A 57,671-nucleotide genomic window follows, 5' to 3' on the forward strand; every position below is an offset into this window, starting at 1 on the left:
GGAGCCGTTGGCATCTAACTCCTTCGATGTGTAGAGTTAAGCATCGAACTTTAGGTATGAAGTCTTCAGGCTTTAGCTATCAAGGCAGGTGAGAAGTGACCAAGGTGATGGGCGCTGCGATGCGGCGGATCCAGGCCGGCAACGCGCTGACCGCGTTCGGCATCGGTTTCACGGTTCCGTTCCTCTACATCTATGTGGCGCAGGTGCGAGGTCTGGGCTCCATGGCGGCCACGAGCGCGTTCGTGGCGTTCGCCCTGGGTGCCCTTGTCGCGCTGCCCTTCACCGGTCGGGTCATCGACCGGCGCGGTCCCGTCCCCGTGGTGCTGGGTGCCGCGGTCGCCGCCTCGGTGGGGGCGCTCTCGCTGGGTCTCTCCACCGGGATCGTGCCGATCCTGCTGTCCGCCCTGGCGCTGGGCGCCGGGCAGGCCGTGATGCAGCCCGCGCTGGCCACGATGATCGTGTGGTGCTCGACGCCGGCCACCCGGACGCGGTCCTTCGCGATGCAGTTCTTCATGCAGAACCTGGGTCTGGGCATCGGTGGCCTCATCGGCGGCCAGATCGTCGACGAGAGCCGGCCCGGCAGCTTCACCCTGCTGTTCGGCATCGAGGCCGCGATGTTCCTGGTGCTGGCCGGCGTCATCCTCACCGTGCGGATGCCGCACGCGCCGAGCATCAAGGACTCCATACCGAAGGACGCCTCTCAGGCGGGCGGTGGCCGGCAGCGGCTGCTGCGGCACAGGGCGATGGTGAAGCTGCTGGTGCTGGGCTTCGTGATCTTCTTCGCCTGCTACGGCCAGTTCGAGTCCGGTCTCGCCGCCTTCGGCACCGAGGCCGCCGGGATCTCGCCGTCCACCCTCGGGTTCGCGCTGGCCGCCAACACCGGTGCGATCGTCGTCGCCCAGTTCGTGGTGCTGCGGCTCGTCGAGAAGCGGCGTCGGTCGCGGGTGATCGCGCTGGTCGGGCTGATCTGGACCGTGGCGTGGGTCATCGCCGGGTTCTCGGGGCTGGGGCACGGCAGCGCGATGATGGCCGCCGCGGCGTTCATCTCCACGTACGCGCTCTTCGGCATCGGTGAGGCGATGCTGTCGCCGACGCTGGCGCCGCTGGTGGCCGATCTGGCTCCGGAAGGTTCCGTCGGGCAGTACAACTCGGCGTTCGCGCTGGTCAAGCAGATGGCGCTGGCACTGGGGCCGCTCGGTGTGCCGCTGGGCGCGGGGGTTCCGATGCTCTACATCGGAATCTTCGTCCTCGTCTCGCTCGGGATCGCCGGGCTGGCGCTGCGGCTCGGGAAGCAGCTGAGCCCGGTGCAGGACAACCCGTCGCTGGCGAGCAGCCGGATCGTGGCGCAGGGCCCGGCGGCCGGCTCCAAGGTCGGCGAGCCCGTCGCCGCGTAGGACGACGTACTGAGACGTATGAGAAGGCCCCGGTCCAGGTGACCGGGGCCTTCGGCGTGTGCGGGCGCGCGTGCGGGCCGCGGGTGCGGGCTACTTGTCCGGGAGGGCGAACTCGCACCAGACGGCCTTGCCGCCGCCCGGGGTGCGGCGGGAGCCCCAGGAGGAGGCGATGGTGGCGATGATCGAGATGCCGCGGCCGGTCTCGTCGGCCGGTTCGGCGCGGCGGCGGCGCGGGAGGTGGTCGTCCCCGTCGGTGACCTCGATGATCAGGCGGCGGTCGGTGCGGCGCAGCCGCAGACGCATGGGCGGGGTGCCGTGCTGGAGGGAGTTCGCGACGAGCTCGCTGGCGGCAAGGACGCCGAGGTCGCACAGCTCGACCGGGAAGCGCCAGGAGGCGAGGACTCCGGACGCGAAGGCGCGGGCGCGCGGGGCGGCCTCGACGCCGCCCAGGAGTTCCAGGGCGGCGTTGTGGAAGAGCTCGGCGTCGGATCCGGTGCGGGCGGGCTGCTGGAGGACCATGACGGCGACGTCGTCGTCATGGTCGGCGTCGACCCCGAGGGCGCGCATGAGGCGGTCGCAGATGACCGCCGGGGTGCCCTGGGCCCCGGAGAGGGCGCGTTCGAGGGCGGCCACGCCTTCGTCGATGTCCTCGCCGCGGCGCTCCACGAGGCCGTCGGTGTAGAGGACGGCGGTGGAGCCCGGGCCGAGGGCGATGGTGCCGGAGGTGTGGAGCCAGCCGCCGGTGCCGAGCGGGGGGCCGGTGGGGTCGGCGGCGCGCCGGACGGTGCCGTCCTCGTCGCGGACGAGGATCGGGAGGTGGCCGGCGGAGGCGTAGGCGAGCAGGCCCTCGTTGGGGTCGTGGACGGCGTAGACGCAGGTGGCGATCTGGCTGGCGTCGATCTCGGCGGCGAGGCCGTCGAGGAGTTGCAGGACCTCGTGGGGCGGGAGGTCGAGGCGGGCGTAGGCGCGGACGGCGGTGCGGAGCTGGCCCATGACGGCGGCGGCGCGGACGCCGCGGCCCATGACGTCGCCGATGACGAGGGCGGTGCGGCCGGCGCCGAGGGTGATGACGTCGTACCAGTCGCCGCCGACGGCGGCCTCGGTGCCGCCGGGCTGGTAGGTGGCGGCGATGCGGAGGTCGTCGGGCTGTTCCAGCTCCTGCGGGAGGAGGGAGCGCTGGAGGGTGACGGCGGCCTCGCGCTGGCGGCGCTCGCTGGCGCGCAGGCGCTCGACGGCCTCGGCGTGGTCGGTGACGTCGGCGAGGTGGATCAGGACCCCGGTGTGGTGGAGGTCGGGGTCGGTTCCGGGGTCGGCCTTGGGGAACTCGACCGGGGTGCAGGTGACGGTGTACGAGCTGCCGCCGCCGGGTGCGGTGCGGTTCTTGGCGGTACGGGGCTTGCCGCTGCGCTGGACCTGGTCGAGGAGGGGGAGCAGGCCGAGCTCGCCGAGTTCGGGGAGGGACTCGTGGGCCGGGGCGCCGGTGGTACGGGTGCCGAAGCCAGCGGTGTAGGCGTCGTTGACGTAGGCGACGCGGTGGTCGGGGCCGTGCACGAGGGCGACGAGGGCCGGGAGCCGACCGAGGACCTCCCGTACGGAGAGTTCGTCGAGGGAGGGCACGGCGGCGTGGGCCGCGGCGCTCGCTCCGGTGCCCGAGCCCGTACCGCAGACGGTGGGGTCGGCTGGGCGTCCGTCCGGCGTGGCTGCGGGACCGGCGGCCGCGCCGCGGGCGGCCGGGACCGAGCCCTCGCCCCGCTTGGCCTGGGCGGCGCCGTGTTCGGACCGGGCGGCGGCGCGACGCTGCGTTCCGGGGAACCGGGCGCTCCAGCGCGTGAAGTTCACTGCGTTCAAGCCTCGTGGTGTCGCTCGTGGTCGCTGTGTCTCCCCCAGCGGCCTTCCCCGGCTGGCGCTGGGGTTTCCCCCGGAAGTGTCCGGGGTTCGGTCGCTGGACGGTGTCACTCTGTGCAGGTGTGAGCCCACCTATGGTCACACGTCCAGTGTGGCCGAAGGCACTGACAACGTCAGCCTTCGCTCTTCTTCGGGGGGTCCTTCGGCCCCCCGCCTGCGGCGAGTTCGAATTCTGCCCTGGGGTGTTCGAGGGATCCGAGGGACACGATCTCGCGTTTGAAGAGACCTGAGAGGGTCCATTCGGCGAGTACGCGCATCTTGCGGTTGAAGGTGGGGATCCGGCTGAGGTGGTAGGTGCGGTGCATCAGCCAGGCAGGGTAGCCCTTCACCTTGTGGCCGTAGACGTGGGCGACGCCCTTGTGGAAGCCGAGGGAGGCGACGGAACCGGAGTATTTGTGGGCGTACTCGGTGAGGAGTTCGCCGCGCAGGGCGGCGAGGAGGTTGTCGGCGAGCGCCTTGGCCTGGCGGACGGCGTGCTGCGCGTTGGGGGCGCATTCCGTGCCCTTCTCGGCGGCCGTGATGTCGGGGACGGCGGCCGCGTCTCCGGCGGACCAGGCGTGTTCGACGCCCTCGACGGTGAGGAAGGCGGTGCAGGCGAGCCGGCCGCGTTCGTTCTTGGGCAGGTCGGAGGCCGCGATGATCGGGTGCGGTTTGACGCCGGCGGTCCACACGACGGTGCGGGTGGGGAAGCGGGCGCCATCGCTGAGGACGGCGACGCGGTTCTCGCAGGATTCGAGCCGGGTCTCCAGGCGCAGGTCGATGTTGCGGCGGCGCAGTTCGCGGATGGTGTAGACGCCGAGTTCGGGGCCGACCTCGGGGAGGATGTGGTCGCTCGCCTCGACCAGTACCCACTTCATGTCTTCGGGTTTGACGTTGTGGTAGTACCGGGCCGCGTAGCGGGCCATGTCCTCCAGTTCGCCGAGGGCCTCGACGCCCGCGTAGCCGCCGCCCACGAAGACGAAGGTGAGGGCGGCGTCGCGGATGGCGGGGTCGCGGGTGGAGGAGGCGATGTCCATCTGTTCGATGACGTGGTTGCGCAGGCCGATGGCCTCTTCCACGGTCTTGAAGCCGATGGCGTAGTCGGCGAGTCCGGGGATGGGGAGGGTGCGGGAGATCGATCCGGGGGCGAGGACGAGTTCGTCGTACTCGATCTCGGTGGGGCCTGCGCCCTCCTCCTCGGTGGCGAGGGTGGTGACGGTGACGGTGCGCTTGGCGTGGTCGATGGTGCGGGCCTCGCCGATGACGATGCGGCACTTGTTCAGGACGCGGCGCAGCGGGACCACGACGTGGCGTGGGGAGATCGAACCGGCGGCGGCCTCGGGGAGGAAGGGCTGGTACGTCATGTACGGCTCGGGCGTGACCACCGTGACCTCGGCTTCTCCGGCTCTCAGCTTCTTCTGGAGGCGGAGAGCCGTGTACATGCCGACGTAGCCGCCGCCGACGACGAGGATGCGCGTTCGGGGCGGGGTACCGGGGTCGGTGCCCCGGGAGTTAGCAGCCTTCACCATCCCATGACGCAACGTGGCCGGGAGTTTGTCCACAGGCCCGTCAAATTGTGTGACCGGTGGGGAGGCCGGGACGGGGCTGTCGGGTGGCTTGAGTGGGGGTCTAAGTCCGCAGGTCAGAGCCTGCGGAGGGGGTGATTCCGGGGGCTTGCAACGGAAAAGTGGGGGTGAATGCTCCGATCGGGCGGTGGTCCGTCCGGGGCTGCCTCTTCTGAATTGACTCTGGCTCAACTATGTTCGTATGCGTCGAGGAGTAGGACCGGGGCCCCATGACCGTGGCCCCCCTCGACACGAAGGCGGGGAGTGTCTCCGGGGGGAGACAAGTGATTACCGGGGGAAACATATGCACATTTCAGATTTCCATGGCTCTGCGACCGCTCTCTCGACCGAGAGCAACGGGCGCGTGATGGCGGGCGGTACGACCCACGCGGTGGGCCGTTCGACGCCGCTGCGCGTCGACGCCCAGCGGAACCTCGAGCATGTCCTGCGCGCGGCCCGCGAGGTCTTCGGCGAGCTCGGCTACGGGGCTCCGATGGAGGATGTGGCGCGGCGTGCGCGGGTCGGTGTCGGCACCGTGTACCGGCGCTTCCCGAGCAAGGACGTACTGGTCCGACGGATAGCCGAGGAAGAGACCGCCCGGCTGACCGAGCAGGCCCAGTCCGCGCTTGGCCAGGAGGAGGAGCCGTGGCAGGCGCTGTCGCGGTTCCTGCGCACCTCCGTGGCCTCGGGCGCGGGGCGGCTGCTGCCGCCGCAGGTGCTGCGGGTGGGTTCGGCCAGTGAGGACGGCGACGAGGAGCCGGAGGCCGCGCGGGTTCCGCACCAGCGCCAGGCCGGCGTGACCGGGGCGCCCGATCTGCGCGTCGTGGGCTCGCGGGCCGCGGCCGAGGACGAGCCTTCGCAGGACGCGGGCGCGGGTGCGCTCCTGGAGGTGGTCGGCCAGCTGGTGGACCGTGCCCGGGAGGCGGGTGAGCTGCGGACCGATGTCACGGTGGCCGATGTGCTGCTGGTGATAGCGACCGCCGCGCCGGCGCTGCCGGACCCGGCTCAGCAGGCCGCCGCTTCGGCCCGACTGCTCGACATCCTGCTGGAGGGGCTGCGGTCCCGGACGGTCTGAGTCGCGCGGGAGCTTCCGTGCTCTAGGAGTGTCCGGCGGATTCGCGTCGGCTCCTGTGTGGAGTGGCGGCCGTGGCCTGGATCGCTCGGGTCACGGCTTCCCTCGACGAACACCGCTGCATCGAACGGCTGCTCGCTCGAACGAGTGAGAACTGTACGGCGATTCGCCGGATTGTGCCCAGATGAGTGGATGGTGCGGAGAGCGCTTCGGCATGCGTCCGCCGTGTGACACGCTGGATCGGTGTACCGGTCTGAGTGTGTCGTGCGGGGGCTTCCTCGATGAGCGTTGGCGGACGGGACGAGTCACTCGACGGCGCCGGCGAGGCCGGGACCGCCGGCGGAGCCGGGGCCGGGACCACTGGCACCGGGACCGGGAGTCTGCCGGCGCGGCAGGTGCCCGCGCAGCGGGGGCGGGGCGGGCGGCATGCCGCTCCCGGGGGTGAGGGGCCGGCGTCCGATGCCGACCTGATCGCCCGGATGCGCGGTGGGGACGACGGTGCGTACGAGGAGCTGTTCCGCCGGCACGCCGATGCCGTGCGGCGCTACGCGCGGACCTGCTGCCGGGACGGGCACACCGCCGACGACCTGACCGCCGAGGTGTTCGCGCGAACGCTGCAGGCGGTACGGGGCGGGGCCGGGCCGGACCAGTCGGTACGGGCCTACCTGCTGACCACCGTGCGCCGGGTCGCGGCCGCCTGGGCGAAGACCGCCAGGCGCGAGCAACTCGTCGAGGACTTCGCCGTGTTCGCGGAGCAGGCCGCCGCGGGCGCCGACAGCGGCGTCGGACTGTCCGGGGACGACACCCTGGAGCTGGGCGCCGAGGTCCGGGCGATGCACGAGGCGGAGCGCTCACTGGCGATGCAGGCGTTCCGGAGTCTGCCCGAGCGGTGGCAGGCCGTGCTGTGGCACACCACCGTCGAGGAAGCCTCGCCGAGCGCGATCGCACCGCTGTTCGGGCTGAGCGCCAACGCGACCGCGGTGCTGGCCAGCCGCGCCCGGGAGGGCCTCAAGCAGGCGTACCTCCAGGCGCATGTGAGCTCGGCTCTGAGCGAGGGCGGCGACTGCGCGCGGTATGCGGACCGGCTGGGCGCGTATGCCCGGGGCGGGCTGCGGATGCGGGCCGAGCGGGGGCTGCGGGGGCACTTGGAGGAGTGCGCGAAGTGCCGGCTGGCTGCCGGGGAGCTCAAGGACGTCAACGCCGGGATTCCGGCGCTGCTGCCGGTCGCGGTCATCGGGTGGTTCGCCGCCGGGTACGCGGCGAAGGCGGCCGGGGTGGTGGCCGGTGGGGCCGTCGCCGCGGGTGGGGCGGGGGCCGCGGCAGCTGCCGCCGGCTCCGGCGGGGCCGGTGCGGGCGCTGCCGGCGGGTCCGCTGCGGGAGCCGGCGCCGCCGGGGGGTCCGCCGGGGCTGCCGGTGGGGCCGGGGGCGCGGTGGTTTCCGAGGGGCTGGGGTTGCCGGCCAAGGCGGCGCTGGCGGCCGGGATCGCCGTCGCCGCGGCGGCCGGGGTGGTGTTCGCGCTGGCCGGGGATGATGCCGAGGCGCCGGTACGGGCGAAGCCCGCGCCGAGTGCGGCCGCGCCCGTGCTGCCGGCTCCGGTGGTTTCCGCCCCGCCCGCGCCGAAGGCGAGCCCGACGGCCGCGAAGACACCGGCCGCGAAGGGATCCGTACAGCCTGCGCGGAGTACTCCCCCGCCGTCACCGCGGGCGACGCCCTCGCCTTCGCGCTCCCAGGCGGCGCCTCCCGCCACGAAACCGAGGCCGAAGCCGGAGCCGGCTCCCAGGCCGTCGGCGAGCCCGGTGAAGCCTTCGCCCACGCCGAGTGCGCCGAGGCCGGCGCAGGGGTTCGCGCTGTCCCGGATCGGTCAGTCGGTCCTGGGGGACCACACCGGTCCCGAGGTGCAGACCTGGCGCAGCGGCTGGGTGTGGCAGCGCAGGGGGCTGGAGATCGACGGCCGGCGGTACGGGCAGGGGATCACGGTCAATTCCCGTTCCTCGGTGGAGATCGCCCTGAACCGGCAGTGCACGGCCTTCTCGGCGAGGGCCGGGGTGGACGGGCTGTCGAAGTTCACGGACGGCAAGGTGCGGTTCTCGGTGTACGCGGACGGGCAGCGGCTGTGGCAGTCCGCCGTCCTCGGGTACGAGGACCCGGCGGCGGCCGTGGAGGTCCCGCTGACCGGGCGCGGGACGCTGCGGCTGGTGGTGGAGCGGGCAGGGGGCGGCAGCCTGCCGGTGCTGGGGAGCTGGGCCGACTCGGTGATCAGCTGCCGGTGAAGTTGCCGGGGATCGGTTGCCGGGGATCAGTCGCCGGTGAGCAGGGCCACGACGTCGGCCGGGGTGAGGGCGGCGCCCGCCGCCTCTTCCTCGGCGTGGCGGTCCGGGCCGAGGGCGGCGCGGGTGCGGTCCGGGAGGCCGTCCAGGGCCAGCCGTTCCGGGACGGAGCGGGGGTAGCGGGCGCGCCAGGCGGTGGCCGCGGCGAGGACCCGTACGGAGTCGGCGGGGCGGTCGGCGTGGGCCAGCAGCACGGCCGCGGTCTCGGCGAGCGAGGCCAGGACGCGTTCGGCGCAGCGGGCGGCGACGGCCGCGGCCAGGGCCGGCGCGGCCTTGGCCAGGCCTGCCGCCGGACCGTGTTCGCGGGCGGTGAGGACGGCGTCCACGTTGTCGATCCCGGCGGTGAGCTGCGGGGGCACGGTGAACTGGGCGGCTTCGACCCGGGCCAGGTCGCATTCGGCGCGGGCCCGGTCGGGGGCGTCGCGGAAGAGGGCTATCAGTGCGGCGATGAGCCGGCCGTAGGCGCGGACGTCGTACACGCCGCCGAACCGGTCGGCTTCGCGGTTGGCCTCGGCGAGGACGCGTTCGGCGGTGTCGAAGTCCCCGGCGCAGAAGGCGGCCTCCGCGATGCGGGCCAGGGCGAAAGGCGCCTCGATGTGGGCGCCGACCTCGTGCGCGAGGCGCAGGCACTCCTCGTACTCGGCGCGGGCGGCATCGTACTGGCCGCGGGAGAGCGCGAACTCGCCCGCGGCGCTGGCGACCTGGGCGCGGGTCCAGCGGTCGCCGACGCGGTGGGCGATCTCGTGGAGCTCGGCGAGGTCGGCCTCGACGGTGGCGAGGCCGCCGGTGAGGTCGATGGCGATGTGGGTGCGGAGCATGAGGGCGACGCCGAGTTCCCAGTCGCCGGCGTGGCGGCGGCAGTTCGCGACGGCTTCGTCGAGGTTGGCGTGGAGGTCGACGGCCTCGCCGGTGAGGAAGCCGGTCATGGGCCAGAGCATGCCGGGGAAGCCGGCGGATTCCGGGCCGTTGTTGTCGCGGAAGGCCTTCCGGATCCGGGCGGCGAGTTCGACGTACTCGGGGGTGCGGAACTCCTCGAGGGAGCGGCCTTCGGCGAGCAGGAAGACGTGGAGGACCGTCAGGCGCATGAAGCGCCAGTACGAGGGTGAGCCCTCGGGCGGGTCCTCGGGGGTGACGGCGAGGACCTTGGCGGTCCATTCGGCGCCTTCGAGGCGGTAGTTGCGCAGCCACCAGAACCAGCCGAGGGCGAAGGCGAGGCGCTGGGCGGTCTCGGGGTCGGCCGTCCCTTCCTGCCGGGTGGCGCTCTCCAGGGCGGTGCGGAGGTTGTCGTACTCGGTCTCGACGCGGCGGATCCAGGGGAGCTGGGCGGCGGAGCGCAGGAGGGGTTCCGCCTCTTCGGCGAAGGCGAGGAAGTGGGCGGTGTGGCGGCGGGCGGTGGCGGCGTGGTCGCGGGGGTCGGCGGCGGCGCGTTCGGCGGCGTACTCGTGGATGGTTTCGAGCATGCGGTAGCGCATGCCCGTGTCCTGGCCGGTGGGGGGCGGGTCGGCGAGGACGAGGGACTTGTCGACGAGGGAGCCGAGGGTGTCGGCGACGTCCAGGGCGCGGTTGCCGTCGGCGTCGGCGTCGGCGTTGGCGTCGGCGCAGACGGCTTCGGCGGCGGCCAGGTCGCAGCCGCCCGCGAAGACCGAGAGGCGGCGCAGGACGGCGCGTTCGGGCTCGTCCAGCAGGTCCCAGGACCAGTCGACGACCGCGCGCAGGGTCTGCTGGCGGGGCAGGACGGTGCGCGAGCCGCTGGTCAGGAGCCGGAACCGGTCGTCGAGACGGTCGGCGATCTGGCGCGGGGTGAGCAGCCGCAGCCGGGCGGCGGCCAGCTCGATGGCGAGCGGGAGCCCGTCGAGGCGGGCGCAGATCTCGGCGACGGCGTCGGGGTCCTCGTCGGGGGTGAAGCCGGGGCGGGCGGCGGCGCCGCGGTCGGCGAAGAGGCGGTGCGCGGGGTCGGCCGGCAGCGGTTCGACGGGGCGGACGTGTTCGCCGGGGACGCCGAGGGGTTCGCGGCTGGTGGCGAGGACCCGGACGCCGGGGCAGTGGGTCAGGAGGCGCTCGGCGAGTTCGGCGGCGGCGCCGATGACGTGCTCGCAGTTGTCCAGGACGAGGAGCAGGCTGCGGTGCGCGCAGTGTTCGAGGAGGAGGGCGGTGGGGTCGTCGGGGGCGGTCTTCTCACGGGCGACGAGGGTGTTCTCGCGCAGGCCGAGGGCGCTGAGGACGGCGTCGGGGACGGCTGCGGGGTGGTCGAGGCGGGCGAGTTCGACGAGCCAGCCGGGTTCGGGGTCGGCGGTGGCCGCGTGCTCGGCGAGGCGGGTCTTCCCGGAACCGCCGGGGCCGGTGAGGGTGATGAGGCGGAGGCGGGCGAGGTCGGTGCGCAGGGCGGCGAGTTCGGGCTCGCGGCCGACGAAGGAGGTGAGGCGGGGGCGGAGGTTCCCCTTGGGGGCGTGGGGTGCCTGGGGCGGTGCCTGGAGGAGCTCCGCGTGCAGGGCGGCGAGTTCGGGGCCGGGGTCGGTGCCGAGGCCTTCGGCGAAGGCGCGACGGGTGCGCTCGTAGGCGGCGAGGGCGTCGGCGGGGCGGCCGGCGGCTCGGAGGGCTCGGAGTTGCTGGGCGCGTAGGCGTTCGTCGTACGGGTTCTGCCCGATCAGGGTGTCGATCTCGTGGAGCAGGGACGCCGGGTCGGCGGCGCCGGCGCGCAGCTCGGCCTCGATGCGGTCGCGCAGGGCGGTGGCGCGGCGGGCCTCGGGGGCGGCGGCGTGGGCGGTGCGGGCGGGCTCGGGGAGGTCGGCGAGGGCGGGGCCGCGCCAGAGGGCGAGGGCGGTACGGAGGGTGGTGGCGGCGGTGGCGGGGTCGCCGGCGGCGAGTTCGCGGGCGCCTTGGCGGGCGAGCCGGGTGAAGCGGTGGAGGTCGACCTCGTCGCGGTCGGCGACGGCGAGGCGGTAGCCGCCGGTGGGGTCGGCGTGGATGCTGTCGCGGGCGCCGAGGGCGCGGCGTAGCCGGGCGACGAGGGCCTGGAGGGCGGCGGGGGCGTCCTGGGGCGGGTCGTCGCCCCAGACCTCGTCGACCAGGTCGGCGACGGCGACGGCCGGGCCGCCGGCGCGGAGGGCGAGGGCGGTGAGGAGCGCGCGCAGGCGGGCGCCGCCGATGGGGAGGGGGGCGCCGGTCTCGTCGCGCGCCTGGGTGACGCCAAGGATGAGGTACCGCACTGGGCAATTCTGCCCTGCCCGCGCCGGGAGCGACCGGGGTTTTCGGCCCCGCCGCGGCGGGGGACCGGCGCAGCCCCTGCGGGGCCGCCACTGGGCGGGCCGCCGCGTGCGCTCGGGCCGCGCCCGCAGCGGGCCGTCTGCGACGGCACTGCGGGGGCGCAGCGACAGCCGGATCACCTCCGGGCCGGCCGCCGGGGTGCGCTCGGGCCGCGCCCGCAGCGGGCCGTCTGCGACGGCACTGCCAGGAGCCGGACCCGGCCAACAGCGGCGGGTCACCCCCGGCAGGCAGCGGGGGTGGCCCGTCAGGACAGGGCCGGGCGGCGGAGGGGGATGCCGGTGGGGACCGCGCGGCGGCGGGGGGTGGTGGTGCCCGTCCAGCAGGTGCCCCGGCGGGCCAGGAGGCGGCGCAGCCACAGCTCCATCGAGACGAGTTCGGCGAGGCCGTCCAGCGGGACCGGGTGCCCGTCCGCCGCGTCGAGCAGCGCCTGCTGGACGACGCGGGCCTCGATCAGCCCCGCGTCCGCCAGCAGCGGGGCGGCGAACAGCGCCAGCAGGTCCTCCAGGGCCGCCCGCAGACCCAGCCGGGTCGCCGTCTCGTTCGGGGCGTGGGTCGTCGCGCCCCAGCCCGGCGGGAGGTCGCGGACGCCCGCCGAGGACAGCACGCTGCGCAGGATCGCGGCCCGCGCCCCGGGCTGGACCCGCAGGGACTCGGGGAGCGCGCGGGCCGCCCGTAGGACCTGGTTGTCCAGGAACGGGGCGTGCAGGCGCTGGCTGCGGACCTCGACGGCCTGTTCGAAGACCCGGTGGTCGGCGGCGTGCCGGCTCAGGACGGCGCGGGCCCGCGCCTCTCCCGGCCGCAGGGACAGCGGGGGCCGCCCCGCGGCGGCCGAAAGGCGGATCGATACTTCCGCCAGTGCTTCCCCGGTCAGCCAGCCGGCCGCCGGCCCGGGCCGGGACCAGGTCAGCGCCGCGAGCGAGGCGTCGGCCGGGGTCGAGACGTCCGGGGCGCCGCCCGCTCCGGAGCCGTCGCGGAGCCGGGCCGCCGCGGCCTCCATGCCCGCGCGGTACGGCGTACGGGCGAGCCGGCGGGCCGCCGAGTAGACGGAGAACGGGACCAGCAGGGAGTCCCCGGGCGTCGCGCGGGCCAGGGCTGCGACCGGGCGCAGCAGGTGGCGTCTGCGGCGGTCCATCAGGAGGTCGGCCATCCGGGCCGGGTGGGCGTCCAGGACCTGGCGGGCGCCGTGGCCGACGAAGTGGTCGGCCGAGCCGGCGGCGAGCCGGCGCCGCTCGCGGGCGGCGAAGACGAGCGAGGGCCCGGGTTCGTCGGTGAGCGGGCCGTCGAGCTCGGCGTACGGGAGGGCTTCCTCGGCGGCGGCCACCACGACGTGGTGCAGGCGCGGGTTGGAGGCGAGGGCGTGGGCGCGTTCCAGTTCGGCCTCGCGGCCCTGCGGGGTGGCGAGGTCGTTGAAGGTGACGGCCAGCAGGCGTTCCCCGGCCTGCTTGAGCACCGTGCCCGGCGCCCCCGGCAGTCCGGCGGCGAGCAGGGCGAGCGTCGCGGAGGCGCTGCCGCCGGAGAGGTCGGCGCCCACACCGGGGACGGGCGCCGGGGCGCCCCGGGCCGCGCGCCGGTCGGCGGGGCCCATTCCGGGCACCGGTCCGGGATCGGGCGCCGGCATGTCGGGAGCATGCCGGGGTGCCGTGAGCCGGGCGCGCACCGCGTCCACCAGTGCTTCCCGTACGCCCTCCACCGCGCGCTGCGGATCGGCCTCGGGCGCGGCCACCGCGAGCGAGGCCACCGGCTCGTACCCGGTGATCTCCCGCGAGCCCTCGCGCAGGATCAGCGTGTGCCCGGGCGGGATGCGGCGGACGCCGACGTACGGTGTGCCGTCGCCCAGTGCCTCCGGGCTGTCGGGGCAGGCCAGCAGGGCCGCGAGGTGGCCGATGTCGAGCTGGGCCTCGATGAGGTCGGCGAGGGGGAGGGCGGCGGTGGCGTACGCGGTGCCGCCCGCCCAGGGGGTGTAGAAGACGGGCCGGGCGCCGGCGAGGTCGCCGAGGACGGTGATGCGGCGGCCGGCCTGGACGACGGCGGTGTAGCTGCCGGACCACTCGGTGAGGTGGCGCAGGGCCCCGCCGCGGGCGGCGTACAGGGCGCGGCGCAGCTCGGCGTCGGTGGCGCCGCAGCAGCCGAGGACGGCGAGGCGGGTGAAGGGGTCGGCGGGGTCGGCCGTGACGGCGCGGATCTCGTCGGGGCGCCAGTCTCCGACGGCCCACAGGGGGTCGGGGTCGCCCCACAGGAGTTGGGCGCCGACGGGGTGGACGGTGCGTTCGGCGTCGGGGGAGAGGTCGTCGGGGTGGTCGGCGTCCGCGAGGCCGCCGTGCGGGGAGGCTCCGTACGGGGGATGCCCCTGCGGGCCCTGCGCGCCGTACCCGCCCTGCGCGCCGTACGCGGGGGCGCTGTACGGGTGCCCGTACTCGCGCTCGCGGCGGTGCCCGTTGCCGTTGCCTGACCCGTTGCCTGACCCGCTGCCGGTCCCGTTCCCGTATCCGCCCTGGCCGGAGACCCGTCCCGCCGTGCCGAAGCTCGCGGCGATACTGCTCCAGCCCACCAACCAGCGCACCGCCGCCTCCCCAGCCTGTGGGCAAATGACCGGGGCAAACGACATGGTCAGCGCTGAGGGCGCGGCCGGACGAACCCCGGGTGGCTCCGGGTCCATGCTGCCACGAGACAGGCGTGCGAGAGGGGTTATGGGGGGCGCACATGCAAACGAACACGCCCCCGCCACGCGGTATTTGGCGTTCCGTTCCCACCGACCGATAGGTCGGTTTCGGCCAATCTTCGGCCGTGCCGAGGTCGTTCGGCGGCCGCGCCGAGGCGCGCCGGAGCCATACGCGGGGCCGCACCGGAGCCACACCGGGGCACCCGGACCACCTGAGGCCCGCACCCGAGCCCGTACCTCGCGCACACCGAGCCGGCCCCGCACAGACCGCGCGCAAGCCGCGCGGCTGCGGTCCGGGGGGCGGGTTCCGCCCCCCGGACCGTTCCGCCACCCGCGGGGATTGAGGCAGCGGCATCCCCCGACCCGCCGACGAACGCGGCGGGCCGACCCACGCACCGCACATCGAATCGCCGGACCCCCCGACCGGCCAGAGCGCACGGCCGGGCGCACGGCCACACGGGCGGAGCACGCCGCGGGACGTGCGCCCCGGGCGCGGGCCCCGGCCCGACTGTGCATACGGACAACAATCCCGCCATACGGAACAAGAGGCCTTAACGCTTGGGAGGCGGGGAACTACGCTGGGTTTACGAAATGCCGGGCGCCTATGCCCCGGCGGCGTCTGCGTTCCGCGTGTGACGAGGGGTGGCGCATGTCCAGGGAGCTCCGCGAGCCCAACGAGAAGCTCGGCGCCGTCCTCGCCCTGGCGGGCATCAGCAACGCCGGGCTGGCCCGGCGGGTCAACGACCTCGGCGCGCAGCGCGGCCTGACGCTTCGGTACGACAAGACGTCGGTGGCCCGGTGGGTGTCGAAGGGGATGGTGCCGCAGGGCGCCGCCCCGCATCTGATCGCCGCCGCCATCGGGGCGAAGCTGGGGCGGCCGGTGCCGCTGCACGAGATCGGTCTGGCGGACGCGGATCCGGCGCCCGAGGTGGGTCTGTCCTTCCCCCGCGACGTGGGCGCGGCGGTGCGCTCGGCCACCGATCTGTACCGCCTCGACCTCGCGGGCCGGCGCGGTGGTGGCGGTATCTGGCAGTCGCTGGCGGGCTCCTTCGCCGTGTCGGCGTACGCGACTCCGGCCTCGCGCTGGCTGATATCGCCGGCCGACAGCTCGGTGGCGCGCGAACCGGGCTCCGGCTCCGCGCGGGCGGCCTCGGCTCCCGGAACCCCGCCGGAAGGCCTGGGCGCGGGGCCGCCGTCCACGGTTGTGCCCGCGCAGCCGGTGACCGAAACTCCGCACGCGCCGGGTGAGCAGGCACTCGTACCGGCGGCCGTCGTACCGGTGGCCGCCGTGCCGGCGGCGCCCGCACCGGCCGCCGTCACGCCCTCGGACCTGACCCCGCAGCGGGTCGGGCACAGCGATGTGACGAAGCTGCGCGAGGCCGCCGAGGACGCGCGCCGCTGGGACTCCAAGTACGGCGGCGGGGACTGGCGTTCGTCGATGGTGCCGGAATGCCTGCGGGTGGACGCGGCGCCGCTGCTGCTGGGCTCCTACTCGGACGAGGTGGGCCGGGCGCTGTTCGGGGCGACGGCCGAACTGACGCGGCTGGCGGGCTGGATGGCCTTCGACACCGGCCAGCAGGAGGCCGCGCAGCGCTACTACATCCAGGCGCTGCGCCTGGCCCGCGCGGCCGCCGACGTACCGCTCGGCGGGTACGTGCTGGCCTCGATGTCGCTCCAGGCGACGTACCGGGACTTCCCGGACGAGGGAGTGGACCTGGCGCAGGCGGCCGTCGAGCGCAACCGGGGGCTGGCGACGGCGCGCACCATGAGCTTCTTCCGTCTGGTGGAGGCCCGGGCGCACGCGAAGGCGGGCGATTCGGCGGCCGCCGGGGCCGCGCTGCGGGCGGCGGAGGGCTGGCTGGAGCGGGCGCGGGAGGGCGACGCGGATCCGACCTGGCTGGGTTTCTACTCGTACGACCGTTTCGCGGCGGATGCGGCGGAATGCTACCGGGATCTCAAACTGCCCCGGCAGGTGCGGCGGTTCACCGAGCAGGCGCTGTCGCGGCCGACGGAGGAGTACGCGCGCTCGCACGGGCTGCGCCTGGTGGTGAGCGCGGTCGCCGAGCTGGAGTCGGGCAATCTCGACGCGGCGTGCGCGGCCGGCACCCGGGCGGTGGAGGTCGCGGGGCGGATCTCGTCCGCGCGGACGAACGAGTACGTACGGGACCTGCTGCACCGGCTGGAACCGTACGGGGACGAGCCGCGGGTCGCGGAGCTGCGCGAGCGCGCGCGGCCGCTGCTCGTGGCGCCCGCGTAGCCCCGCGTCACCCCTTTGTCAGTGGCGGGGTGCAGTATGCAGGGGTGGGAGGTGGCAGCGTGGGCGGCGGGCGCGGCGTGGACTGCGATGTGCTGGTGATCGGCGGCGGGATCGTCGGTCTGTCGACGGCGCATGCCCTCGCGCGGCTCGCCCCGGGGACGCGGGTCGTGGTCCTGGAGAAGGAACCCGGCCCGGCCCGGCACCAGACGGGCCGCAACAGCGGCGTGATCCACAGCGGCATCTACTACCGGCCGGGCTCGCTGAAGGCGCGGTTCGCGGTGCGCGGGGCCGCCGAGATGGTCAAGTTCTGCGCGGAGCACGGCATCGCCCACGAGGTGACGGGCAAGCTGATCGTCGCCACCGAGCGGGCCGAGCTGCCGCGGCTGCACGCGCTGGTCCAGCGGGGGCGGGAGAACGGCATTCCGGTGCGCGAGCTGGGCCCGGCGCAGATCGCGGAGTACGAGCCGGAGGTGCGCGGGCTGGCGGCGATCCACGTCGGCTCGACCGGCATCGTGGACTACGGGCGGGTCGCCGAGCAGCTGGCGGAGTCCTCCGGCGCGGAGATCGTCTACGGCGGCGCGGCGGACCTGATCTCGCGGCGCGCGGACCGGGTCGCGGTGCGCACCACCGCCGGGGTGGTCGTGCGCGCGCGGGTCCTGGTGAACTGCGCGGGCCTGCAGTGCGACCGGGTCGCGCGGCTGGCCGGGGACGACCCCGGGATGCGGATCGTTCCGTTCCGCGGCGAGTACTACGACCTGGCACGGCCGTCGCTGGTGCGGGGGCTGGTCTACCCGGTGCCGGATCCGGCGTTCCCCTTCCTCGGGGTCCATCTGACCCGGGGGATCGGCGGCGGGGTCCATGTCGGCCCGAACGCGGTGCCGGCGCTGGCGCGGGAGGGGTACGGCTGGGGGGTCGTCCGCCCGCGGGACGTCGCGGACGAGCTGGCCTGGCCGGGATCCTGGCGGATGGCCGCGCGGCACTGGCGGTACGGGGCGGGGGAGATCCACCGCTCGCTGTCGAAGGCGGCCTTCACCGAGGCGGTACGGCGGCTGCTGCCGGCCGTGACGGCGGCGGACCTGGTCCCGGCGGCGGCCGGGGTCCGCGCGCAGGCCGTCCTGCGGGACGGGACGCTGGTGGACGACTTCCTGATCCGGGACGCGCCGCGCACGGTCCACGTACTGAACGCCCCCTCGCCGGCGGCGACCGCGTCACTCCCGATCGGCCGCGAAATCGCGAGCCGCGCCCTCAAGGTCCTACGCACCTCCTAACGCCCCCGGGCCGCAGCAGCGCGACCGGGCCGGGCCGGGGTTGTCGGGTTGTCGCCCGGCCAGGGCAGGGGTGGCGGCGAGGAGAGGGGCAGGGGGTGGGGTCGTAGAATCTGGGGATTGTGTCTGAGTCCCTGAATCCCCAGCCCAGCGTCCCGGCGGCGAACTCCTACGTCCCCCCGAAGTGGCGGACCGAGCCCCGGTTCCCCGAAGGCCCGTCGCCCGACCCGGCCGGCTCGCACCACGAGCGCCGGATCCGCAGCTTCCAGCCGCGCCGCAGCCGTGTGACCACCGGCCAGGGCGAGGCCCTGAAGCGGCACTGGGGCACCTGGGGCCTGGACATCGACGGGCACCGGGTCCTCGACCTCAAGGAGATGTTCGAGGGGCTCCCCGTCGTCCTGGAAATCGGCTTCGGCATGGGCGAGGCGACCGCCCAGATGGCCGCCGACGACCCCACGACCGGAATCCTCGCCGCCGACGTGCACACCCCCGGCCAGGGCAACCTGCTCGCCCTCGCCGAGCGGGGCGGGCTCACCAACATCCGCGTCGCGAACGGCGACGCGATCATCCTGCTGCGCGAGATGCTGCCGCCGGACGCGCTCGCGGGGATGCGCGTGTACTTCCCGGACCCGTGGCCCAAGGCCCGTCACCACAAGCGGCGGCTGATCCAGCCCGAGTTCCTGACCCTGGCCGCGACCCGGATCGCGCCCGGCGGCTTGCTGCACTGCGCGACCGACTGGGAGCCGTACGCCGAGCAGATGCTCGAAGTTCTCACCGCGCACCCCGACTTCGAGAACACCCAGGCCGACGGCGGCTACTCGCCCCGCCCCGACTTCCGGCCGCTCACCCGGTTCGAGGGCCAGGGCCTCGACAAGGGCCACGTCGTACACGACTTGCTCTTCCGGCGCGTGGCGAACACCGAGAACTGACGCGGAGGACTGACGGGGAGGCGCAGGTAACTCCCCGTGTCAGACCCGCTCGCTAGAGTCATCGTGTGCTCCGAGCGCTGTCTTCCGTGCTCGCACGCCCGTCGGGCGCGGTCCGTACGTGCGTGCTCGTCACGCTGCTCGCCGTCCTGACGCTGTCGGGGCTGGCGATCTTGGAGCTGGTGCGGGAGCAGACGGGCACGCCCGGGTTCTTCGTCGGCCTGGGCCTGGCCGTGCTGCCGGTGCCGCCGCTGCTCGCGGCGTTCGGATGGGTGGGCCGGGCCGCGCCCCGGCCCCGCGCGGAGCTGCTGTTCTGCTTCGGCTGGGGCGCCGGTACGGCCGCGCTGATCGCCATACTGGCCAACAGCTTCGCCACCGAGTGGATAGCCAGGGCCACCGCCGACGCCTCGGCCGCGGACCGGCTCGGGTCGGTGGCGATCGCCCCGGTGGTCGAGGAGCTCGCCAAGGCGGCGGCCGTGCTGCTGGTGTTCGTGTTCCGAAGACGGCAGTCCACCGGCCCCGCCGACGGTCTGGTGGCGGCCGGAATCACCGCGACCGGCTTCGCCTTCACCGAGAACATCCTCTACCTCGGCAATGCCTACGGGGAGGACCTGGCCAGCGGTACCGGCGTGCTGGAGTCGATGACGGCCGCGACCTTCTTCGTCCGGGTCATGGTGTCGCCGTTCGCGCACCCGCTCTTCACCGTGCTCACCGGGCTCGGCTTCGGGGCCGCCGCGCTCGGGGCCGGCCGGGCCCGCCGGATCGGGCTGCCGCTGCTGGGCCTGGCGCTGGCCATGGGGACGCACGCGCTGTGGAACAGCTCCTCGCGGTTCGGGGAGTACGGGTTCTACGTGGTGTACGGCTCCGTGATGGTCCCGGTGTTCGGGGCGCTGCTGTTGCTCGCGGTGCGGATGCGGCGTCGCCGGCTGCGGGCGGTCGCCGCCGAGCTGGCGGTGTACGCCTCGGCGGGCTGGCTCGGTCCGGCCGAGGTTCCGGCGCTGGCGTCGATGCCGGCCCGGTCGCTGGCCTGCGCCCTGGCCCGGCACAGCGGAGGCCGGGCGGCGGGGCGGGCGGTGTCCCGGTACGCGGCGGACGCGGCCGCGCTGGCGCTGCTGCGCCGGCGGGCCAGGCGGGGCGGGGCGGCGTGGCAGCCCGAGTTCGCGCGCCGGGAGCAGGAGTTACTGGAGGGGCTGTGGATGCTCCGGGCGACCGCGGGGCCCGCGCTGTCCCGGGCGGCGGTCCTGGAGGAGCTGCTCCCGCCGCGCGCCGCCGAAGACCCGGCCTGGTGGCCCGACCTCACCCGGGCGCCCGCCCCGGGAACCGGACCGGCGGCGGCCGGCCCGACGCCAGCCGGCCCGACAACCCTCGCCCCGACGACAGCCGACTCGACCGCGACCACCCTGAGCTCAACCACCCTGGGCGCGACCACCCTGGGCGCGACCGGCCCGTCGCCGGGCCCGGTCGGCGCGGTGGCCGTCGTACCGGCCTCTAGACGTTCAGGCCCTTCGAGGTCAGCCATGCCAGCGGGTCCATCGTCGAGCCGCCCTTGCGTACTTCCAGGTGGAGATGGGCTCCGGTGACGTTGCCGGTGGCGCCGACGCGGCCGATGGTGTCGCCCGCGCCGACCGCGCCGGAGGTCACCGACATCGAGGACAGGTGGCAGTACCAGATCTCCGTGCCGTCATCGAGCTGGAGCACGATCCGGTAGCCGTACGCGCCGGACCAGCCGGCCGAGGTGATCTTCCCCTTCCCCACGGCCTTGACCGGGGTGCCGGTCGGGGCGGCGAAGTCGAGGCCGGTGTGGTGGCCGGAGGACCACATGGAGCCGGAGTCGCCGTAGTGCGAGGTGAGGGTGTAGGCGGAGGTCGGCAGGGAGAATCCGCCGGACGCCTTCGCCTCCTTGGCCTGTGCCGCGGCCGCGTCCGCCTCGGCCTTGGCTTCGGCGGCCGCCTTCTCCGCGGCCTTGCGGGCGTCCTCGGCCTGCTTGTCGGCGGCCTGACGGGCGACTTCCGCCTGCTCCTTGGCCTCCTTGGCGGCGGCCTCCTTGGCCGCCAGCTCGGCCGCCGCGCGGTCCTGCGCGACCGCCGCGTCCTGCTGTGACTCGGCCTGCTGGAGGATCCGGTTCAGCAGCACCTCGCCGGCGCCGGAACCCGACTGCGTCTGCTGCGCCGCGAGGACCCCGGTCCGCGCGGCGGGGGCTCCGGAGTGGGAACCGGAGCCACCGGAGGCCTCCGCACCGGACGCGCCGCCCGCACCATCCGCACCGCCCGCACCGTGATCCGTGTCGCCGAAGCCGCCGGGCAGGTCGGGCAACGACGGCATGGATATGGCGACTTGGGGGCGGTCCTGCGCGGTGGCGATGCCACCCGCTCCGACCGCCGCGATGACGCCGACGCCCAGCACGGTGGAGCTGCGGGCAAGTCCCCCGCGCTGCTTGGCCACTCGGTGCTTGCCTCTCACCGGCCGGACCGAGTCCTCGGTGGGGTTCCACTCGCCCCAGGCACCCGCGGTGGGCTGATCCTGGATGTCCATGCCTTCAGAGGCAGGCAAGTTGGAGGCCACCGGGGCACACTCCTCATTGACGCGCACGCGCACGGCGCCGTCTCTTGCGACGGCTGGGACGACCGCGCTGCGTTATCGAACGGTAATAGACGCGGGGGAGTGATTCCAAGCTGTTGTGCTGGAACATTCACACAATCCAGCCACTCAACGCGCAGCCTTGGCCTGGACTTTTGCCTCTAATTGGGATCAACTCGGGCAAAAATCGGCCGAAACCCGCATCACTCCAGCCACAGCCGTATCTTGACGGTCCGTCAAGTATCTTGCACAGAGCGCCCGTTCAATTACGAACAGTTACCGTCACGTTGCGCACCATCGCGTCACGCCCCCTCGCGTCACGCCCCCTCGCATTACGCGCCCTCGCGCCGCACCACCGGTACGGTCCGCCGCCGCTCCGGCTGGCGCTCCCCCGGCCGGCCGACCGCGAGCAGGGCCATGTCATCCGTCGCCCCGCCGCCCGTATGCCGGCGCACATCGGTGCTGAGCGCGCTGAGCAGCGCGTCCGGCCCGGAGAAGACGCTGCCGCGCAGCCGGACCGCCGGATCGTAGAACTCCCCCGCCCGGTCCCGGGCCTCGGTCAGCCCGTCGGTGTAGAGGAGCAGGGTGGTGCCTTCGGGGAAGGGCCACTGCTCGGCCCGGTCCGGCCACATCGCCAGCTCCCCCATGCCCAGCGGCAGCGCCGGTTCCGCCGGGGCGAGCACCGCCAGGCTCCCGTCGGCGGACAGCAGCAGCGGCTCGGGGTGCCCCCGGTTCACCAGGCGCAGCGCCCCGCCCTCGGGCGGGATCTCCCCGAGCACGCAGGTCGTGAACCCCTCGAACGCGTCCAGGCTGTCGCGCCTGCTGCCCTCCCGGGCCAGCGCCCGCTCCAGCCGCTGCGCGACGCCCTCCAGGGTCGGCTCGGTCTCCGCCGCCTCCCGGAAGGCGCCCAGGACCACCGCGACGGCCTCCACGGCGCCCAGCCCCTTGCCCCGGACGTCCCCGACCGCCAGCCGCACCCCGTACGGGGTGTCCTGGACGGCGTACAGGTCCCCGCCGATGAACGCGTCCGCCTGGGCGGCCTCGTACCGCGCGGAGACGTGCAGGCCCCCGATGCGCTCGGCGGGCTTGGGCAGCACGGCCCGCTGGGCGGCCTCGGCGATGCCGCGCGCCGAGGCGAGCCGCTCGCCGCTGCGTCGTACGACCCGGTTGATCAGGATGGCAAGCCCGGACACGGTGATGACGGTGGCCAGCTCGGTCAGCGCCTCCACCTTCCAGAACGTGCTGTTGGCAAGGTGCAGCACGACCACGGCGAGCGAGGACAGGGCTCCGGCCAGGGCGGTCGCCCACAGCGAGAACACCGAGGCGGCGATCAGCGGGGCCGCGGTGAAGAAGGGGGACCCGGTGAAGTTGGGCGGGGTCAGCAGGTCGAAGAAGAACCCGAGCACGATCAGCGCGAGGGGCATCACCCGGACCACGCCCCGGGCCACACCGCCCACGCGCTCGCCGTTCTCCCGCTGCCCCAGCCCCACCACGCTGTTCTCCTGCCCGGTCCCTCGCACGGGGGCCGCTGCCGCCTCGCCTCTCAAGGCTGGCCGCAAGGACGCCCCCGCGGCGACCCGGCCGGGCCGACCGGGTGACGGGCCGTCGGCCCTCGGCGGGCACGGGCCCGTACGCGGGAACGACGAAGGCCCGGCTCCCCCAAGGGAACCGGGCCTTCGTACTGAGTAGCGGGGGCAGGATTTGAACCTACGACCTCTGGGTTATGAGCCCAGCGAGCTACCGAGCTGCTCCACCCCGCGTCGGTAAACCCAACTCTACGCCATCTGTGGGACGGGCTACGCCAATTAACCGCCGGACCATCACCCTGACGGTCATCACCGCAGGTCAGAGCCCATTTCGGTGCCCAAAGACAGCCTGCGCGGGCCTCTGCGGCGGGCTTCGGGAACCGGGCGCCGGCCGGCCCGGTGGCCCGGCTCGCCATCAACTCCCCACGCCGACGGGGGTTGGCGGGAAACCGCCGGGGCCACTCCGGTCGATACCCGATCGGTCATCCGCCCCTCTCCGGCTATGCTCTGGGGTGAGCACGCCGAGGGCCATTAGCTCAATTGGCAGAGCAGCGGACTTTTAATCCGTTGGTTGTCGGTTCGAGTCCGACATGGCCTACTGCTCAGGAAGCGCCTCGTCCGGTTTTCGCCGGGCGGGGCGCTTCTTCGTGTCCGGGCCCGCGGCGGGGCCGGAAACGGGCTCGGCCCCCACCGCACCGGAGTGCTGTGGGGGCCGAGTCTCGGTCAGTTGGCGCTCAGGCGTCAGCCGTTGCGCTTCCAGCGCGGCTTGTCGTCACGACGGCCGCCGAAGGAACCGGTGGAACCGGAGCCGGAGGGGCGGTGGTCGTCACGACGGCCGTACGGGCGGTCGCCGGCGCCGCCGGAGCGGAAGCCGCCGGAGGGGCGGTCGCTGCCACCGGAGCGGAAGCCACCGGACGGACGGTCACCGCCGGAGCGGAAGCCACCGGAGGGACGGTCGTCGCGACGGAAGCCGCCACGGTCGCCACCGCGGTCGTCACGGTTGAAGCCACCGGACGGACGGTCGCCACCGGAGCGGAAGCCACCGGAGGGACGGTCGTCGCGACGGAAGCCACCACGGTCGCCACCGCGGTCGTCACGGTTGAAGCCACCCGAGGGACGGTCGTCGCGACGGAAACCACCACGGTCACCACCGCGGTCGTCACGACGGTCACCACCGGAACGGAAACCACCCGACGGACGGTCGTCACGGCGGAAGCCACCACGGTCGCCACCGCGGTCGTCACGGTTGAAGCCACCGGACGGACGGTCGTCGCGACGGAAACCACCACGGTCACCACCGCGGTCGTCACGACGGTCACCACCGGAACGGAAACCACCCGACGGACGGTCGTCACGGCGGAAACCGCCGCGGTCGCCGCCACGGTCGCCACCGCGGTCGCCACGGTCGTCACGACGGTTGTCGCGGCGCTCGTAGTTGCCCCGCTCGTCACGGCTCTGGAAGGCCGGACGCTCCTCGGCGACCGGCGCGGCCGCGAGCTGGGCGGCGACCTCGGCCTCGGCGGCCTCGGCCACCTCGGCGACAGCGGCCTCCGGGTCCTCGCCACGCTCACGGGCGGAACGGGCGACGAGGCGGTCGGCCTCCTCGCGCAGCTCCGCGGCGCGGCGGGTCAGGCGCTCCAGCTGCTTGGTGAGGTCGGCGACCTCACGCTCGGCCTGCTTGGCGGCGTTGTTCGCCGAGTCGGCCTGGACCTGGGTGAGCGAACGCGCACCGGTGATCTCGGCGACCTCGGGGTCGAACGCGCCGACGCCCTGGACGATGTGGCGCGAGGCGTCGACGCCCGCGTCCTCCATCAGGCGGAAGATCTGACGGCGCTGGTGCGGGAGCGCCAGCGAGACCACGACACCGGACTTGCCGGCGCGGGCGGTACGGCCCGAGCGGTGCAGGTAGTCCTTGTGGTCACCGGCCGGGTCCACGTTCAGGACCAGGTCGATGCCGTCGACGTGGATGCCGCGGGCGGCGACGTCGGTGGCGACGAGCGCGTTGACGTAGCCGTCCTTGAAGTCCGCGAGGACGCGGGTGCGGGCACCCTGCGTCATGCCGCCGTGCAGCGCGTCGGCCTTCACGCCGGCCTCGATGAGCTGCTCGGCGATGCGGTCGGCGCCCAGCTGGGTGCGGACGAAGATGATGGTGCGGCCCTTGCGGGCGGCGATGGCGGCCGTGACCGGCGCCTTGTCCTTCGGCTTCACGACGAGGACGTGGTGCGTCATGGTCGTGACGTTGCCCTGCGCGCTGTCGACCTCGTGCGTGACGGGGTTGGACAGGTAGCGCTTGACCAGGGTGCCGATCTCGTTCTCCATGGTGGCGGAGAAGAGCATGCGCTGGCCGCCGCCGGGGATCTGGTCGAGCAGCTCGGTGACCTCGGGCAGGAAGCCCAGGTCGGCCATCTGGTCGGCCTCGTCGAGGACGGCGATCTTGACGTTCTCCAGGGAGCACGCGCCGCGGTTGATGATGTCGCGCAGACGGCCCGGGGTGGCGACGAGGACGTCGACACCGCGCTCCAGGGCGTAGATCTGGTTGCCCATGGAGGTACCGCCGCAGACGACCTTCATCTTCAGGCCGAGCACGTCGCCGTAGGGCTGGAGGGCGTCCGCGACCTGCATCGCGAGCTCACGCGTCGGCGTGAGGATGATCGCGCGGGGCTTCTTCTTCTCGGTGTGGCCACCGGCCAGGGAGGCCAGGGTCGGCAGACCGAAGGAGAGGGTCTTGCCGGAGCCGGTGCGGCCGCGGCCGAGGATGTCCTTGCCGGCCAGGGCGTCCGGGATGGTCGCGGCCTGGATCGGGAAGGGGGAGGTGACGCCGTTCTGGGCGAGCTTGCGCACGATCCCCTCGGGCAGACCGAGGTCGCCGAAGGTGATGGTGGGCTCGGCGCCGGCGGCGTCGTCCTCGAAGTCGTCAGTGGACTGGTCGGTCGTCACGTCGGCCTCAAGAGCCTCGATGATCTCGTTCGCCTCAGCGGCCTCGATGGCCTCGGTGACCGCAAGGGTCTCGGCGTCGGCGACGATCTCGTTCGAGTCGTTCTCGGGCATGACGGCACGGTCAGAACTGGAAATGGACATGCGAAATGCGAAACCTTCCGGAGTCTCGGCACGCGCCCAAACTCCGTGAATCGCAAATCGACCGCCTCAATGCGGTCAGCCACGGCTAGGGAGAGTACGCGCCACACGGCGCTCTTCGGATTCGGCGCCGGGCAATGGGATCAAACGATCTATAACCATACGCACCCTCCCCGGGGTCTGGCAAGTCACTCCACCCGAAACGGTCCTGACCTGCACAGATGCCACCCGTCAGAGGATTCAGAGAGCCCCGAGGGCTTGCGGCTGCCCGCCCGGGTCCGTGCTCGGCTGCGGCTCCGGAGGTGTCGGGACCGGCGTGGGTTCCGTCACAGGGGGCTCCGGGGTCGGCGGCTCCGGCGTCGGGGTGGGAGCGGTACCACCCGACCCGCCCGCCCCACCGGCACCGGCCGAACCACCGGCACCGCCGGATCCGCCGCTTCCGGAGGCACCACCGCCCGAAGAGGGCTGCTGGGGGCCCTGGCCGCCCGCCCCGCCGCCCGGCGCGGCCGTCGGCGAGGGGGCTCCGGGCGGACCCGCCGGCGTGCCCGGGCTGGGGGAGGCCCCGGTCGCGCCGGAGGCCTTGCCGTCCTCGCCCGGCTTGCCGCCGGGCTTGCCCGTCCCGTCCTTCGCCCCGTGGCCGTTGCCGTGGACCCCGGAGCCCCGGCCGGCCGTGGAGCCCCCGCCGGACCCGGCGTCCGCGCCCTTGCGGTCCACCGGGGAGGACGGCCCGGGCTTCGCGGCGTCCGCGCCGACACTCATGCAGCCCGCCGTCGCCGCGACCGCGAGCGCGGTGACGGCCAGTCGGAGGGAAGCGGAAAACTGGCGCACGGGAGGCACCTCCGGAACTACGGGGGTCCGCGATGAGCGGGTCAATGTGCCCAACTCCCTTTACCCCGTATGAGACACGCCCTCAGCCGAACAGCTCCCGCGCCACCTGCGATCCCAGGTGGACGGCGCCCAGCCCGACCAGCACCGAGGCCACCACGTTCGCCGCCGCGAGGAACCGCCGGCCGCGCTCCGCCAGCCGCAGCGTCTCGTAGGAGAACGTCGAGTACGTGCTCAGCGCCCCGCACAGCCCCGTCCCGAGCAGCAGTTCCAGCCGCGAGGAGTCCGCCCCGGCCAGTACGGCCCCGGTCAGCCCTCCCAACAGCAGGCACGCGGCCGCGTTGACCGTGAAGGTGCCGAAGGGGAACACCGAGCCGTGCCGCGCCTGCACCGCCCGGTCGGTCAGGTAGCGCAGCGGCGCCCCGACGACCGCGCCCGCCACCACGAGCAGCCAGTTCACCCGCTGCGCCCCCGTACCGCGCGCCGGGTCAGCGAGGCGGCCGCCCACACCGCGCCGAGCGCCCCGGCGACCGTGAGCCCCGCGTAGCCGAGCGCCACCCCGGTCTCGCCCGCGTCGAGCAGCCGCGAGAAGTCCACCGCGTACGTGGAGAAGGTGGTGAAGCCGCCCAGCACCCCGGCCCCGACGAAGGGCCGCACCAGCGGATGCGGGGCGGACCGGCCGCCCTCACTGATCAGCACCATCAGTACGCCGATCAGCGCACTGCCGCTCACGTTGATCCAGAAGGTCCCCCAGGGGAACGCCCCGGGCGCGGCCGGCCACAGCAGCGCCACCCCGTACCGCGCCGAGGCGCCGAGCGCGCCGCCCGCCGCGACGGCCGCGAGCACACGGCCCTGCGGTTCGGCGCGCTGCGCGGGTACGCGCAGGTCCACATCGGGGTCGATGGCCTCGGGGCCGTCGGCCGCCGCGGTCACCCGTAACCCAGCGCGTGCAGGCGGTCGTCGTCGATCCCGAAGTGGTGGGCGATCTCGTGCACCACGGTGACCTCCGTCTCCGCGATCACGCTCTCCCGGTCCTCGCACATGCGCAACGTGGGGTTCCGGTAGATCGTGATCCGGTCCGGCAGCACCCCCGCGTACCACTCGCCCCGGTCCGTCAGGGGGGTCCCCTCGTAGAGCCCGAGCAGCTCGGGGTCGTCCGCCGGCGGCTCGTCCTCGACGAACACCGCCACGTTGTCCATCAGCCGCGTCAGCTCCGGCGGAATCCGGTCCAGGGCCTCTGCGACGAGCTCCTCGAACTCCTCGCGCGTCATCTCCAGCACCGGGCCATTGTCCCTCCGGGAGAAACCGTTTTGGCGATAGCTCCCCGGATCCCATATGCTTCTCACGTCCCCGACGCGCTGGAAAGCGCCCAGGCGGGCCTTTAGCCCTCATCGTCTAGTGGCCCAGGACGCCGCCCTTTCAAGGCGGTAGCACGGGTTCGAATCCCGTTGGGGGTACGCATTACCGTGTGCAAGACTTGTTCTCGCACATGCAAGGTCCTGTGGAGCAGTTGGTTAGCTCGCCACCCTGTCAAGGTGGAGGTCGCGGGTTCAAGTCCCGTCAGGATCGCTGAGGCCGGAAACGGTCTCGTGGCTGGGTAGCTCAGTTGGTACGAGCGATCGCCTGAAAAGCGATAGGTCGCCGGTTCGACCCCGGCCCCAGCCACCACAGGAAGGCCCCGTCCATCGGACGGGGCCTTCTGCGTTACTCGGCCCCGGCCCCGGCCCCGGTCCCGGCCCCTGCCTCGGTCTTGGCCTCCGCCTCGGCGTCACCCGTGGAGCCGGAGCGGCGGCTCCACTGCGTCACGCCGACCGCGGCGGCCCCCGCCGCCACCAGCCCGAGCAGCGCCCAGTCCGGGACCCCGCCGGTGAGGGAGCGGACCTTCTGCTCCACCGCGTACGAGTCGTCCACGTCCAGCAGCCCGGGCAGCGCGCTCGCCCCGTCGTAGACGAGGAACAGCGCGCCCAGGGTGATGAAGAACAGCCCGGACAGCAGCGAGGTGGTGTGCAGTTCGAAGCGGCCGACGCTGAAGGCCCGGCCGCGCAGCCAGCGCCGCTTGCCGAGCTCGAACCGCTCCCAGAGCAGGGCCAGCACGAACAGCGGTACGGCCATCCCCAGCGCGTACACGGCCAGCAGCAGGCCTCCGTAGACCGGGCTGCCGCTGACGGCCGCCACGGTGAGGACGCTGCCGAGGATCGGGCCGGCGCAGAACCCGGCCAGGCCGTAGACCGCGCCGAGGGCGTACACCGACAGGGCGGTGGTCGGCCGGATCCGCCCCGACAGCTCCGCGATCCGCCGGGATGCGAAGCCGAGGCCGAGGATCTGCGCGACCCCGAGCGCGATGATCAGCCAGCCGCCGGCCAGGACGAGCGTGTCGCGGTTGCCGTGGAAGAACCGGCCGGCGTACGAACCGGCCGCCCCGAGCGGTACGAGGGTGCTCGCGAGACCGGCGTAGAAGATCCCGGTGCGCGCGAGGAGCCGCGAGGGGGAATCGATGGAGTAGGCGAAGAAGGCGGGCAGCAGCAGCGCGCTGCACGGGCTGAGCAGGGCGAGGAGGCCGCCCAACAGGGCGGCCAGGTATCCGATGTCGGTCACTTCTTCGCCGCCCCGGCGGCCCCGGCGGCCTGGGCCTGCGCCTTGGCCTTGGCGATCGCCGAGACGAAGGCGTCGAGCGGCTGGGCGCCGGCGATCGGCCGGTCGTTGACCAGGAAGGACGGGGTGGAGCTGACGCCGATGCGGTAGCCCTCCTCCTGGTCCTTGCGCAGGGCCTCGGCGGCGCTCTCGCCGGCCATGTCCTTCTTGAAGCGCTCCAGGTCGGGGACGCCGGCCTGCTCCGCGAGCTCCAGGAGGCGGGCCTCGCCGAAGCCCTTCTCCTTGGACCCCTCGGCGTAGGCGGCCGCGTGGAACTGCGCGAACCGGTCCTGCTGCCCGGCAGCCCAGGCGGCCTTGGCGGCGGCCTCGGAGTCGGCGCCGAAGATCGGGAAGTTGCGCCACTCGATGCGCAGGGTGCCGTCCTCGACGTACTTCTTCATCAGTTCGGGTTCGGTGTCGCGCGCGAACTTGCCGCAGTAGCCGCACTTGAAGTCGGAGTACTCGATCAGCACGACGGGCGCGTCGGCCCGGCCGACGGCCAGCTTGTCGCCGGATTCGCGGCGGGCGAGCCGGAGCAGCTCGGCGTTGCCCTCGGTGGCGGCCGCGGCCTCGGGCGCGGAGGCGGCGGCGGGGTTGGTGGCGGGGGTGTCCTTGGCGGAGGTGGCCTGCCAGGACACGTACCCGAAGGCGACGGAGGCGAGGGCGACCCCGGCGCAGATCAGCAGGGGCTTGCGGGAGGAGGAAGCGGAACGGGACATACGGATGCTCCAGGGCTACGGATTCTCGGCGGGACCAGTCGGAAGGCGACCGGTCCCCTAAACCCGCATCACGGAGAGCTCCACCGGCCCCGGCGCCGCCTGGTCCGGCCCGCGTACGAGAACCCGGACGGCCGGCGCCCGGCCGCCCCACCCCGGCTCCGGCGCGGCCCGCACGGCCGGGACGTGCGCATGCTCCCCGCCCCCGCGCGGCGGCACGACGGGCACCTGCCCCCGCTCCGGCCCCCCGGGCGCACAGGCGGGCCCCCGTTCCTCCACCACCGCGAAAACCGGGCCCCCGGCCGACACGGCCGCGGGCAGGAGCGCCGCCGGGGCCACGGGCCCGGCCGGCGCGGCCGCGGGCGGTTGGACTGCCGGGTCCACGGGCTGCCGGACCCCCAGGGCCACGGGCCCGGCCGGCGCGGCTGCGGGCTGGTGGACCGCCAAGGCCGCGGGCTGCCCGGCCGCCAGGGCCGCGGGCTGCCCGGCCGCCAGGGCCGCGGGCTGCCCGGCCGCCAGGGCCGCGGGCTGCCCGGCCGGTGCGGCCGTGGGAAGGAGCGCCGCCCAGGACACCAGGAACGCCAGCGCAGCGATCACAGCGGCGCGGGACATGGCGGGCCTCTCACTCGTACGGCAGGTGGGTTCTGGTGATCTCGTCCCGAAATGGTACGGGGACGGTACACAAATGCGTTCGCCACCCGACGCTCCCGGGTGAGATCCTCGACCAGGTATGTCTACTTCCTTCGCCGCCCTGCAGACGCTTCTCGGTGAGATCTCCCTCCGTGACGCGCACCGCCTCGGCCGCCGCCTCGAAGGCGCCCGCCGTATCCGCAAGCCCGAGGCCAAGCAGGCCGTGCTCGACGAGATCGCCGCGGAGGCCGGCAAAGCCGCCGCGCGACTGGCCGGCCGTGCCTCGCGGATGCCGGAGGTCACGTATCCCGAGAACCTGCCCGTCAGCCAGAAGAAGGACGAGATCGCCGAGGCGATACGCGACCACCAGGTCGTGATCGTCGCGGGCGAGACCGGCTCCGGCAAGACCACGCAGATCCCCAAGATCTGCATGGAGCTGGGCCGCGGCGTCCGGGGCATGATCGGGCACACCCAGCCCCGCCGGATCGCCGCCCGCACCGTCGCGGAGCGCATCGCGGAGGAGCTGAAGTCCGAGATCGGCCAGACGGTCGGCTGGAAGGTCCGGTTCACCGACCAGGTGGACCAGGACGCGACCTTCGTGAAGCTGATGACCGACGGCATCCTGCTCGCCGAGATCCAGACGGACCGCGAGCTGCGCGCGTACGACACGATCATCATCGACGAGGCCCACGAGCGGTCGCTGAACATCGACTTCCTGCTCGGCTACCTCTCCCAGCTGCTGCCGAAGCGCCCCGACCTCAAGGTCGTGATCACCTCGGCGACCATCGACCCCGAGCGCTTCTCGCGGCACTTCGGCGAGGCCCCGATCGTCGAGGTCAGCGGGCGTACGTACCCCGTCGAGGTGCGCTACCGGCCGCTCCTCGAGGAAGATTCCGAGGACTCCGACCGCGACCAGATCACCGCGATCTGCGAGGCCGTGGACGAGCTCCAGTCCGAGGGCCCCGGCGACGTCCTGGTCTTCCTCTCCGGCGAGCGCGAGATCCGCGACACGGCGGACGCGCTCAACAAGCGCAACCTCCGCTTCACCGAGGTCCTCCCCCTCTACGCCCGCCTCTCGCACGCCGAGCAGCACCGCGTGTTCCAGCAGCACACCGGCCGCCGGATCGTGCTCGCCACGAACGTCGCCGAGACCTCCCTCACCGTCCCGGGCATCAAGTACGTGATCGACCCGGGCACGGCCCGGATCTCCCGCTACAGCCACCGCACCAAGGTGCAGCGGCTGCCCATCGAGCGGATCAGCCAGGCCAGCGCCAACCAGCGCAAGGGCCGCTGCGGCCGTACCAGCGACGGCATCTGCATCCGGCTGTACTCGGAGGACGACTTCCTCTCCCGTCCGGAGTTCACGGACGCCGAGATCCTGCGCACCAACCTGGCCTCCGTCATCCTCCAGATGACCGCGGCCGGCCTCGGCGAGATCGAGAAGTTCCCCTTCATCGACCCGCCGGACCACCGCAACATCCGCGACGGCGTCCAGCTGCTCCAGGAACTCGGCGCGCTGGACCCCTCCGAGAAGGACGCCCGCAAGCGGCTCACCCCGATGGGCCGCCAGCTCTCGCAGCTCCCGGTGGACCCGCGCCTGGCCCGCATGGTCGTGGAGGCGGACAAGAACAACTGCGTCCGCGAGGTCATGGTGATCGCGGCCGCCCTGTCCATCCAGGACCCGCGCGAGCGTCCCTCGGACAAGCAGACGCAGGCGGACCAGAACCATGCCCGCTTCAAGGACGAGACCAGCGACTTCCTCTCGTTCCTGAACATGTGGCGCTACGTCCGCGAGCAGCAGAAGGAGCGCGGCTCGTCCTCGTTCCGCCGGATGTGCAAGCAGGAGTACCTGAACTTCCTGCGGATCCGCGAGTGGCAGGACATCTACTCGCAGCTGCGTACGGTCGCCAAGACCATGGGCATCCACGTCAACGAGGCCGATGCCCCCGAGCAGCACATCCACGTGTCGCTGCTGGCGGGCCTGCTCTCGCACATCGGCCTGAAGGACACCGACAAGAACGAGTACCTGGGGGCCCGGTCCGCCAAGTTCGCGGTCTTCCCGGGCTCGGCGCTCTTCAAGAAGCAGCCGAAGTTCGTGATGTCGGCGGAGCTGGTGGAGACCTCGCGGCTGTGGGCACGGGTCAACGCCAAGGTGGAGCCCGAGTGGGTGGAGCCGCTGGCCCAGCACCTGATCAAGCGCACGTACAGCGAGCCGCACTGGGAGAAGGACCAGGCGGCCGTGATGGCGTACGAGAAGGTCACGCTGTACGGCGTGCCGATCGTCGCCCAGCGGAAGATCAACTACGGCCGGATCGACGCCGAGGTCTCGCGGGAGCTGTTCATCCGCAACGCGCTCGTCGAGGGTGACTGGCGCACCCACCACAAGTTCTACGCCGACAACCGCAAGCTCCTCACCGAGGTGGAGGAGCTGGAGAACCGGGCGCGGCGCCGCGACATCGTGGTCGACGACGAGACCCTGTTCGACTTCTACGACCAGCGGATCCCCGAGCACGTGGTGTCCGGGGCGCACTTCGACTCGTGGTGGAAGCACAAGAAGCGGGACGAGCCCGAACTGCTCGACTTCGAGCGCGAGATGCTGCTGACGGAGAAGGCGGCCGGGGTCACCAAGGCCGACTACCCGGACTCCTGGCGGCAGGGGCAGCTCGGTTTCCGGGTGACGTACCAGTTCGAGCCGGGCGCGGACGCGGACGGTGTGACCGTGCACATTCCGCTCCAGGTGCTGAACCAGGTCACCGACGAGGGCTTCGACTGGCAGATCCCGGGTCTGCGGGAAGAGGTCGTCACCGAGCTGATCCGGTCGCTGCCGAAGCCGATCCGCCGGCACTACGTGCCCGCGCCGAACTTCGCCGGCCGCTTCCTGGACTCTGCTGTGCCGTTGCAGGAGCCGCTGCCGGTGACGCTGGCGCGCGAGCTCCAGCGGATGGTGGGGGTCCCGGTGTCCGCCGAGGACTTCGACCTGTCCCGGATCCCGGACCACCTGAAGATCACCTTCCGGATCGTCGACGAGCGCCGCAAGAACCTCGCCGAGGACAAGGACCTGGAGGCCCTGCGGCTGCGGCTGAAGCCGAAGGCCCGCCAGGCGCTGTCCAAGGCCGCCGCGGCCACCGCCGAGCGGGCGGGCGGGGAGTCGGTGGAGCGCACCGGGCTGACCGACTGGACGATCGGCACGCTGACCAAGGTGTTCGAGACCCGGCGGGCCGGCCAGCCGGTGCGGGCGTACCCGGCGCTGGTGGACGAGGGCGCGACCGTCTCCGTACGGCTCTTCGACACGGAGGCCGAGCAGCAGCAGGCGATGTGGCTGGGCACCCGGCGGCTGATCCTGCTGGGCATCCCGGTGAACCCGGCGAAGTTCGCCTCGGACAAGCTGACGAACCAGCAGAAGCTGGCCCTGTCACGCAACCCGCACGGCTCCATCCAGGCGCTGTTCGACGACTGCGCGACGGCGGCCACCGACCGGCTGATCGCCGACCACGGCGGCCCGGCCTGGGACGAGGCCTCCTTCCGGAAGCTCTTCGACGCGGTCCGCGCCGACCTGGTGGACACGACGGTGCGGACGGTGGGCCAGGTCCAGCAGGTGCTGGCGGCCTGGCAGGCCTGCGAGCGGCGCCTGAAGGCCACCAACAGCCTGGCCCTGATGGCGAACGTGCAGGACGCGAAGACGCAGCTGGCGGCGCTGATGCCGGCGGGCTTCGTGACCCTGACGGGGCTGAAGCGGCTGCCGGACCTGATGCGCTACCTGGTGGCGGTCGACCGGCGGCTCCAGCAGATGCCGACGGGCGTCCAGCGCGACACCACGCGCATGGAGAAGGTCCACGAGATGCGGGACGAGTACCTGTGGCTGCTGGAGCAGCTCCCGAAGGGCCGGCCGGTGCCGGAGGCGGTCACCGAGATCCGCTGGATGATCGAGGAACTGCGGGTCAGTTACTTCGCGCACGCGCTCGGGACGGCGTACCCGATCTCCGACAAGCGGATCGTGAAGGCGGTGGACGCGGCCGCCCCGTGACGGGTCAGGGGGGCGGGCCGTCGTCCGGTTCGACTGCACCCCCTGAGCTGCTGTACAGTCTGATTCGCAGCCGCCTAGCGGCCGCAAATCGAGGACCTGTGGAGCAGTTGGTTAGCTCGCCACCCTGTCAAGGTGGAGGTCGCGGGTTCAAGTCCCGTCAGGTTCGCAATGACATCAGGGCCCGTATCCCCCCAGGGATACGGGCCCTGATGCGTTGGCAGATGGCAGGAGGCCGCCCAGTGACGACCCGGGACGAGCTCAGAGCGCTCCTGAAGGCCCATCTGAGGGCCGCGGGGGGTCGCCGCCACCTCACACGCCACTGCCCGGCCTGCCACCGCCTCCAGCGCCTCGCGCTGGACCTCGGCCGCGAGGGCAAGAATCCCCCGTCCGCATGAAGCGGTCTGCGCCGCACGTCCCCTTACGGGTGCATTGCGGGTTCGTACAAGAGTGATCATCTGTGACAGGTGTCACCACACGAGTTTTTGAGATGCGCACATTTATCGCACCCCTACGCGGGCTCGATTTAATATGTGCAATGGCACCCACCCCTGCAACACCCTCGCGCCGGCCCGTTTCGCCCCGGCTCCGGGCATAAAAAAGATCGCGCTGGACCCGGCGGAGTCCAGCGCGACCGAACGACCAGAACCTGTTGGGGCAGGATCAGTCGTTTGAAGCTCTGCGGGTTTCATCGGATTGGGGGACCCGATTCGAACCCTTTAAAACGGGGTGCTGCGTACCTCAGGCCTCGCTGCGCTGCTGCGGAATTCCCGCGAGCAGTGCGCGAACCTCGGCCTCGCGGTAACGGCGGTGTCCACCCAGGGTGCGGATGGACGTGAGCTTGCCAGCCTTGGCCCAGCGGGTGACCGTCTTCGGGTCCACGCGGAACATCGTGGCAACCTCAGCCGGGGTCAGCAGCGGCTCGGCATCAGGGGTGCGAGCGGTCATGAGCGGCCTCCTCGGGAGAACCGAACCATCTCGGTTCTTTCCTCTAAATTCTGCACCTTGGCCCGCGTTGCCCGAAATGGACATACGCAGGCCGAGTCGGTTATAGGACGAACGGCTTGTCCTCGGCACTACAACTACACCATCCGTCCAGCCCCAAGGGCCAAACCGATGGAATTGCCCTCCGAGGTGTTCATCAGCGGCGGAAGCCGATGGACCGCCCCATAACGGACAGTCACCCCACTGTGACGATCAGTCACAGAGCGATCAGGAGTCGTCAGACCCCCCGTAGAGTGCAATACCGAGCATTCCGCCCTTAGTTGGGCGGAAGGAACCCTCCCCGGACTCCTTGTCCTATTTTGGCACGAGGGTAGGGGAAGGGCGCAAGGGTGTAGATAGTGCGGTCCGTCACGCTTGGGCCAATGGCCCGTATCGGGACGTAGGTCCTGGCCCTAAGGCCCAAATGTAGCGATCAGGGCCTTGATCTGCGCTTTATCCCCGATCGGCCGATACGCGCGGGTACGTACGATCCTCCGGAAACGCCGCGGCACACCCGTCGATGGTGTCGGACGTGTCACACCCGTCCGGGGTACCGGCCCCGCTAATTGGCGAACAGTCTCTCCCGCACCGTCCGCCAGCGCTCCGCCAGCTCCCCGTACCGCCCCGCCGCGCCCGACATGTCCCCCGCCCGCAGCGCCGCGAGCCCCGCCGCCAGGTCGCGGGCCGAGCGGTCGGCCGCCAGCCGGTCGGGCGGCAGCGCGTGCAGCAGCCCGCCGTAGTCGAGTTCGACCATCGAGCGCGGGTGGAACTCCTCCAGCCAGCTTCCGACCTCGACCAGCCCCTGCGCCAGCCCCCCGTACCCCTCGGCCTCCCGCAACGTCCGCAGCGCCCGCGCGAGCCGGCGCCGGGCCTGCACCATCGGCGTCCGGTAGCGCAGCCGTTCGCCCGGCAGGTACTCCCGCTCCTCGTCGGCCACCAGCACGAACCAGCGCAGGGGCACCTGCCACACCCCGGTCCGGATCCACGGCCGCGCATCCGGGTTCCGCTCGCGCCAGGCCTCGTACTCCTCGGCCGCCCGCCGGCGCGCCCCCGGCGGGAGCGCCGCGTCCAGCACCGGGCGCGGGAAGTCGGCCACCAGCTCCTGGAGGGCGAGCCAGCCGCGCAGCCGGGTCCGCCACGGACAGACCAGCAGCACCCCGTCCACCTCCGCCGTGAAGGCGTCGGCGCTCTCGTGCGGGGGGACGCCGACCACCGGGACCCGGACCAAATCCGTGAGGGACCTGCGCAGTTCGTCCTGCGCGGTCGGCGCCGTCCCGCGCCGGGCGTAGTCGGCCCAATGGGCGCGCTCGGGCTCCGGGAAGGCTGCCAACGGCTCGTAGACGCGCAGGTAGGAGGCGTACGGGACGGTCGGCGCCGGGCGCGCGGAGGGCAGTCGGCGATCGGGGGATTCGCTCACGCTCTCGTCCTCCCCCGCACCGCCCGGAGGTAGTCCGCGCGGCGGCCCCGGGACCCGCCGCGCGGGGGCCCGTACATCGGGAGGGTTTCGATCCTCGGACAGATCGCCTGCGGGCGCCCCGCAGGTCTTACGCTGCTCACAGCACGCCCTCCCCCACCCGCAGGGCGGGCGTCTTTCCGCGCCGCATCTCTTCCATGGGAGTCACCACCGTGACCGAAATGACCGACGGCGTCCTGCACACCCTGTTCCGCTCGGAGCAGGGTGGTCACGAGCAAGTCGTGCTGTGCCAGGACCGAGCCTCCGGCCTCAAGGCCGTCATCGCGATCCACTCCACCGCCCTGGGCCCCGCCCTCGGCGGCACGCGTTTCCACGCGTACGCGTCGGACGAGGAGGCCGTCCTCGACGCGCTGAACCTCTCGCGCGGCATGTCGTACAAGAACGCCCTCGCCGGTCTCGACCTCGGCGGCGGCAAGGCCGTCATCATCGGTGACCCCGATGTCCTCAAGAGCGAGGAACTGCTGCTGGCCTACGGCCGGTTCGTGGAGTCCCTCGGTGGCCGCTACGTCACCGCCTGCGACGTCGGCACGTACGTCGCCGACATGGACGTCGTGGCCCGCGAGACGCGCTGGGCCACCGGCCGCTCCCCCGAGAACGGCGGCGCCGGCGACTCCTCGGTCCTGACCGCCTTCGGCGTCTTCCAGGGCATGCGCGCCAGCGCCCAGCACCTGTGGGGCGACCCGACCCTGCGCGGCCGCAAGGTCGCCGTCGCCGGCGTCGGCAAGGTCGGCCACTACCTGGTCGAGCACCTGCTGGAGGACGGCGCCGAGGTCGTCATCACGGACGTGCGCGAGGAGTCGGTGCGCCGCGTCCTCGACAAGCACCCGCAGGTCACCGCGGTGGCGGACACCAACGCGCTGATCCGCACCGAGGGCCTGGACATCTACGCCCCGTGCGCGCTCGGTGGCGCGCTGAACGACGAGACCGTGCCCGCGCTGACCGCCACGGTCGTGTGCGGCGCCGCGAACAACCAGCTCGCGCACCCGGGTGTGGAGAAGGACCTCGCGGACCGCGGGATCCTCTACGCCCCCGACTACGTCGTCAACGCGGGCGGGGTCATCCAGGTCGCGGACGAGCTGCACGGCTTCGACTTCGACCGCTGCAAGGCGAAGGCCACGAAGATCTTCGACACCACGCTGGAGATCTTCGCTCGTGCGAAGGCGGACGGCATTCCGCCGGCCGCGGCCGCCGACCGGATCGCCGAGCAGCGCATGGCCGAGGCCCGCGCCGCGCGCAAGGCCTGACGCACGGACCGACCCCCGAAGGGGCCCTCTCCAGGGCCCCTTCGGGGCCTGCGGGTGCGCCCGCCGGGGTGCGGCGAGACGGAACTCACTGCACTTCGGCGGGTCGCCCGCCAGGAAAGGGTTAAAATCGCAGCTGACCAGCGAGGACGGGGCGCTTCTCTGGTTCTGCACCGGGGCGCGTCATGCGGGCGGCGTACCGTATGGCCGCGGAAGCAGGTACCGTTAAACCCCTACGGACGGTCTCTCCACGGAGAGCCCGCTCCGAACCATGAACGCGTGTCAGACTCTGGGGCCGTCGAGCCCCGTCACCGAGGGGGTCGAGCCATGGGGCGCGGCCGGGCCAAGGCCAAGCAGACAAAGGTCGCCCGCCAGCTGAAGTACAACAGCGGCGGGACTGACCTCTCGCGTCTGGCCAATGAGCTGGGCGCATCGCCGACGGATCCGCTGCTGCCTGTCAGCGAGCCGGTCGAAGTCGATGACGATCTGGATGACGACGACGACCCGTACGCCAAGTACGCGGATCTGTACAACAGCGATGACGACGACGAGGACGAAGAGTCCGGTCCGTCGGCACAGCGTCGCGGCGCTTGACGCTTTTTCGCGTCTGCACGAAAGCCACAAACACCGAACCCGGTCCAGGGCATCGCCCCGGACCGGGTTCAGTGCTGCTCAGCTCGCGTAGGAACCGGTCAGGGTCGCACCCTCGCCGCGGTCGCCCCGGTCCAGGATCTCGCCCGCGACCCAGGCGTCCACGCCCCGGTCGGCCAGCGCGGTCAGGGCCACGTCCACCGACTCCTGCGGGACCACGGCCATCATGCCGACGCCCATGTTCAGGGTCTTCTCCAGCTCCAGCTGCTCCACCTGCCCGGCCTTGCCGACCAGGTCGAAGATCGCGCCCGGGGCCCAGGTCGAACGGTCGACCGTGGCGTGCAGGTGGTCCGGGATCACCCGGGCCAGGTTCGCCGCGAGGCCGCCGCCGGTGATGTGCGAGTACGCGTGGACCTCGGCCGTACGGGTGAGGGCCATGCAGTCCAGCGAGTAGATCTTGGTGGGCTCCAGGAGCTCCTCGCCGAGGGTCCGGCCGAGCTCCTCCACGTGCTGGTCCAGCGACATCTTGGCGCGCTCGAAGAGGACGTGGCGGACCAGCGAGTACCCGTTCGAGTGAAGGCCGGAGGACGCCATCGCGATGACGGCGTCACCCGTACGGATGCGATCCGCGCCGAGGAGCCGGTCGTATTCGACGACACCGGTGCCGGCGCCCGCCACGTCGAAGTCGTCCGGGCCCAGCAGGCCCGGGTGCTCGGCGGTCTCGCCGCCGACGAGGGCGCAGCCGGCGAGGACACAGCCCTCGGCGATGCCCTTGACGATCGCCGCGACACGCTCGGGGTGCACCTTGCCGACGCAGATGTAGTCGGTCATGAAGAGCGGCTCGGCACCGCAGACGACGATGTCGTCCATGACCATCGCGACCAGGTCGTGGCCGATGGTGTCGTACACGCCCAGCTGGCGGGCGATGTCCACCTTCGTGCCGACCCCGTCGGTCGCGGAGGCCAGCAGCGGGCGCTCGTAGCGCTTGAGGGCGGAGGCGTCGAAGAGGCCGGCGAAGCCGCCGAGGCCGCCGAGGACCTCGGGGCGCTGCGTCTTCTTCACCCACTCCTTCATCAGCTCGACGGCGCGGTCCCCCGCTTCGATGTCCACGCCTGCGGCTGCGTAGCTGGCACCGGTGGTCTTCTCTGTCATGACAGGAGAGAGCTTTCGTGTCGTTACTGCGGGTGGTGCCGGGCCCTGGGAACGGCTTCCAGAACAGGGCCCGGCGCAGGTCGAGCGGGGTTGAGCCGGACCTACGGGCGACGGAGCGCGTCAGCGGCGTCCGTACCGCCCGCCAGCTCGTTCTCCAGGAGCTGCTTGCCCAGCAGCTGCGGGTCGGGCAGCTCCATGGGGTACTCGCCGTCGAAGCAGGCACGGCAGAGGTTGGGCTTCTGGATGGTCGTCGCCTCGATCATCGCGTCGAGCGAGATGTACGAGAGCGAGTCCGCGCCGAGCGACGTGGCGATCTCGTCGACCGTCATGCCGTTGGCGATCAGCTCGGCCCGGGTGGCGAAGTCGATGCCGAAGAAGCACGGCCACTTCACCGGCGGCGAGGAGATCCGGATGTGGACCTCGGCCGCGCCGGCCTCGCGGAGCATCTTGACGAGGGCGCGCTGGGTGTTGCCGCGGACGATCGAGTCGTCGACGACCACCAGGCGCTTGCCCCGGATGACTTCCTTGAGGGGGTTGAGCTTGAGGCGGATGCCGAGCTGGCGGATCGTCTGCGAGGGCTGGATGAAGGTCCGGCCGACGTAGGCGTTCTTGACCAGGCCGGAGCCGTACGGGATCCCGCTGGCCTCGGCGTAGCCGACGGCGGCGGGCGTGCCGGACTCCGGCGTCGCTATCACCAGGTCGGCGTCGACCGGGGCTTCCTTGGCCAGGCGCCGGCCCATCTCGACACGCGAGAGGTAGACGTTGCGGCCGGCGATGTCCGTGTCCGGGCGCGCCAGGTAGACGTACTCGAAGACACAGCCCTTGGGCTTTGCTTCCGCGAAACGGGAGGTGCGCAGACCGTTCTCGTCGATCGCGATGAGCTCGCCCGGCTCGACCTCGCGGACGAAACTGGCGCCGCAGATGTCGAGGGCGGCGGTCTCGCTCGCGACCACCCAGCCGCGCTCCAGGCGGCCGAGGACCAGCGGGCGGATGCCCTGCGGGTCACGGGCGGTGTAGAGGGTCCCCTCGTCCATGAACACGAGCGAGAAGGCGCCCTTGACCTGAGGCAGGACCTTGGCGGCCGACTCCTCGATGGTCAGGGGCTTGCCGTCGTCGTCGGTCTGGCCGGCGAGCAGGGCCGTCACCAGGTCGGTGTCGTTGGTGGCCGCCACCTGGGTGGCGCGGCCGTCCTGACGGGGGAGGTCGGCGACCATCTCGGCGAGCTCGGCGGTGTTCACCAAGTTGCCGTTGTGACCCAGGGCAATGGAGCCGTGGGCGGTCGCGCGGAAGGTCGGCTGGGCGTTCTCCCAGACGGAGGCGCCAGTGGTCGAGTAGCGGGCGTGACCGACCGCGATATGACCCTGGAGCGAGCCGAGAGAGGTTTCGTCGAAGACTTGGGAAACGAGGCCCATGTCCTTGAAGACGAGGATCTGGGAACCGTTGCTCACAGCGATTCCCGCGGACTCTTGTCCGCGGTGCTGCAGTGCATACAGTCCGAAGTAGGTGAGCTTGGCGACCTCTTCACCCGGAGCCCAGACACCGAAGACGCCGCAAGCGTCCTGGGGGCCCTTTTCTCCGGGGAGCAGGTCGTGGTTGAGTCGTCCATCACCACGAGGCACGCTCCCGAGTGTAGGCGAGATCGACCACTGGTCCGAATTGGGGATGCCCGGGAAATGTCACAGCACAGAGGGTGACCGGACGCCCCTGTCTCGGTATTCGGATCGTTTGTTGACATCTACAAGAGGATTCGTACAGGCTCTCGCCTCATGCAGCCTCTCGGTGACCACCGCGTCACCCTTGTCGAGCGCCGCCACGTAGACCTGGTCCGTGTCGCGAGCGCCATCTGTCGCTGTTCCGCGTAGCCGCAACTCTTTCTCCCCCTTTCCCATTTCGCTCCGCCCAGCCCCGCCCTGCCGTGCCGCGCGCCGTCCCCGCGCCCGCCCGGGGCGGGGTGGCCGAGCTGCGCCTTGGAGTTTTTGTGTCTTCGTACAACAGCAATCTGTCCCGTCGTACGTTCGGGGGCGCCGTCGGAGCCACCGCGGCGGCCGCCGCGGTGGGGCTCGGGACCGGTCGGGCCGCCGCCTCCGAGGCCCCTCAGGCGGGTCCCGCGGAGCGTCCGTTCCGGGCCGCGCGGGGCCGTCGTTCGCAGCGTCCGAACATCCTGTTCATCCTCGGGGACGACCTCGGCTGGGCCGACCTGTCCTCGTACGGCTCCCCGCACATCAAGACCCCGAACCTGGACCGGCTCGCCCGGCAGGGCGTCCGGTTCACCGACGCCTACGCCGGCTCGGCGACCTGCTCCCCGACCCGGTTCAGCCTGTACACCGGGCGCTATCCGGGCCGTACCCGGGGCGGGCTGGCCGAGCCCATCGCCGACAAGTCCGCCGGCCTGGAGCCCACCCACCCGACGCTGGCCTCGCTGCTGCGCGACGCCGGGTACGCCACCGCGCTGATCGGCAAGTGGCACGCGGGCTACCTGCCCGACTACAGCCCCACCAGGTCCGGGTGGGACGAGTTCTTCGGCAACTTCGGCGGCGCCCTGGAGTACTACTCCAAGCTGGGCCTGGGCGGCGAGTACGACCTCTACGAGGGCGACGCCACGTACCAGGACCTGCGCTACTACACCCGGATCATCACCGAGCGGGCGAGCGAGTACGTCTCCCGCGACCACGGCGGCAAGCCGTGGCTGCTGAACCTGAACTTCACCACCCCGCACTGGCCGTGGATCGCGGACGGGGACACCGAGGAGAGCGCCGAGATCGTCCGGCGCATCAAGGCGGGCGACGCGCGCGCCCTGTGGCACCAGGACGGCGGCTCGATCGAGAAGTACAAGCAGATGGTCGAGGACCTCGACCGCTCGGTCGGGGAGGTGCTGAAGGCGCTGAAGCGCTCCGGGCAGGAGGACGACACCCTGGTCGTGTTCTCCAGCGACAACGGCGGCGAGCGCTTCTCGTACAACTGGCCGCTCTCAGGCAACAAGGCCTCGCTCCAGGAGGGCGGGATCCGGGTCCCGAACATCGCCCGCTGGCCCGCCCGGATCGACGGGGGCCAGGTCAGCCACGTCCCGCTGTTCAGCCCGGACTGGACGGCGACGCTGCTGGAGGTGGCCGGAACCCGCCCCCACCGCGCCTACCCGCTGGACGGGACGAGCCTGGCCGGGTACCTGCTGCGCGGCGAGAAGGCCGCCTCGCGGGACCTGTTCTGGCGGGTACGGGGGGAGCGGGCGCTGCGCCGCGGGGACTGGAAGTACTACCGGGGCAAGGCGGGCCGGGACCAGCTGTTCGACCTGGCCGGGGACCTCCGCGAGCAGGCCGACAAGGCGGCGTCGGAGCCGGCCCTGCTGGCGGAGCTGCGGGCGGCGTGGGAGAAGACCGACGCGGGCCTGCTCCCTTACCCCGGCTGAGGCCGGCTATCCGGCGGGGGACCCGGCCCCCGCGGCCAGGCCGGCCCCGTCGGGGGCGGTGAGCGTGAGGGCCCGGCCCTGGATCCGCCAGGTGAGGGGGCCGCTGCCGAACAGCTCGGTCAACGCCCGCTCGACCTCGCCCGGGCCGCCCTCGCAGGCCATCCGGGTGGTGGTGAGCGGGCCGACGGTGAGCGAGGAGCCGGAGACGGTGGCCTTGGCGCTGAACCGGTTGCAGCCGAGGTTGCCGCTCACGGCTCCGTCGGCGGCGATCGCGAACCGGGCCCGGCCGGCCGCGTCGGCCGGGAGGGAGGCCGCGGTGTCCCCGTCGAGCAGGGAGTCCACGGTCCATTCGGTCGCGGTGAGCGGGGACTTCGGTGCCGGAGCGGTGACCGTGACGGTGCCGGTCGCGGGCCGCGGGTTCTCCGCGATCAAGGCCGCGCCGGCGTCACCGCAGGCGGTCACGGCGGCGGCCAGGACGAGGGCGGCGGCCAGGGCGACGGGGACGTGCCGGAAGGTACGCATGCCCCTGGGACGGATGCCCCGGCCCACCGGTTCCGCCCGGTGCGCCGTCCGGGCGGCGCGCCGGGCAGGCGGCACGCCCAGCAGGCAGCGCGCCCGGCAGGCAGCGCGCCCGGCGGCTCCGCCGTTTCAGCTCATCAGCGGGAGCAGCGCGGACAGGTCGGCCCGCTCCCCGCTGGCGCTGACCCGCGCCTCGGAGAGGGCGTCGGCCCAGCCCGTACGGCCCGTCGCGAGCCGGATCCAGGTCAGCGGGTCGGTCTCCACCACGTTGGGCGGGGTGCCGCGGGTGTGCCGGGGTCCCTCGACGCACTGGACCACCGCGAACGGCGGGACCCGTACCTCCACCGAGGCGCCCGGCGCGTTGGCCGCGAGGGCGTCGGCGAGCAGCCGGGTGCAGGCGGCCAGGGCCTGCCGCTCGATCGGGATGTCCAGGCCCGCGGCCCGGTTCAGGTCGTCGGTGTGGACCACGAGTTCGACGGTCCGGGTGACCATGAAGTCGGCCAGGGTCATGGCCCCGATCCACAGGCTCAGCACCCGGTCGCCGCGGTTCGCCGCGAGCCCTGCGGCCAGCCGGTCACCGGCCCGCGCGAACAGCTCGGGCAGCGGGCCGCCGTCCAGGGTCTCCTTGGCCGCCTCGGCGATCCGCCCGGCGAGGGAGGCGGTGGCGGAGGGCCACTCGGAGGCGCTCAGCTCGGCGACGGCGGCGGGCGGCCGCTCCAGACCGGCGCCCAGCGAGTCCGCGATCCACGCGACGTGCGCGGCGAGGTCTCCCACGGTCCAGTCCCCGAGCCCGCTGGGCCGCGCCAGCTGCTCGGGAGTCAGCTCCGCCACGGCGTCGGCGACATGGCCGAACTGCGCGGTCACCGCCGCGTTGATCTTCGCGGCGTCGTACCTGCGGGTCTTGGGTGCCATGCGGGGAGTCTGCCCGATCAGCCGCCGCCGTGTCGCTCACGGCGTCGGTGTACGGGCGGGATCGCGCAGGTCGGAAGGGGTTTGCGGGCTACGGAATCGCCACGGCCGGTCGGCTCGCCGCCGACAACGCCGAAGCCCCGCACGGCGGTCCGTGCGGGGCTTCGGTACGGGCTGTGGCCGGGGCTCAGGCCAGCAGCGCCGGGATGGTCGCCTCGTGGGCCTCGCGGAGCTCGGCCAGCGGGAGCGTGAACTCGCCCTGGATCTCGATCTCCTCGCCGTCCACCACGCCGATGCGGGTGGCCGGCAGACCCCGCGCACCGCACATGTCGGTGAAGCGGAGCTCCTCGCTGCGCGGTACGGACACGATCGCCCGGCCCGCCGACTCGGAGAACAGGAAGGTGAACGCGTCCAGACCCTCCGGCACCACGATCCGCGCGCCGTTGCCGCCCCGCAGGCAGGACTCGGTCAGCGCCTGGATGACGCCGCCGTCCGACAGGTCGTGCGCGGCGTCGATCATGCCGTCGCGGGAGCCCGAGATCAGGATCTCGCCGAGCAGCTTCTCGCGGCCCAGGTCCACCTTGGGCGGCATGCCGCCGAGGTGGTCGTGGACCACCTGCGACCAGGCCGAACCGCCGAACTCCCCGGCCGTGTCGCCGAGCAGGTACAGCAGCTGGCCGGCCTCGGCGAACGCCATCGGCGTGCGCCGGTTGACGTCGTCGATCACACCGAGGACCGCCACGACCGGGGTCGGGTGGATCGCGGTCTCACCGGTCTGGTTGTACAGCGAGACGTTGCCGCCGGTCACCGGGGTGCCCAGCTCCAGGCAGCCGTCCGCGAGGCCGCGGGTGGCCTCGGCGAACTGCCACATGACGCCCGGGTCCTCGGGCGAGCCGAAGTTGAGGCAGTCGGAGATGGCGAGCGGCTTGGCGCCGGTCGCGGCGACGTTGCGGTACGCCTCCGCCAGCGCGAGCTGCGCGCCCGTGTACGGGTCGAGCTTCGCGAAGCGGCCGTTGCCGTCCGTCGCCATGGCCACGCCGAGGTTGGTGTCCTCGTCGATGCGGACCATGCCGGCGTCCTCGGGCTGCGACAGCACCGTGTTGCCCTGGACGAAGCGGTCGTACTGGTCCGTGACCCAGGACTTCGAGGCCTGGTTCGGGGACGAGACCAGCGCCAGGACCTGGGCGCGGAGCTCCTCGGAGGTCTGCGGGCGGGGCAGCTTGCCCGCGTCGTCGGCCTGGAGCGCGTCCTGCCACTCGGGGCGGGCGTAGGGCCGGTTGTAGACGGGGCCCTCGTGGGCGACGGTGCCCGGGGGCACGTCCACGATCTGCTCGCCGTGCCAGAAGATCTCCAGGCGCTCGCCGTCGGTCACCTCACCGATGACGGTGGCGATGACGTCCCACTTCTCGCAGATCTCCATGAAGCGGTCGACGTGCTGCGGCTCGACGATCGCGCACATGCGCTCCTGCGACTCGCTCATGAGGATTTCCTCGGGCGAGAGCGTCGCGTCGCGCAGCGGCACGGTGTCCAGCTCGACCCGCATGCCGCCGGAACCGGCGGAGGCGAGCTCGGAGGTCGCGCAGGAGAGCCCGGCGCCGCCGAGGTCCTGGATGCCCGCGACCAGCTTCTCCTTGAAGATCTCCAGGGTGCACTCGATGAGGAGCTTCTCCTGGAAGGGGTCGCCGACCTGGACGGCGGGGCGCTTGGTGGGCTTGGAGTCGTCGAACGTCTCCGAGGCCAGCACGGACACGCCGCCGATGCCGTCGCCGCCCGTGCGGGCGCCGTAGAGGATGACCTTGTTGCCGGGGCCGGAGGCCTTGGCGAGGTGGATGTCCTCGTGCTTCATGACGCCGATGCAGCCGGCGTTGACCAGCGGGTTGCCCTGGTAGCAGGCGTCGAAGACGACCTCGCCGCCGATGTTCGGCAGGCCCAGGCAGTTGCCGTAGCCGCCGATGCCCGCGACCACGCCCGGCAGGACGCGCTTGGTGTCGGGGTGGTCGGCCGCACCGAAGCGCAGCGGGTCGACGACCGCGACCGGGCGGGCGCCCATGGCGAGGATGTCGCGGACGATGCCGCCGACGCCGGTGGCCGCGCCCTGGTAGGGCTCGATGTACGAGGGGTGGTTGTGCGACTCGACCTTGAAGGTGACCGCGTACCCCTGGCCGACGTCGACGACGCCGGCGTTCTCGCCGATGCCGACGAGCATGGCCGTGTTCTCGGGGGCCTTCTCGCCGAACTGCTTCAGGTGGACCTTGCTGCTCTTGTACGAGCAGTGCTCGGACCACATGACCGAGTACATGGCGAGCTCGGCACCGGTCGGGCGGCGGCCGAGGATCTCGCGGATCCGGGCGTACTCGTCCTCCTTGAGGCCGAGTTCCTTCCAAGGCTGGGAGGCGTCCGGGGTTTCGGTGGCGTTCTTGACCGTGTCGAGGCTCATGCGGAGACCAGCTTCTTCAGGACCGACGTGAAGAACGGGAGGCCGTCGGTGCGGCCCGTCCCGATCAGCGGCTCGACCGCGTGCTCGGGGTGCGGCATCAGGCCGACGACGTTGCCCGCGGCGTTGGTGATGCCGGCGATGTCGCGGAGCGACCCGTTCGGGTTCACGTCCACGTACCGGAAGGCCACTCGGCCTTCGGCCTCCAGTTCGTCGAGCACACGCTCGGCGGCGACGTACCGGCCGTCCATGTTCTTGAGCGGTACGGAGATCTCCTGGCCGGCGGTGTAGTCGCCGGTCCACGCGGTCTCCGCGTTCTCCACCCGCAGCTTCTGGTCGCGGCAGATGAAGTGCAGGTGGTTGTTCCGGAGCATCGCCCCCGGCAGCAGGTGGGCCTCGGTGAGGATCTGGAAGCCGTTGCAGATGCCGAGGACGGGCATGCCGCCCTTGGCCTGCTCGATGATGGTCTCCATCACCGGCGAGAACCGGGAGATGGCTCCGGCGCGCAGGTAGTCCCCGTAGGAGAAGCCGCCGGCGAGGACGACCGCGTCGACCTGGTGCAGGTCCTTGTCGCGGTGCCACAGCGAAACCGGCTCGGCCCCCGCGAGGCGGACGGCGCGCAGCGAGTCACGGTCGTCGAGCGTTCCGGGGAACGTGACGACTCCGATGCGAGTGGTCACCGTCAGGCCTCGACCTTCACGGTGAAGTCTTCGATGACGGTGTTGGCGAGGAACGTTTCGGCCATCTTGTGGATGCGGTCGAGGGCGGCCTGGTCGACCGGTCCCTCCACTTCCAGTTCGAAGCGCTTCCCCTGGCGGACGTCGGCGATCCCTTCGAAGCCCAGGCGCGGCAGTGCACGCTGCACCGCCTGGCCCTGGGGGTCGAGGATCTCCGGCTTGAGCATGACGTCGACTACGACGCGTGCCACTGGCACTCCCGATGAGGTGGTTGGTGCGAAGGCGGTTCCATCAGCGTACCCGGCCGAAATTTCTACGCGGGTAGATATGTGTTGACCGTGATCGCCGTGCGGTTTCGGCTTCACCAACGCTTCGCAAAATCCGCCGGAAAACCCCGCTCCCGGGATTGCGGCGGGACACGCGGAGATAATTAACTGGGCTTCGCAATTCAATGGGAATCACGGTACAAAGGAATCCCTCGGCACCACCGTTTTTGCCGCTTCACAACGGGCGCCGAAAGTTGCATTGCTCCGAAACATCCACACAGTCGACATCACCGCACGTCAGCACGTGGCGCGAGGTCGCACGAAGGGACCGATATCCGTGGCGCAGCGCGTAGTAGTCACGATCTCCGACGACATCGACGGCGGAGACGCGACGGAAACGGTCGTGTTCGCTCTGGACGGTAAGTCGTACGAGATCGACCTCAATGAGACGAACGCAAAGAAACTGCGGAAGAGCCTGGCCCCCTTCGTGGCCGCCGGCCGCCGGCAGTCCCGCTCGGGGAAGGCGTTCAAGCACACCTCGATCGCGCCGGACCCGGCCGTGGTCCGGGCCTGGGCCCGGTCGAACCAGCTCGACGTGCCGCCGCGCGGCCGCATCCCGAAGCGGGTCTACGAGGCCTACAACGCGGCCCACTGAGCCGCCCGCGGGCCGCCCGCGGGCGGAGGCCGACCCCGGATTTGCCATCCACCCCCTCTGATCGGCTAGTGTGTGGATCACGCCGAGGGGCCAGGCCGGAAAGCCAAAACCCCGAAGGTCGTGCGGGTGTAGTTCAGTAGCAGAACACCCCCCTTCCAGGGGGGAGGCGCAGTGTGCGATCCCTGTCACCCGCTCTGCATCGCTTTACCGACCACGCTTGTGGATCAGGTAGAGTGATGCACGCATCGCACGGCATTCGTGTCGCGCAAGCATGCGGACGTAGCTCAGTTGGTAGAGCACCACCTTGCCAAGGTGGATGTCGCGCGTTCGAGTCGCGTCGTCCGCTCAGAGAACAAAGGCCCTGATCATTGATCAGGGCCTTTGTCGTATGCCCTGATCCCGATGACAAATGTCATCGGGGGTCGTGACAGCGCGCACTGCTGCCGTCGCGGGGCCGCCGCGAGGCTTGGAGCATGACTGACAGCGACCGCCAGAGCGTGATCCGGGCCGAGGGGCTGCGCCGCGGCTACACCGGGGGATTCGAGGCCGTCCGCGGCGTCTCCTTCGCCGTGGAGCGCGGCGAGATCTTCGCCCTGCTCGGCACCAACGGCGCCGGCAAGACGTCCACCGTCGAGCTCCTGGAGGGGCTGGCCCCGCCGAGCGGCGGCCAGGTGCGCGTCTTCGGGCTCGACCCGTACAAGCAGCGGGCCAAGGTCCGCCCGCGCACCGGGGTGATGCTCCAGGAGGGCGGCTTCCCCTCCGACCTGTCCGTCGCCGAGACCGTCCGGATGTGGGGCGGGGTCACCTCCGGGGCTCGCCCGGCGGCGGAGGTGCTGGACCTGGTCGGCCTGGCCGCGCGGGCCTCCGTACGGGTCAAGCAGCTGTCCGGCGGCGAGCGGCGGCGCCTGGACCTGGCGCTGGCCCTGCTGGGGCGGCCCGAGGTGCTGTTCCTCGACGAGCCGACCACCGGCATGGACCCCGAGGGCCGCCGGGACACCTGGGCGTTGGTACGCGAACTCCGGGCCCAGGGCACCACGGTGCTGCTGACCACGCACTACCTGGAGGAGGCGGAGGAACTCGCCGACCGGCTGGCGATCCTCCACGAGGGCGAGCTGGTCCTGACCGGGACCCCGGCCGAGGTGACGGCCACGCGGCCGTCGCGGATCCGCTTCACGCTGCCGGACGGTGTGTCCGCGGCCCGGCTCCCGCTGACGCTGCGCGCGGCGGCCGACGGGCAGCACGTGGAGATCCGTACCGAACACCTCCAGTCCGACCTCGGCGCGCTGCTGCGCTGGGCCGAGGAGTCCGGGGTCGCACTCGCCGGGCTCGACGCCCGCTCCGCCTCCCTGGAGGAGGCCTTCCTGGAGATCGCGGAGAGCCGCCGCGCGCCGCTAGGCCGTACCGAGGGCGCCCGCACCGATATCGACCACAGCGACCAGATGGCGGGGACCCGATGAACACGCTGACCCTCAACCCCGGCCGGCTCGTGGCGCTGGGCCGCTCCGAGCTCACCCTGCTGGTGCGCAACCGGGCCGCGCTGACCGTGGCGCTGCTGATGCCGCTGATGATGGTGTTCGTGCTGCGCTCGACGCTGGGCGACGTGGACGGCGACGGCGCGATGGCCCTCGGCGAGGCCACCTTGACCGGTGGCATCGGGATGGTGCTGATCCTCGTCGTCTACATGAACCTGGTCTCCGCCTACGTGGCCCGGCGCGAGGAGCTCGTCCTCAAGCGGCTGCGCACCGGCGAGGCGGGCGACCTGGAGATCCTGGCCGGGACCGCGCTGCCCGCCGCCGTCCTCGCCGTCGGGCAGATCCTCGTCCTCGCGCTGGCCGGGACGGCGGCCCTGGACGCCGGGATGCCGCGCCGGCCGCTGCTGCTGACGGCCGCGGTGCTCTGCGGGATCGTGCTGCTCGCCGGGGCCTCGGCCGTGACCAGCTCCTTCACCCGCAACGTGGAGAGCGCGGGCATCACCACGCTGCCGCTGTTCCTGGTGACGGCGCTCGGCTCCGGGCTGTTCGTCCCGGCGGACTCGCTGCCCGACGTACTGGCCTCGGTGTGCGAACTGCTGCCGCTGAGCGGTGTGATGACCCTGGTGCGGGCGGGCTGGACCGGCGGTGCGCAGAGCGGGGACCTGCTGACGGCGGGGCTCACCACGCTGGCCTGGATCATGATCCCGGTGTTTGCTGTCCAGAAGTGGTTCCGCTGGGAACCGCGCCGCTAGAACGAGGAACGAAGTCGGGGGACGGGACGTGTCGAAGCTGACCGGGTGGTGGAAGAACCGCACCAGTGCGGGGAAGGTCGAGCTGTACATCCGGGGGTCCTTCCACTTCTTCGTCCCCCTGGAGGTCGTGTCGTTCGGGCTGCCCGCGCTGGCGGCCCCGCAGAACAAGGCCCCGCTGCCGGTCTCGCTGGCGTTGTTCCTGATGATGTGCGTGCACTCCGTGCTGATCGGGTTCCTCTCCTCACGGGCGTTGGACTGGATCGCGGGCCGCCGGGAGCGGCCGGTGCGGCTCGCGGTGACGGCTGCGGTCCTGACGGCCGTGTGCTTCCTGGCGCTGCTCGTCCTGCGCCGGGCCGGGACGGTCGCCGAGAGCGTGGCCCCTCCGCTGATCCTGGGCATGACCAGCTTCACCACCGGAGCGCTGGTGCTGTGCATGAGGCAGGTCCGGCACATGTGCTGGACCGCCCCGGCCTCGGCGCTCGGTGCGGGCCTGGTGGTGTTCGCGATGGGCGTGAGCGCGGCCGAGGCCCTCGGGTACACGATCGGCATCCTGTTCACCGGGCTGTTCATGAGCGTGGCCTACGGGTTCTCCGGGTGGCTGCTGAACACCGTCTACGAGCTGGACCGCGCACGGGAACTCCAGGCGCAGCTGGCGGTGGCCGAGGAGCGGCTGCGCTTCGGGCGGGACCTGCACGACGTGATGGGGCGCAACCTCGCGGTGATCGCGCTCAAGAGCGAGCTGGCGGTCCAGCTGGCACGGCGCGAACGCCCCGAGGCGGTGGATCAGATGATCGAGGTCCAGCGGATCGCGCGGGAGTCGCAGCGCGAGGTACGGGACGTGGTGCGCGGCTACCGCGAGGCGGACCTGGCCGTGGAGCTGGAGGGCGCGCGCGGGGTGCTGAGCGCGGCCGGGATGGACTGCCTGGTCGAGTTCGAGGCCGGGCGGCAGCTGCCCGCCGAGGTGCAGTCGGCCCTCGGCTGGGTGGTGCGGGAGGCGACGACGAACGTCCTGCGGCACGGGGACGCGCGCAACTGCGTGATCCGGCTGACGGCGGACGACGAGGGTGCGCTGACCCTGCTGGTGGAGAACGACGGGGCTCCCGAGGCGCCGGCCGGGCCGCCGGGATCGGGGCTCGCCGGGCTGCGGGAACGGCTCGCGGTGGTGGACGGCACCCTGCGGGCGGGTCCGGTGGACGGCGGCCGGTTCCGGCTGCTGGCCGAGGTCCCGGGGCGGCAACTGCAACGAGTGGAGGTGCGGGCATGAGCCCCGTACGGGTACTGCTGGCCGATGACGAGCACCTGATCCGGGGTGCGCTGGCCGCACTGCTGGCCCTGGAGGACGACCTGCTGGTCGTCGCCGAGGCGGCCTCGGGGCCGGAGGCCCTCGCGATGGCGCGGGCGCACCTGCCGGATGTGGCGGTACTGGACCTGGAGATGCCGGGGGCGGACGGTGTGAGTGTGGCCACAACCCTGCGGGCCGAACTCCCCGACACCAAGACCATGATCGTGACGAGTCACGGCCGTCCCGGGCACCTGAAGCGGGCCCTCGCGGCGGGCGTGCGGGCCTTCGCCCCGAAGACGGTGTCGGCGCAGCGACTGGCCGAGCTGATCCGGACCGTGCACGCCGGAGGGCGTTACGTGGACCCGGAGTTGGCGGCCGACGCGATCAGCGCGGGCGACTCGCCGCTGACCCCGCGCGAGGCGGAGGTACTGGAACTGGCGGGCGACGGGGCGCCGATCGCGGAGATCGCGGAGCGGGCCTCGCTGTCGCAGGGAACGGTGCGCAACTACCTGTCCTCGGCGGCGTCGAAGCTGGGCGCGGAGAACCGTCACACGGCAGTGCGTCTCGCACGCCAGCGGGGTTGGGTATAGTAGGTCCCGCGTTACGGCGCACCTGCGGACATAGCTCAGTTGGTAGAGCACCACCTTGCCAAGGTGGATGTCGCGCGTTCGAGTCGCGTTGTCCGCTCAGAACGAAGAAGCCCCCGGTCCTCGACCGGGGGCTTCTTCGTGTCCCCGGCCCCTCAGGACCAGGTCTGACCGGCCCAGGTCAGGCCGGTGAGGCGCTCGTACGCCTCGATGTACTTGGCGCTGGTCCGCTCGGCGACCTCGCGCGGGAGCGCCGGCGGCGGGAGCTCGCCCTTGCGGTCCCAGCCGGAGGCGGGGGAGGTCAGCCAGTCGCGGACGAACTGCTTGTCGAAGGAGGGCTGGGCGTGGCCCGGCTCCCACTGGTCGGCCGGCCAGAAGCGGGAGGAGTCCGGGGTCAGCACCTCGTCGCCGGCGACCAGACGGCCGTCCTTGTCGAAGCCGAACTCGAACTTGGTGTCGGCCAGGATGATCCCGCGCTCGCGCGCGATGTCCCGGGCGCGGCCGTACACGGCGAGGGTGGTCTGGCGCAGCAGCGCCGCCGTCTCGGCGCCGGAGGTACGCGCGACCTCCTCGTAGGTGACGTTCTCGTCGTGCTCGCCGACGTCGGCCTTGGCGGCCGGGGTGAAGATCGGCGCGGGCAGCTCGGAGCCGTCCACGAGGCCCTCGGGGAGGGCGAGCCCGCACACCGTGCGGGTCTGGACGTACTCGGCGAGGCCGGAGCCGGTGAGGTAGCCGCGGGCCACGCACTCGACGGGGACCATGTCGAGGCTCTTGCAGATCAGCGTGCGGCCGGCCCAGTCGGCGGGGGCGCCGGCGGGCAGCTCGGTGCTGATGACGTGGTTCGGGACGAGGTCGCGGAGCTGGTCGAACCACCAGAGGGAGAGCTGGGTGAGGACGCGTCCCTTGTCCGGGATCTCGGTGGGGAGCACCCAGTCGTAGGCGGAGATCCGGTCGCTGGCGACCATGACGAGGTTGCCGTCCTCGTCGCGGTAGAGGTCGCGCACCTTGCCGGTGTGGAGGTGGACGAGGCCGGGCACCTGGACCGGCTCGGGCTTTTCGACGAATCCGGACACGGGGTCTCCCTGTGGTTCTGTACGAGCGCGGTCCCATTCTCCCGCACGGGGGCCCGCGAGCTGCCCAGGGGGTGCCCGGCCGGGTCTCAGTCGCGCTTGCAGATCCGGTCGAGGAGGTTCGCGGTGGCGCGCTGGACGCGCTCGTCGACGTGCCCCGGGCGGTCGAGAGCCGGGGACCAGGCGAAGGTGCCGGAAGCGAAGACCAGGGCCCCGCTGGGTGCCCGGTAGAGGGAGGTCTCCTGGTGGCGCTTGTGCCCGTCGCCGTCGAGGTAGGGGGAGTGCGCGAGCAGGATCCGGTCCTGGTGCTCGGGGAGCTGGGTGCGCGGGAAGTAGCGGTCGGCCTCGCCCGCGACCAGGCCGTCGAGCTCGTCGTTCTCGCAGGCTCCGGTGGAGTCCCAGAGCCAGTGCGTGGCGTTGCGCACGATCATCGGCGCCGGTTCTGGGACCCGGCCCGCGTACTGGATGCCGAGCAGCTGCTGCTCCGGGCGGTCGACCTCGCGCCACAGGCTGGGGCGGCCGGGGCCGCGGCGTTTTCGGCAGGTGAGGAGCCGGTCGGGCACTCCGGAGGGCGAGGGGCCCAGCTCGACCTGCCAGTACATGGTGTTGGCGGAGAGGAAGACGAGCGAGGTGCCGTGGTCGCGGGCGCGCTCGGCGGTGCGGCGCATGGGGACCGACCAGTACTCGTCGTGGCCGGGGAAGACCAGGCCTCGGTAGCGGGCGGGGTCGACGCGGCCGGCGTGCAGGTCGCGGGTGTCGGCGTAGGCGAGGTCGTAGCCGTAGCGCTCGGCCCAGCGGATGAAGTCGTAGGCGTGGCCCACGTGCAGGGGGAGTCCGGCGCCCGCGTAGGGGCGGTCGAAGGAGACGGTGATGGCCGCGTCGCGCTCGCCGAGGAGTCGGCCGTCCTCGTCCCAGGCGTGGTAGAGGCTGGCGCCGGTGTGACCGTCCTCGGGATAGAGGTTGTAGGCCTGCCAGGTGACGTCGGGGAGCAGGAGGAGGAGGTCGGCCGGCTGGTCGTCCCGGACCGTGAACGGGATGTGCGACCGGTAGCCGTCGGCGGTGGTGAGCACGGCGACGTACGCGCCGACGTTCCAGTAGGAGGGGACCTGGAGCCGCCACGAGAGCCACCAGTGGTGGCAGGAGACGGTGCGGTCGGCGGTGAGGGGGGCCGGCTGGACGATGCCGGACAGGCGCGGGCTGGTGGTGATCTTTGAGGCGCCGTCGCCGCCGTAGTGGCCGATGCGGTAGACGTCCACGGAGAACTGCTGGGGCGGATCGACGGTGATGTGGAAGTCGATGGCCTCGCCGGGGGCGACCGCTCCGGTGGAGGCGAATCCTTTGATCTGCCGGTGCACGTCGTCGGCCGTGCGGGGGCCGCCGGCGCCGCGGGCGCGGGGGATCTGGCCGGTGCCGGCCGCCGCCGCGGGGTCCACGTACCAGGGGACGACCTGGCCGGTGTCGTCGAAGTAGAGCTCGCTGCCCCGGAACCAGGGCAGGGGGCCCTGGCCGAAGGGATCGGTCACCGCGTGCGCGAGCGCACCTGACTCCCAACGCCGGATCTGGTCCGCACCCATACCGCTCCCCTCCCTCGCTCCCCCGAACGCCGATTTGCGAGGCCGCGTTCACCAGCTCGCCGCGACCGGTCCCAGCACATCACATAACGCACGCACTCCGTCACTGTTCGCCATATCCGGCCGCGCCTGCGAGGGGGGAGCACGGGTTCGGGGCCGGGGCCTGCCCGGCGCCGGAGCGCGCCGCGGCGGGACTCGCACCAGGGCGCGGCCGGTTCACACCAGCCGGACCGGCTTCTCCGGGCGGACTCCGACCTCCGCGAGCCAGCCCCGCAGGGGTTCGGGATCCCCGTCCTCGACGAGGCACAGCACGCGCGGCGCCAGGTCGGAGCGCCGGTCGCCGGAGATCAGCAGCACCGGTCCGTCCAGCCAGTCCAGCCCCGGCGCGGCGCCGGCCGAGTCGACGGCCGCGCAGCACACCAGCGCCGTCACGTGGTCGGCCAGCAGATCCCGCGCGCTGCGCGGCGCCTGGAGCGGGACCAGCGGCACGGCGTGCGCGTCGGCGGCCTTCCCGGGCCCGCCGGCCCGGTCCTCCCGGGCCAGGTCGCCGCTGAGCCGCCCGGCCAGCGCCTCGCCGGCCGCGCCCTCGCCGCCCGCGTCGGTCAGATACCCGAGCACCCGCTCCAGCGTCGGCCCCAGCGGGCCCTCGGCCGGTCCGGGCGGGACGGCGAGCGCGTCGAGGGCGGCATGCAGCCGGGCCGCCTCCGTGCGCCACTTGCGGTCGACGACCTCTTCCGGATACGCCGCCCAGTCGACCGGGGACCAGTCCGGCCCGGCCTCGGCCGGACCGCCGTGGAACAGCCGCGCGGCGAGCAGCGAGGCCGCCTCGTCGATCACGCCGGGCTGCTCCAGCAGGTCGCAGGCGGGCCGCTCGCCCAGCCGTGAGGTGAACCCGTCGGCCAGCCGGTCGCGCCGGGACAGCTCGGTCAGCGCCGAGACCACGCCCGCGTCGAGGCGGGCCGGCCAGCGGCCCATCCGCCAGGCGGGCAGCGCCACCCGGGTCAGCAGCCGGTCCCAGCCCGCGTAGGCCAGTCCGACCTGCTCCTGGGCCAGGATCCGCAGCCCGTAGTCCACATCCTGTGCACGCGCCGAGGCGGCCGCGGCCACCCCGCGCTCCATCTCGGCGGCGTCCTCCCGGCACAGCCGCAGCAGCAGCCGCGCCGGCCCGGCGATCCAGCCCATGCCCCGCCGGTTGCCCACGTCCACGGCGGCGTCGAGCCCCCGTACGAAGCCCCGCGCGTCGGCTATGTCCGGGTGCGCGGAGGGGCCCGTGCCCGCGACGACCGGGGCGAGCACCGCCCGAAGCTCCGCGACCCGCATCCACCACAGGAACGGGGAGCCGATCACCAGCACCGGGGCCGCACCCTGCGCGGTCTCGGGACCGGGGGATATGCCGCCACCCCGGCGCCGGTGCGCCGCGTGCGTACGGTCCTCCAGCCAGCTGTCGCAGTCCGGGGTCAGGGCTATCGCGGAGGGCGCGGGCACGTCCATCCGGTCGGCGAGATCCCGTACGAGCCGGTAGAGGTCGGGCGCGGCGGTCTCCGACAGCGGCACCGTCGGCGTCACGGCGGGGCTCGCCCGCAGCACCACGGCGGCGAAGACCCCTCCGACCAGCAGCACCACGGCGGCGACCGCGCACATGACGAGGGTCACCACGGGCCAGGGCTCACCGAGGAGCCGGCCCGTCATCCGGGCGGCCACGAGCACCACCGCGACGGCGGCGGGCAGCACGAGGACGGCCAGCGCCCTGCTGCGGACCCGCAGCACGGCGAGGGCCCTGGAGCGCGCGGACGGCGCGCCCACTTCCACGATCGAACCGGTTCCGGACACGGCCGGACCTCACCCCCTCTGCCCTGCGGCGGTTTCGCTCACTCCCCCACTGTGACACCCGCCACTGACATCGCAATGCCGGTGGGCCATGTGCCGGAATGCTTGCGCCGCACCCTAGTTGGGGGCGGGGCGGGCGTCAGGCAGACCGGGTGACGATCACCCGATGGAATGGCTTTGGGTAAAGGTGG

The 57,671-nt window shown here is 72.6% G+C and carries 44 protein-coding genes and 9 tRNA genes; 26 read left to right on the top strand and 27 right to left on the bottom strand.

Annotation, left to right across the window (positions count from 1 at the left end):
- The first annotated feature begins 107 nt into the window (after positions 1-107).
- Entirely contained in the window at positions 108-1,394 is a 1,287-nt protein-coding gene (locus OG982_RS13290) for an MFS transporter (protein ID WP_266949903.1), read from the top strand.
- A 90-nt stretch (positions 1,395-1,484) separates the two neighbouring features.
- Here the strand turns inward: OG982_RS13290 and OG982_RS13295 are convergent, their stop codons facing one another.
- Both OG982_RS13295 and OG982_RS13300 read right to left on the bottom strand, forming a co-directional pair.
- Entirely contained in the window at positions 1,485-3,233 is a 1,749-nt protein-coding gene (locus OG982_RS13295; protein ID WP_266949905.1) for an ATP-binding SpoIIE family protein phosphatase, read from the bottom strand.
- A 179-nt stretch (positions 3,234-3,412) separates the two neighbouring features.
- Entirely contained in the window at positions 3,413-4,807 is a 1,395-nt protein-coding gene (locus OG982_RS13300) for an NAD(P)/FAD-dependent oxidoreductase (RefSeq protein WP_266948573.1), read from the bottom strand.
- A 340-nt stretch (positions 4,808-5,147) separates the two neighbouring features.
- Between OG982_RS13300 and OG982_RS13305 the strand changes: the two genes are divergently transcribed.
- Both OG982_RS13305 and OG982_RS13310 read left to right on the top strand, forming a co-directional pair.
- Positions 5,148-5,918, top strand: a complete 771-nt coding sequence (locus OG982_RS13305; RefSeq protein ID WP_266787108.1) for a TetR/AcrR family transcriptional regulator — start codon at positions 5,148-5,150, stop codon at positions 5,916-5,918.
- A gap of 278 nt (positions 5,919-6,196) precedes the next feature.
- Positions 6,197-8,185, top strand: a complete 1,989-nt coding sequence (locus tag OG982_RS13310; protein WP_266948574.1) for a sigma-70 family RNA polymerase sigma factor — start codon at positions 6,197-6,199, stop codon at positions 8,183-8,185.
- Positions 8,186-8,211: 26 nt separating this feature from the next.
- Here the strand turns inward: OG982_RS13310 and OG982_RS13315 are convergent, their stop codons facing one another.
- Positions 8,212-11,448, bottom strand: a complete 3,237-nt coding sequence (locus OG982_RS13315) for a BTAD domain-containing putative transcriptional regulator (protein ID WP_266948576.1) — start codon at positions 11,446-11,448, stop codon at positions 8,212-8,214.
- A gap of 302 nt (positions 11,449-11,750) precedes the next feature.
- Positions 11,751-14,066, bottom strand: a complete 2,316-nt coding sequence (locus OG982_RS13320) for an asparagine synthase-related protein (protein ID WP_266787103.1) — start codon at positions 14,064-14,066, stop codon at positions 11,751-11,753.
- A 748-nt stretch (positions 14,067-14,814) separates the two neighbouring features.
- Between OG982_RS13320 and OG982_RS13325 the strand changes: the two genes are divergently transcribed.
- The 4 genes from OG982_RS13325 to OG982_RS13340 all read left to right on the top strand — a co-directional run bounded on the left by OG982_RS13325 (position 14,815) and on the right by OG982_RS13340 (position 20,193).
- A complete protein-coding gene (locus tag OG982_RS13325; protein ID WP_266948577.1) occupies positions 14,815-16,422 on the top strand; it encodes a sporulation protein in 1,608 nt (535 codons plus the stop codon).
- Positions 16,423-16,451: 29 nt separating this feature from the next.
- A complete protein-coding gene (gene lhgO, locus OG982_RS13330; protein WP_266787099.1) occupies positions 16,452-17,690 on the top strand; it encodes an L-2-hydroxyglutarate oxidase in 1,239 nt (412 codons plus the stop codon).
- 119 nt (positions 17,691-17,809) lie between these two features.
- Positions 17,810-18,616, top strand: a complete 807-nt coding sequence (trmB, locus tag OG982_RS13335; protein ID WP_266787097.1) for a tRNA (guanosine(46)-N7)-methyltransferase TrmB — start codon at positions 17,810-17,812, stop codon at positions 18,614-18,616.
- A gap of 65 nt (positions 18,617-18,681) precedes the next feature.
- Positions 18,682-20,193, top strand: coding sequence for a PrsW family intramembrane metalloprotease (locus OG982_RS13340; protein WP_266948578.1), 1,512 nt, complete (start codon positions 18,682-18,684; stop codon positions 20,191-20,193).
- Here the strand turns inward: OG982_RS13340 and OG982_RS13345 are convergent.
- The 3 genes from OG982_RS13345 to OG982_RS13355 all read right to left on the bottom strand — a co-directional run bounded on the left by OG982_RS13345 (position 20,102) and on the right by OG982_RS13355 (position 22,950).
- Complete coding sequence (locus tag OG982_RS13345) at positions 20,102-21,145, bottom strand: M23 family metallopeptidase (protein ID WP_266787093.1); 1,044 nt, start codon at positions 21,143-21,145, stop codon at positions 20,102-20,104. The two genes, OG982_RS13340 and OG982_RS13345, sit on opposite strands and share 92 nt — an antisense overlap.
- 377 nt (positions 21,146-21,522) lie before the next feature.
- On the bottom strand, positions 21,523-22,614 hold the full coding sequence (locus OG982_RS13350) for a PP2C family protein-serine/threonine phosphatase (RefSeq protein ID WP_266949907.1): 1,092 nt from the start codon (positions 22,612-22,614) through the stop codon (positions 21,523-21,525).
- Positions 22,615-22,876: 262 nt separating this feature from the next.
- Positions 22,877-22,950 (bottom strand) — tRNA-Met (locus OG982_RS13355).
- A 291-nt stretch (positions 22,951-23,241) separates the two neighbouring features.
- Here OG982_RS13355 and OG982_RS13360 point away from each other — a divergent pair.
- Positions 23,242-23,314, top strand: a tRNA-Lys gene (locus OG982_RS13360).
- 143 nt (positions 23,315-23,457) lie between these two features.
- Here OG982_RS13360 and OG982_RS13365 read toward each other — a convergent pair.
- The 5 genes from OG982_RS13365 to OG982_RS13385 form a co-directional block, all read right to left on the bottom strand.
- Positions 23,458-25,794 (bottom strand): DEAD/DEAH box helicase, encoded by a 2,337-nt coding sequence (locus OG982_RS13365; RefSeq protein ID WP_266948580.1) that lies wholly within the window; start codon positions 25,792-25,794, stop codon positions 23,458-23,460.
- A 237-nt stretch (positions 25,795-26,031) separates the two neighbouring features.
- Complete coding sequence (locus tag OG982_RS13370) at positions 26,032-26,619, bottom strand: hypothetical protein (RefSeq protein WP_266787090.1); 588 nt, start codon at positions 26,617-26,619, stop codon at positions 26,032-26,034.
- An 82-nt stretch (positions 26,620-26,701) separates the two neighbouring features.
- On the bottom strand, positions 26,702-27,076 hold the full coding sequence (locus OG982_RS13375) for a CrcB family protein (protein WP_266787088.1): 375 nt from the start codon (positions 27,074-27,076) through the stop codon (positions 26,702-26,704).
- Positions 27,073-27,549, bottom strand: coding sequence for a CrcB family protein (locus tag OG982_RS13380; RefSeq protein WP_266787086.1), 477 nt, complete (start codon positions 27,547-27,549; stop codon positions 27,073-27,075). Before OG982_RS13380 ends, OG982_RS13375 begins: the two co-directional genes overlap by 4 nt.
- Positions 27,546-27,896 (bottom strand): metallopeptidase family protein, encoded by a 351-nt coding sequence (locus OG982_RS13385; RefSeq protein WP_266787084.1) that lies wholly within the window; start codon positions 27,894-27,896, stop codon positions 27,546-27,548. Before OG982_RS13385 ends, OG982_RS13380 begins: the two co-directional genes overlap by 4 nt.
- Before the next feature lie 104 nt (positions 27,897-28,000).
- Between OG982_RS13385 and OG982_RS13390 the strand changes: the two genes are divergently transcribed.
- The 3 genes from OG982_RS13390 to OG982_RS13400 all read left to right on the top strand — a co-directional run bounded on the left by OG982_RS13390 (position 28,001) and on the right by OG982_RS13400 (position 28,284).
- Positions 28,001-28,073, top strand: a tRNA-Glu gene (locus OG982_RS13390).
- A gap of 38 nt (positions 28,074-28,111) precedes the next feature.
- Positions 28,112-28,185: transfer RNA gene (locus OG982_RS13395), tRNA-Asp, on the top strand.
- A 22-nt stretch (positions 28,186-28,207) separates the two neighbouring features.
- Positions 28,208-28,284, top strand: a tRNA-Phe gene (locus OG982_RS13400).
- Positions 28,285-28,320: 36 nt separating this feature from the next.
- Here the strand turns inward: OG982_RS13400 and OG982_RS13405 are convergent.
- From OG982_RS13405 to OG982_RS13415, 3 genes are read right to left on the bottom strand one after another with little or no spacing between them, the layout of a single operon-like run.
- The gene (locus OG982_RS13405) at positions 28,321-29,211 is read right to left on the bottom strand and encodes a cytochrome c biogenesis CcdA family protein (RefSeq protein WP_266948582.1); all 891 of its coding nucleotides are present in this window, start codon (positions 29,209-29,211) and stop codon (positions 28,321-28,323) included.
- Complete coding sequence (locus OG982_RS13410; RefSeq protein WP_266787080.1) at positions 29,208-29,966, bottom strand: thioredoxin domain-containing protein; 759 nt, start codon at positions 29,964-29,966, stop codon at positions 29,208-29,210. Before OG982_RS13410 ends, OG982_RS13405 begins: the two co-directional genes overlap by 4 nt.
- A gap of 57 nt (positions 29,967-30,023) precedes the next feature.
- On the bottom strand, positions 30,024-30,575 hold the full coding sequence (locus OG982_RS13415) for a hypothetical protein (protein ID WP_266948583.1): 552 nt from the start codon (positions 30,573-30,575) through the stop codon (positions 30,024-30,026).
- A gap of 118 nt (positions 30,576-30,693) precedes the next feature.
- Here OG982_RS13415 and hrpA point away from each other — a divergent pair, with 118 nt between their 5' ends.
- The 3 genes from hrpA to OG982_RS31055 all read left to right on the top strand — a co-directional run bounded on the left by hrpA (position 30,694) and on the right by OG982_RS31055 (position 35,012).
- A complete protein-coding gene (gene hrpA, locus OG982_RS13420) occupies positions 30,694-34,617 on the top strand; it encodes an ATP-dependent RNA helicase HrpA (protein ID WP_266787076.1) in 3,924 nt (1,307 codons plus the stop codon).
- A 92-nt stretch (positions 34,618-34,709) separates the two neighbouring features.
- Positions 34,710-34,783: transfer RNA gene (locus OG982_RS13425), tRNA-Asp, on the top strand.
- Positions 34,784-34,838: 55 nt separating this feature from the next.
- Positions 34,839-35,012 carry a DUF6274 family protein gene (locus OG982_RS31055; RefSeq protein WP_353963102.1) on the top strand — a complete coding sequence of 58 codons (174 nt, stop codon included), beginning with the start codon at positions 34,839-34,841 and terminating at the stop codon, positions 35,010-35,012.
- A 343-nt stretch (positions 35,013-35,355) separates the two neighbouring features.
- On the opposite strand, the gene bldC is transcribed toward OG982_RS31055, so the two are convergent.
- Both bldC and OG982_RS13435 read right to left on the bottom strand, forming a co-directional pair.
- Complete coding sequence (gene bldC / locus OG982_RS13430; RefSeq protein ID WP_003949541.1) at positions 35,356-35,562, bottom strand: developmental transcriptional regulator BldC; 207 nt, start codon at positions 35,560-35,562, stop codon at positions 35,356-35,358.
- A 598-nt stretch (positions 35,563-36,160) separates the two neighbouring features.
- Entirely contained in the window at positions 36,161-37,015 is an 855-nt protein-coding gene (locus tag OG982_RS13435) for a hypothetical protein (protein ID WP_266787074.1), read from the bottom strand.
- Between the two features lie 194 nt (positions 37,016-37,209).
- On the opposite strand from OG982_RS13435, the gene OG982_RS13440 reads away from it, so the two are divergent.
- Both OG982_RS13440 and OG982_RS13445 read left to right on the top strand, forming a co-directional pair.
- Positions 37,210-38,316, top strand: coding sequence for a Glu/Leu/Phe/Val dehydrogenase dimerization domain-containing protein (locus OG982_RS13440; protein WP_266787072.1), 1,107 nt, complete (start codon positions 37,210-37,212; stop codon positions 38,314-38,316).
- Between the two features lie 324 nt (positions 38,317-38,640).
- Positions 38,641-38,907 (top strand): DUF3073 domain-containing protein, encoded by a 267-nt coding sequence (locus tag OG982_RS13445; RefSeq protein ID WP_229338159.1) that lies wholly within the window; start codon positions 38,641-38,643, stop codon positions 38,905-38,907.
- A 78-nt stretch (positions 38,908-38,985) separates the two neighbouring features.
- Here OG982_RS13445 and purM read toward each other — a convergent pair whose 3' ends face one another.
- Together purM and purF are read right to left on the bottom strand one after the other, a co-directional pair.
- Complete coding sequence (gene purM, locus OG982_RS13450; protein WP_266787068.1) at positions 38,986-40,056, bottom strand: phosphoribosylformylglycinamidine cyclo-ligase; 1,071 nt, start codon at positions 40,054-40,056, stop codon at positions 38,986-38,988.
- Between the two features lie 101 nt (positions 40,057-40,157).
- Positions 40,158-41,675, bottom strand: a complete 1,518-nt coding sequence (gene purF, locus OG982_RS13455; protein WP_266787066.1) for an amidophosphoribosyltransferase — start codon at positions 41,673-41,675, stop codon at positions 40,158-40,160.
- Between the two features lie 147 nt (positions 41,676-41,822).
- Between purF and OG982_RS31060 the strand changes: the two genes are divergently transcribed.
- Positions 41,823-41,918 (top strand): putative leader peptide, encoded by a 96-nt coding sequence (locus OG982_RS31060; protein WP_353961805.1) that lies wholly within the window; start codon positions 41,823-41,825, stop codon positions 41,916-41,918.
- A gap of 116 nt (positions 41,919-42,034) precedes the next feature.
- Positions 42,035-43,459, top strand: a complete 1,425-nt coding sequence (locus OG982_RS13460; RefSeq protein ID WP_266787064.1) for a sulfatase — start codon at positions 42,035-42,037, stop codon at positions 43,457-43,459.
- Positions 43,460-43,465: 6 nt separating this feature from the next.
- Here the strand turns inward: OG982_RS13460 and OG982_RS13465 are convergent, their stop codons facing one another.
- The 5 genes from OG982_RS13465 to purS form a co-directional block, all read right to left on the bottom strand.
- On the bottom strand, positions 43,466-43,981 hold the full coding sequence (locus OG982_RS13465; RefSeq protein ID WP_266948584.1) for an META domain-containing protein: 516 nt from the start codon (positions 43,979-43,981) through the stop codon (positions 43,466-43,468).
- Between the two features lie 126 nt (positions 43,982-44,107).
- Positions 44,108-44,890, bottom strand: a complete 783-nt coding sequence (locus tag OG982_RS13470) for a maleylpyruvate isomerase family mycothiol-dependent enzyme (protein WP_266787060.1) — start codon at positions 44,888-44,890, stop codon at positions 44,108-44,110.
- A gap of 184 nt (positions 44,891-45,074) precedes the next feature.
- Positions 45,075-47,324: a phosphoribosylformylglycinamidine synthase subunit PurL gene (gene purL / locus OG982_RS13475; protein WP_266787058.1), complete on the bottom strand. Its 2,250-nt coding sequence runs from the start codon at positions 47,322-47,324 to the stop codon at positions 45,075-45,077.
- Positions 47,321-48,001 carry a phosphoribosylformylglycinamidine synthase subunit PurQ gene (purQ, locus tag OG982_RS13480; RefSeq protein ID WP_266787056.1) on the bottom strand — a complete coding sequence of 227 codons (681 nt, stop codon included), beginning with the start codon at positions 47,999-48,001 and terminating at the stop codon, positions 47,321-47,323. The genes purL and purQ overlap by 4 nt, the downstream gene beginning before the upstream one ends.
- Positions 48,002-48,003: 2 nt before the next feature.
- Positions 48,004-48,255 (bottom strand): phosphoribosylformylglycinamidine synthase subunit PurS, encoded by a 252-nt coding sequence (purS, locus tag OG982_RS13485; RefSeq protein ID WP_008740952.1) that lies wholly within the window; start codon positions 48,253-48,255, stop codon positions 48,004-48,006.
- 346 nt (positions 48,256-48,601) lie between these two features.
- Here purS and OG982_RS13490 point away from each other — a divergent pair, with 346 nt between their 5' ends.
- The 8 genes from OG982_RS13490 to OG982_RS13525 all read left to right on the top strand — a co-directional run bounded on the left by OG982_RS13490 (position 48,602) and on the right by OG982_RS13525 (position 53,112).
- Complete coding sequence (locus OG982_RS13490; RefSeq protein WP_266787054.1) at positions 48,602-48,919, top strand: Lsr2 family protein; 318 nt, start codon at positions 48,602-48,604, stop codon at positions 48,917-48,919.
- A 122-nt stretch (positions 48,920-49,041) separates the two neighbouring features.
- Positions 49,042-49,113: transfer RNA gene (locus tag OG982_RS13495), tRNA-Gly, on the top strand.
- A 79-nt stretch (positions 49,114-49,192) separates the two neighbouring features.
- Positions 49,193-49,265, top strand: a tRNA-Gly gene (locus OG982_RS13500).
- 127 nt (positions 49,266-49,392) lie between these two features.
- Positions 49,393-50,376 carry an ABC transporter ATP-binding protein gene (locus tag OG982_RS13505; RefSeq protein WP_266787052.1) on the top strand — a complete coding sequence of 328 codons (984 nt, stop codon included), beginning with the start codon at positions 49,393-49,395 and terminating at the stop codon, positions 50,374-50,376.
- Positions 50,373-51,143, top strand: a complete 771-nt coding sequence (locus tag OG982_RS13510) for an ABC transporter permease (RefSeq protein ID WP_266948585.1) — start codon at positions 50,373-50,375, stop codon at positions 51,141-51,143. Before OG982_RS13505 ends, OG982_RS13510 begins: the two co-directional genes overlap by 4 nt.
- A 28-nt stretch (positions 51,144-51,171) precedes the next feature.
- Positions 51,172-52,407, top strand: coding sequence for a sensor histidine kinase (locus OG982_RS13515; protein ID WP_266787048.1), 1,236 nt, complete (start codon positions 51,172-51,174; stop codon positions 52,405-52,407).
- Positions 52,404-53,015 carry a response regulator transcription factor gene (locus OG982_RS13520; protein WP_266948587.1) on the top strand — a complete coding sequence of 204 codons (612 nt, stop codon included), beginning with the start codon at positions 52,404-52,406 and terminating at the stop codon, positions 53,013-53,015. Before OG982_RS13515 ends, OG982_RS13520 begins: the two co-directional genes overlap by 4 nt.
- 24 nt (positions 53,016-53,039) lie before the next feature.
- Positions 53,040-53,112: transfer RNA gene (locus OG982_RS13525), tRNA-Gly, on the top strand.
- Positions 53,113-53,167: 55 nt separating this feature from the next.
- Here OG982_RS13525 and OG982_RS13530 read toward each other — a convergent pair.
- The 3 genes from OG982_RS13530 to OG982_RS13540 all read right to left on the bottom strand — a co-directional run bounded on the left by OG982_RS13530 (position 53,168) and on the right by OG982_RS13540 (position 57,483).
- Positions 53,168-54,085, bottom strand: a complete 918-nt coding sequence (locus OG982_RS13530) for a phosphoribosylaminoimidazolesuccinocarboxamide synthase (RefSeq protein ID WP_266948589.1) — start codon at positions 54,083-54,085, stop codon at positions 53,168-53,170.
- Positions 54,086-54,171: 86 nt separating this feature from the next.
- Complete coding sequence (locus OG982_RS13535; protein WP_266787042.1) at positions 54,172-55,656, bottom strand: N,N-dimethylformamidase beta subunit family domain-containing protein; 1,485 nt, start codon at positions 55,654-55,656, stop codon at positions 54,172-54,174.
- A 213-nt stretch (positions 55,657-55,869) separates the two neighbouring features.
- Entirely contained in the window at positions 55,870-57,483 is a 1,614-nt protein-coding gene (locus OG982_RS13540) for a hypothetical protein (protein WP_266787040.1), read from the bottom strand.
- Positions 57,484-57,671 lie beyond the last annotated feature (188 nt).

Origin of the sequence: Streptomyces sp. NBC_01551 (assembly GCF_026339935.1) — a bacterium.
Taxonomy (GTDB): Bacteria; Actinomycetota; Actinomycetes; order Streptomycetales; family Streptomycetaceae; genus Streptomyces.

Excerpts from the sequence above, each read along its gene's own strand:
- OG982_RS13445 (WP_229338159.1), top strand. The coding sequence starts at position 38,641 with ATGGGGCGCGGCCGGGCCAAGGCCAAGCAGACAAAGGTCGCCCGCCAG.
- OG982_RS13440 (WP_266787072.1), top strand. The coding sequence starts at position 37,210 with ATGGGAGTCACCACCGTGACCGAAATGACCGACGGCGTCCTGCACACC.
- OG982_RS31055 (WP_353963102.1), top strand. The coding sequence starts at position 34,839 with ATGGCAGGAGGCCGCCCAGTGACGACCCGGGACGAGCTCAGAGCGCTC.
- OG982_RS13505 (WP_266787052.1), top strand. The coding sequence starts at position 49,393 with ATGACTGACAGCGACCGCCAGAGCGTGATCCGGGCCGAGGGGCTGCGC.
- OG982_RS13300 (WP_266948573.1), bottom strand. The coding sequence starts at position 4,807 with ATGGTGAAGGCTGCTAACTCCCGGGGCACCGACCCCGGTACCCCGCCC.
- OG982_RS13310 (WP_266948574.1), top strand. The coding sequence starts at position 6,197 with ATGAGCGTTGGCGGACGGGACGAGTCACTCGACGGCGCCGGCGAGGCC.
- OG982_RS13290 (WP_266949903.1), top strand. The coding sequence starts at position 108 with ATGGGCGCTGCGATGCGGCGGATCCAGGCCGGCAACGCGCTGACCGCG.
- OG982_RS13415 (WP_266948583.1), bottom strand. The coding sequence starts at position 30,575 with ATGTCCCGCGCCGCTGTGATCGCTGCGCTGGCGTTCCTGGTGTCCTGG.
- OG982_RS13350 (WP_266949907.1), bottom strand. The coding sequence starts at position 22,614 with ATGCCCCTCGCGCTGATCGTGCTCGGGTTCTTCTTCGACCTGCTGACC.
- OG982_RS13465 (WP_266948584.1), bottom strand. The coding sequence starts at position 43,981 with ATGCGTACCTTCCGGCACGTCCCCGTCGCCCTGGCCGCCGCCCTCGTC.
- OG982_RS31060 (WP_353961805.1), top strand. The coding sequence starts at position 41,823 with ATGCAGCCTCTCGGTGACCACCGCGTCACCCTTGTCGAGCGCCGCCAC.
- OG982_RS13305 (WP_266787108.1), top strand. The coding sequence starts at position 5,148 with ATGCACATTTCAGATTTCCATGGCTCTGCGACCGCTCTCTCGACCGAG.
- OG982_RS13365 (WP_266948580.1), bottom strand. The coding sequence starts at position 25,794 with ATGTCCATTTCCAGTTCTGACCGTGCCGTCATGCCCGAGAACGACTCG.
- OG982_RS13535 (WP_266787042.1), bottom strand. The coding sequence starts at position 55,656 with ATGGGTGCGGACCAGATCCGGCGTTGGGAGTCAGGTGCGCTCGCGCAC.
- OG982_RS13410 (WP_266787080.1), bottom strand. The coding sequence starts at position 29,966 with ATGTCCCGTTCCGCTTCCTCCTCCCGCAAGCCCCTGCTGATCTGCGCC.
- hrpA (WP_266787076.1), top strand. The coding sequence starts at position 30,694 with ATGTCTACTTCCTTCGCCGCCCTGCAGACGCTTCTCGGTGAGATCTCC.
- purL (WP_266787058.1), bottom strand. The coding sequence starts at position 47,324 with ATGAGCCTCGACACGGTCAAGAACGCCACCGAAACCCCGGACGCCTCC.
- OG982_RS13325 (WP_266948577.1), top strand. The coding sequence starts at position 14,815 with ATGTCCAGGGAGCTCCGCGAGCCCAACGAGAAGCTCGGCGCCGTCCTC.
- OG982_RS13520 (WP_266948587.1), top strand. The coding sequence starts at position 52,404 with ATGAGCCCCGTACGGGTACTGCTGGCCGATGACGAGCACCTGATCCGG.
- purM (WP_266787068.1), bottom strand. The coding sequence starts at position 40,056 with ATGACAGAGAAGACCACCGGTGCCAGCTACGCAGCCGCAGGCGTGGAC.
- OG982_RS13510 (WP_266948585.1), top strand. The coding sequence starts at position 50,373 with ATGAACACGCTGACCCTCAACCCCGGCCGGCTCGTGGCGCTGGGCCGC.
- OG982_RS13345 (WP_266787093.1), bottom strand. The coding sequence starts at position 21,145 with ATGGACATCCAGGATCAGCCCACCGCGGGTGCCTGGGGCGAGTGGAAC.
- OG982_RS13470 (WP_266787060.1), bottom strand. The coding sequence starts at position 44,890 with ATGGCACCCAAGACCCGCAGGTACGACGCCGCGAAGATCAACGCGGCG.
- bldC (WP_003949541.1), bottom strand. The coding sequence starts at position 35,562 with ATGACCGCTCGCACCCCTGATGCCGAGCCGCTGCTGACCCCGGCTGAG.